The following is a 57,671-nucleotide window of genomic DNA, read 5'->3' on the forward strand; positions in this document are numbered from 1 at the left end:
GTAAGGTTAACTTCTTTGAAGGCAACTATTCGGACTATGAAACCTGGCTTAAAGCCACTTATGGCGCTGAAGCGTTACAGCCGCACCGCATTAAATACAAAAAAATCTAACCGGTAAAAACGCCCGCAAATGCGGGCGTTTTGTTAAGGTTTGGCAGTATAGCCAGATTGCATCAGCTGCTGATAAAACGCCGTTTTTGCAATCACCGCATGGGCCTGCTGCAATCGCCGAACTAATTCTGGCGCGGTTTGCCGGCTGGCGGCAAGCCAGGTGTGTTGTGCCAGCTCAGGTATAGCGTAAACAAAGCGCACCTGCTCGGTAGATATCGCCAGCAGCCTGGCCATTTCCGTTAACGCCACCGGATCATCAATCACTAAATCGACTTTACCATGCAGCAATAGCTGCCAGGATTCGATAATATCAGCCGCGATTATTAGCTCAGTCCCTACTTCAAAGCCCTGCTGCTGCAAAAAAATAGCCGATAAATCATCCCGCTGAATAGCGATGCTATAACGCCTGGCATCGTCCAATGTGTTAACGGCAATATCCTGTCGGTGTGCTAACGCAACAAAACCCAAATTATAGGACGCGACAGTGCCAATCCAGTGAAACTGATTTTCACGCTCTGCAGTGCGTGCCATATTGTAAATCAGCATATTGGCGTGGCTACTGGCAAGACGAAATGCCCTGGCCCACGGAAAAATCTCAATTTGGGCACTGAGGCCCGCTTCGTGCAAAATCTGTTGGACTAAGGTGGTGCTTAAGCCTGCTACTTCGCCATTTACCAGGGTTTGGTGCGGTGGTGATAATTCCGTTACTACCCGCAGCGGCTGCGACGCCCAGAGCGGTTGACTAATCAAGCACAGAACGAACAACCAGCAGCAGTGAGATCTTCGCATAGTGTATCAACATCAGTATGTAATCTGGTTTATCTGTACCTTACTGTAATTCAGCCTACCAGCGCTACTGTTTTGACTAAATGTTGGTCAAAGTGGCTAAACCAATACTATTCAGCCATTAGATAATTTAGCCATGCCGCCGCCAAAAATAAATTTAAAACTATATTATTCAATTAGTTATTAAATATTTTAATTATGGCATGCGAATTGAATTAGCAATAGTGTAAACAACACTAACCCGAAAGGAAAACACCATGAAAACTCTGACTAAACTGACCCTTGCTACACTATTTGCTGTTTCTGTTGCCGCTCCTGCCAGTGCAAATACCCTGACTGAATCGCTGAGTGAAGTAGTCAGCAACCAATTAACTGACATTAGTCAAAGCATCAAACTGCAGGCTAAACAGCAATTGGAAAACACCATCAGTGAATTATTTTTTAACCTTGGTAGCGAGCAAGCCGAGCAGGCAGTACAAAATACCACAGCGCCTGCTATCTCGGCAGCTACGGTAACTGACGACGCCAGTCAGTCACAGCAATAAGGCCGGCCCTATGCAGTGTAACGCGGTGACGCTTATGCAACAGATCTGCAATAAGCGTCTGCCCGCTACTGCTCTGACCAAACCGCCAGCTCATTGCCGTGCGGATCGGCAAAATGAAAACGACGACCACCGGGAAAATTAAACGCCGGTTTTACAATCACTCCACCAGCCGCCTCAATATTAGTTTGTGTTTGTAGCAAATCTTTGCTGTACAACACGACCAGTCCTGCACCGTCAGCGGTAACTGAGCATTTGCTGCTACGATAAAAACCACCATCCAATCCAGAATTAGCAAAAGCCACATAGTCGGGCCCATAGTCTGCAAATACCCAACCAAACACCTGGCTATAAAATTGCTTAATTGCTTTAAGATCACTGGCCGGCAATTCAATGTAATTAATTTTTTCCTGTCCGCTCATCGCTTTACCCCTGGCTATTGCACCGCTAAGGCTACTCTACTGCATGCCACTTAAGGCGACAAGTAACAGAAAAAGAAAAGCCACGCGGGTTGGGGACGCGTGGCTTTTCCGGGTTAAAACCGTTAAGTTTATTTCATTCTGCCCATTTGCGCTGTGTTCAGTGCCTGGCCCATTAGCGCCAGCAACCGGTTTAAGCGACGAATGAGTAAAGCACGGCCAATAGTACTGTTACGTCTGGCAACAGTAGCTTGTTTATTTACAGCAGAATTTAATGTCGTCATACGTCACCTCGTCATTACAGCTTGCTTAGATGCTGAGCATTATGCCGACTTTTTACACAACGCACGAACGAGATTAATTACCACCAAAGCATTAGTATTTCTAATCTTTAATTTTAAAACATTCATCTTACATTCAAACAAATGTTATCTGCCCAAAGTACTACTCACTGGCAAAACCTTATGATATATGCAGATAAAATAGTATTTTATGCAGTTAAACATTAGATAAAATTAGTTAACCATAACAAATATGCCAGCCTGGCAGACTTTAGCCTGTATTTTTTTTGCTTAGTTATTCTAATCAAAAAGCCGATAGAAATGCAGCAGCATCAAGATAATGCGAAAAACGGCTGTTATTTGGCTATAGGCGAGTATCCGCTTCTGTGTTAAATTAGTTGCGAAACGTTCTCATTTGTATTTTTGGAGTCAATATGAAACAACTGTTAACTGCGATAGGTGTTGGTTATGTGCTATTTGCCTCGGCTGTGTTGCACGCAGATGAGCGGCCGGATCACTATAAAGGCAAGCCAGCTGAAACCCTTGAGCAGGCGGTAGCAAATTTCAGTGAATATAACCGCAAGCTACAAACATTACTGGCGGCAGAGTTAACACCGCTGGCAATGGTAGAAATACATGAGCTTACTTACAGCATCGAAGTAGCGCTGGAAAAAATTCACAGCGAAACCGCCAAGCTAAAAGATACACTGGAAGAGGTGCATGTTGCCTCTGAACATATGGACACCGCTACGGCAAAGGCGCGTGGCGATGCTTATATCAAGGCTGCACAAACGCTGGTTAAGTAACACTGTTGTCGGTGTCAGAAAACAAAAAAACCGCAGCGAACTGCGGTTTTTTTACAGTGCAGCTAAGTCAGCTTAAGCTTTCAGTACTGTTGCGACAGATTTGGCAAAATAATCTATATTGCTGTGATTTAAACCGGCAATGCTCACCCGGCTGGAATCCACCATATAAATACTAAAATCGTTACGTAAACGGCCAATTTGTTCTTTGTTGATGCCTAAAAAGCTGAACATACCATGCTGACGGGTAATAAAACTAAAATCCTGCTGCACGCCCTGGGCAGCCAGTTTATCGATAATCAACTGACGGTAGCTGTTAATACGGTTACGCATTTCAGCCAACTCTTCATGCCATAAGGCTGTAAGCTCTTTGCTATCAAGAATATTAGCTACAATAATGGCGCCATGCGCCGGCGGCATTGAATAGATGCTGCGTACTACACTTAACAGGTTTACTCTGGCCACGTCAGCCACTTTGCTGTCAACTGCAACAATAGACACCGCTCCAATACGCTCCCGGTATAAGCCAAAGTTTTTTGAACAGGAGCTGCACAGGATCATCTCATCAACGTGATCTGCCAGGTGGCGTAAACCTTTAGCGTCTTCGTCTAAACCCGAGCCAAAGCCCTGATACGCCATATCAACCAGTGGCGTAAAACCACGCTCTTTCGCCACGGCAGTAAAACGCTGCCACTGAGCAAAGGTTAAATCCATACCACTGGGGTTATGGCAGCAGGCATGCACCAACACCACGTCACCGGCCGGCACGGTGGCCAGATCAGCAAACATGCCGTCTTCATTCAGGCCTTTAGTGTCGTAATCGTAGTAGCGGTATTCTTTTACGTTCAGGCCGGCGGCTTTAAACAATGAAATATGGTTTGCCCAGGTTGGGCTGGTTACCCAAATAGTGGCATTGGGGTTAGCTTTTTTAATAAACTCTGCCGCAACGCGCAATGCGCCGGTGCCACCAGGGGTGTGCGCTGTGGTCACCCGGTTAGCCAGTAAAACCTGGTGGCCAACACCAAACGCCAGCTTTTCAATATGGCCGTTAAAACTTAAATCACCGGCCATGCCGATATAAGTTTTGCTGTCTTCCTGCTTCAGGCGCAGCGCCTCGGCTTGTTTTACGCATTTCAGTACCGCCGTGTGGCCCTGCTCGTCTTTGTATACGCCAACACCAAGGTCGACTTTATTCGGGTTCGGGTCTTCTTTGTACGCTGCCATTAAACCTAAAATCGGATCGGTGGCCACCGGTTGTAACTGAGCAAACATAATGTTCTACCTGAGTTAAAGTTGCATGAAAGGCTGTGCTTAAGGCAAATAGGCCGGTACAGTTAAACATACCGCCACCAGCAATGCCATGGCATCTGCAGTAAACACGTTTTTATTAAAATCTTCGGCATCGACAATGCCGGCTATTTTGCCTGATTGGTCAAACAGAGGCAAACAGGCTTCGGCCTGCACTTTAGGATCGCAAGTGTAATACTCGCCGCCGCTGTCCAAATAAGCAGTTACGTCATTAATTACCCTGGCTTTGCCCGTTAATCCAACAGTGCTGTTATTACTGATTTTGGCAAATTCACTGTTAAGCGGAAATTCGGCCCGCGAAGCTGCGCCATAATAGGCCAGCTTGACTAAAACTGCCTCTGCGTCAGTATTAGTACGCGCCTGATAAACACCAAACCAGTCCAGCCCGGAGTGTTCACGGTAAAATGCCGCTATATTGCCAAGTGCTTGTAGCGCAACCTGATTATGCTCAGTTTGGCCACCCAGAATAGCAGTTAAATCATAAGGTTCGTCAGCCAGCTGGCCAAACAGCGAACAGGCACCGCCCTCGCCCAGTTCCGGCACCTGGTACTGCCACTGCACTTGTACAGAGCTGGCCTGCTGCAAAAATTGCTGCAAGTTAAGTTGGTACTGTTGCACCTTTTCAACAAAAGCGGTCTCAGTAACAGCGCCAAGCTGCTGAGTTAAGCCAGCACGGGTAATATAGTCGGATACAGAAACATCAGCCTGCGACATTATAGCCATCCAGATTTCTATAATTTGACAAGCATTTTACCAGAAGCGATTAAAAAGCCAAGCCAACACCGTACAAGTTAAGGAAATTGTTGCTGCCACTGCCGCGGATGTTTAAGCTGACACTATTGTAAAGCAACAGACCCAATTTATGGCAGGCAATAAAATTTCATTGGCCGACTGGCAAGCGCAACTTAAACCGCAAGGCAGCACTCCCGCTGCCAAACCGGCAATAACAGACGACAACAATCTGGTGTACAGCACCGACGGCGGAAAAGTAAACGCTAAGCCTGCAGCCAAAGCAGTGGCGGAAGCATTTGCTGATGGCGCAGTGCGGATAAGACGCGAAACCAAAGGCCGTGGCGGCAAAGCGGTACTGACCATCAATGGTATTGCTAAACCACATGATGAACTGGTGCTGTTAGCAGCGAAATTAAAAAAGAAATGTGCCTGTGGTGGCGCGGTAAAAGACGGTGTGATTGAAATTCAGGGTGATAAGCGCGAGCTGGTCGAGCAGTTATTGCAAGCTGAGGGCTTTAAAACCAAATGGGCCGGCGGTTAATAACAAGCAGGGCGCCTATGGCGCCCTGCTTGTTATTATTTACTTTTCGGTTTCACGGTTATATGGCTGGCCAAAAACGCGGCTAAAAAAGCTGTCTTTTAGCCAGTATGGCCGCTGCTCAGTGTTAGCCACATCCAGGGCAATATTAAAGTTAATATCGGCAAATACCGCACCTGCGTCGTAACGGATAGCGCCGTAATCTTTAATTAAACTTGGAATATCATCCGACGGCTTATGGTAATGCTTGGCAAAAAAGCTGGCCCAGACTTTACCACCATCCTGATCCGGCAATTGAGATTTAAAACCGGTCATTAAAAACACCGCCGGTACACCTTTTTTCACCAGCGTGTAGTGATCGGAACGGGTAAAAATCGCCTGCTCCGGCATAGGATCAGCACTTAATGCAATCCCTTCTTTGGCGGCAGCTTGTTGCACCACAGCGCCAAGTGAGGAGTGATTGGCGCCAAACGCGATCATGTCGGCAAACGGATACAATAATACCGGCATATCCAGGTTTACATTGGCCACCAACTTTTCAATAGGCCGGGTAGGATTGTTTGCAAAATAGTCGGCACCGAGCAGACCTTTTTCTTCCCCGGTTACCACCACAAATAAGATAGAACGTTTCGGTTTCTCCGGCAGCTGAGCAAATAATCGCGCAGTTTCCAGCAGTATCGCTACGCCTGCGGCGTTATCCATAGCGCCATTGTTAATTTTATCGTCGCTACGGACATCGTTGCTGTATCCAATATGATCAGAGTGCGCAGTGACCACAACATACTCGTCTTTCAGTACTGGATCAGAACCTTGCAAAACCGCGATCACATTAGGGCTGGAAATATCTTCATGGCTGCTATTACGGCTTAAGGTTGCCGATACGCCAAGTTCAAAGCCGGCAGGGTTTTGCTGTTTGTCCTGTTGGGCAAAAATATCAGCCAGCGAACTGGGCGCGTTAGCAAATAAAGCCGCTGCTGCATCGTAATGCACATAAGCACCGGCTTTTAAATTCGGATAGCTGTCGGCCGGAGTGCCGCTAGCATCTAACCATTCCATTGACGGCGTCGTTAAATACAGCAAGCTGCTGGCGTAAGGCCGCACTTTTTCCTGTTTCGGCGTATGCACGGTAATAATGCCTACGGCGCCGCGTTCTGCCGCCAGACGGGTTTTCAGGCTACTTAAATGCGCCGCTTCTTCACTTGGCAGGCTGTCTGGCCGGCCGGTTAACAGCACGACAATTTTGCCTGCCACATCGAGGTTAGCATAATCATCCAGGCCAAATTCTTTTGATACCAGACCATAACCGGCGAATACCAGAGGCGCCGTTACCTCAGTTTGGGCAAACTGCAGGCTGGGGCCGGTAAAAAAGGCCTTGGGATAGGCTAAGTCGGTACTGCTACCATTTACATGCAACGTAAACCTGGCGCTGTCTTGCGCTAAGCGGGCTTTACGCAAAGGTACCCGCTGCAAATAGCTACCGTTATCACCGGCCGGTTGCAGGCCTAATGCCTGCAGCTGTGTGGCAATATACAAGGAGGCTATTTCATGCTCGTTACTGCCGGTGTCACGACCGGCCAATGCGTCAGCAGCTAAAAACTGCATATGAGCCTCTATTGCCTGAGCATTAGCAGCAGAAACAGTGTTAGCTGTTTGCGGTGTGGTACTGGCACAACCGACGATAAGGCTACATGCCAGAGCGCCGGCAAATACGTTTTTTTTCATGAGTTTTCCTTAAAAACAGCAGTGCCAGCACTAAGCTGGCACTGACATTAAGGCAACAGATTACGCTTAGTTTATCCGCTGCTGATATTTATCGTGTAACTGCTTGTGGCGGTTATTTAAATCAACCGCACGGCCGTCAATCCACAAATGAGTGACCTTGTGCCCCAGATAGTCGAAGATATCGCCTTCTGACACCACCAGGCTGGCGGCTTTACCCACTTCTATGCTGCCTATTTTATCGGCAACACCGGCAATTTGCGCGGCATTAATGGTAACAGAACGTAACGCCTGCTCTGGCGTTAAACCAAAACTGATGGCCTGGCCGGCGGCAAATACCAGATTACGAGTATCCCAGTAACCATCCAGCGACAACGCGTACTGTACACCGGCATCCTGCAGGGTTTTCGGCACCACAAAAGCCTGACTGTAGTTTTCATCGGTGCGACTTGGCAAGCCATAAGGTGCGGTGTAAATAACGGCAACCTTAGCCGCGGCCAGCTCACCGGCCAAGCGCCAGCTGTCACGCCCACCAACGATGGTCAGCTGCAAACCGTACTCTTTGGCCAGTAACATCGCCTGACGTATTTGTCGCTCATCATTAGCATGTACAAACAGCGGCCGTTTGCCGTCAAATACCGCCAGCATTTCATGCCAGCGTGAATCTACTCCGTGGTTTAAACCTGCTTTTTCTGCGTCATAGTAAGCTTTAGCGTCTTTAAAATGCTGCTGCAGTTTTTCCAGTTGTTTCAGGTTAGCTTTACGCACCTCGTCTGCAGGTTTCGGGTTCCAGCGCGAGCCCAGGGTACTGGCATTAGGCCAGCGTACATGCAGCCCTGTACCGTCGGCGACCAGCGCATCCTGATAGTTCCAGGCATCCAGCTGCATTAAACTCGACTGCCCCATCAACATGCTACCTGACGGATACACCATGCTGTAGGCAAAACCGTTACTACGGATAGTTGGTATCACTTCAGAGTCGGCGTTGTATGCGAGTCTGGCTTTAATGTCAGGGTTAGTTTGCGTCACCTCGGTTGAATCGTCGGTAGAGCGTACTGCCTCTATTTCAATTAAACCCAACTGATTAGCCAGCGCGATCAACCCCGGATACAGATGTTTGCCATCCAGTGCCAGCACTGTGGCGCCCTCAGGGGCAGTTAAATCCTTACCGACGGCGGCAATTTTACCGTCCACGATCAATACATCACTGTCGGCTTTAACCCCGTCAGTTACCGTGTGCACCGTCAGGCCGGTTAACAACAACGGCGTAGTCTGGGTCTTACCCGGCACCATATCGTGTGCCAGTGCAGTCGTGCTGATGCCAGCGGCTAAGGCAGCCACCAGGCTTAAACAGGTTTTGCTAAATTTCATCCGGCTGCTCCTTAGTGGCTATGGTTATGATTGTGCTTAAGACCATGAATATGGCTACCGATTTGCCACCAGTCGCCCTGATCTTCACAGTGCCACTCGGGTTCATCCTGCTTGTAAGCGTCTTTATCACCAGCCTTGGCTTTATCGCCGGCAGTTAGCACTTTTTGGATCAGTGCCGCTTTTTCGGTTGCCAGTTGCTGCTGCAGTTGCTTGTCAGTATTGATATCAAAGTATTTGCCACCGGCAATCCAGGTTTGTTGTGCCTGGCTGTATACCGATAGCGGATGAGTGTTCCACAGCACGAAATCGGCTTGCTTACCGGCTTTAATTGAACCGGTAACGCCGTCAATTTTCAGCTGCATTGCCGGGTTTATCGTCACCATCTTTAAAGCGTCATGCTCGCTCATACCACAGTACATCACTGACTTGGCCGCTTCCTGATTCAGCCGGCGTTGTAAACCTGCATCATCTGAATTAATACTGACGTTAACGCCCTGCTGTGCCATCAGACAGGCGTTAGTCGGGATAGCGTCCTGCACTTCCATTTTGTATGCCCACCAGTCAGCAAAAGTAGAAGCACTGGCACCATGCGCGGCCATTTCTTTGGCGGTTTTGTAACCTTCCAGAATATGGGTAAAGGTGGTAATGCTAAAGCCCATCTCATCGGCTAATTCTATGAGCATCAAAATTTCAGACGCTACATAAGAGTGCGTATGAATAAAGCGCTGCTTATCGAGAATTTCCACTAAAGCCTCTAAGCGGTAGTCGATGCGTGGCGCGGCAACCTGCTCGCGTTGGCGTTTGGACAATTTATTGTAAGCTGCCAGCTTGGCTTTATATTCTTTTGCTGCGACAAACGCATCACGAATGGTGGTTTCAACACCTATACGGGTTTGCGGATAGCGTTCCGTAAAGGCGTCGCCCCAGTTTGACTGTTTAACATTTTCGCCCAGCGCAAACTTAATACTCGGTGGTGCCGCCTGCATTTTCAGCCCTTGTGCATTTTCGCCCCAGCGAAACTGAATAACCTGTGCCTGGCCACCAATAGGGTTAGCACTGCCGTGCAATAACTGCGCTGTTGTCGTACCGCCCGCTAAACCACGGTACAAGTTGATGTCTTCCGGATTTAACACATCACCGATACGCACTTCTGAGGTTACCGCATCAGTGCCTTCGTTGACACCGGCCTCAATCGCTACGTGCGAATGTTCATCTATCATGCCAGGCGTCAGGTGCATACCGCTGGCATCAATTACAGTAAAACCGGCTGGCGTACTGAGATTTTTGCCAATTTTATCAAACTTACCGTCACGCACTATGACGTCGGTATTTTGCAATACACCAGCGTCTTCCGCCGTCCACACAGTGGCATTTTTAATATGTACATTTTGCTGTTTAACTAAAGCGGGCAAGCCATAAGCACGGTTAGGAAAGGTTAACTGCGATATTAAACTGCTGTCGGCTTTTGCCTCTTCAGCCGGCTTATTGCTTTCTGTCGCGCTGAGCTGACGCTGTGCGCTAACAGTTTCTGTCGCGCCGCCCTGTTGCCACTTGCCGGTTAAGCGGTTATCCAGTAATTGGCCGCTAAACTGGGCAACCTGCTTATCACCGGTTAGCTCAGCCAGATTAAGGTTAAACTGTAGCTGTTGTTGCTGGTGCTGCAGATGCTCAAGCTTAACTGCTTTGGCGTCAGTGGCTGCGGCCAACAATACTGCACTGCCGCTAAGTTTACCGGCTTCATCGGTTAAAGTAACTTTCAGTACTATGCCAGCTACAGCCAGCTGATACTCGCCGGCAAACTCAACCGGTGCCACGGCTTTAATGCTGTGCTGCTGACCACGTATCCAGGTAGCGACAATTTCACCGTCAGTAAATACATCACCGCTGGCCAGCACTAAATCGGCCTGATAACCGGGCGCGATCTTACCCAGTTTGTCGGCCACACCTGCAATAGACGCCGGCACTGTGGTTAGCGCGGCAAGTGCAGTGTCAGCAGGCAAGCCATGCTCTACCGCTTTGCGTAAGTTAGGCCAGAAATCCTTTTTTTCTTTCAGTTTAAACGTTGTCAGCGCAAAGGGTACCCCGGCTTTGGCTAATGCTGCCGCGTTAGCTGGCGCCCGCTCCCAGTGACGTAACTCAGCCAGATTGACATCCAGTTGGTCGGCCAGCTGTTCAACGGCCGGAGCCGCCGGAAAGTTTAGCGGTAAAATCAACTTGCGTTGCATTGCTTTTACTTCATCCAGGCGCACATATTCGTAACCCGAGCCCACCATAACTGCGTTTGCTATACCAAACTCATTGAGCAACTGGTGAGCACGTAGCAAGGAGCGATCATCTGCCGTTTCGAAAATAGCGCCTTGCGCTTTAATATTTACCAGGCTTTGCAATGCTGCATTAAATTCGATTGGCTGATTAAAATACCGAACATCGGTTTTACCATACGCCTGGCTGTACCAATTGGCATCGCTTAGCGTCTGACGAACCAGCGCCATGCTCCCCATTAACGAAGACGGGTAGCTTTGCTTCGATGAGCCTTTGTTAAACGCCATAAATTGCGGGCCGGCAGCATTTAGCACTAAGTCGTTGGGCAAACCTTCGGTTAGCGCACTCACAAAAGCCTGACCGCGGAAGATACCGTCAAATCTGGCCGACTGCGCCGCGGTAAAACCTAAATTGCGCAGCTCTTCAGCCAGTTTGGCATCGGGTTTAAACTGGTTTACCCACACTTGCTGCGCATGGATAGCACCGTTACTGGCGTTGCCACCTTTGCGGTCATTTTTATATTGCGGTGCATCGCGGTAACTGCCGGGTTTTGCCGGCGACGCAGCGTCAATGCCATATTGGGTATAAGGATCTATAAAGCCCGGATACAGGGTATAATGGCTGGCATCAATTTGTTGGTAGCCAGCGGGCACTGTGACTTTAACCCCCACAGCACTGATACGGCCATCGGCAATTAAAACAGTGGCATTTTGCAGTTTTTTACCCGGTTCGGTATAAACGGTGGCGCCGGTTAACGCAATAAAGTTTGGGGTTTTATCAATAATCCCCTGCAGCGGGGAAGTTTGATCGGCGTGGCTGCTCACACTAAGCGTCAGCAAGGCTGTGCTTAGCAACGACAAGCGGGCTTGGGTCATAACATGTTCCTGGATTAACTATTAATATTGTAGCTCAGGCGGCTTAGCTCCTGTTCGGCCAATGGCACGCTGAAGTAATAGCCCTGAACCTGATAGCAAGCATTGTTTTTTAGAAATTCGACCTGTTCAGCAGTCTCTACCCCTTCGGCCACGACACGCAGGTTCATCTTTTGCGCCATGGCAATAATTGCAGCAACTATATCCATGTCGTTGCGATCATCCGGGATATCTTTAACAAATGAACGGTCTATTTTCAGCTCGTCTACCGGAAAACGCTTTAAATAACTAAGCGACGAATAGCCTGTACCAAAGTCGTCAATAGATAAAGCGACACCGAGGCGCTTTAACTGATTTAACTGACTAATAGCCGCATCAGTGTCGCCCATCAGCATGCTCTCGGTAATTTCAAAAATGATATTAGCCGGGTTAGCGCCGGTACGTTGCAAAATACGCTCGACTATTTCCGGCAGATTGTCATCGCGGAACTGACGCACTGACAGGTTAATTGACACGGTCACATTGTGACCGCGCGCTTGCTGGCGTGATAAAAACCGGCACGCTTCCCAAATGATCCATTCCCCTATTTGCACAATAAGGCCGGTACTTTCTGCCACGCCGATAAAACGCAGTGGTGGTATCAAAGTATTATCAGGCCTGAGCCAGCGCAGCAGGGTTTCGTAACCAACAATACTGTTATCGCGCAGGTCTATTTTAGGCTGGTAATACAGCAAAAACTGATGATCGCGGATCGCCTCGCGCAATTGGTTTTCAATCAGCAGGCGCTCGTTTGCCGCTTCATTTAAATCCGGACTGAAAAAATGGAAGGTATTTTTACCGCGCGCCTTGGCTTCGTACATGGCCAAATCGGCATGTTTAAGTAACAGTTCTTCTTCGGCCGCATCTTCCGGCGCCACGGTAATACCGATACTGGCGCTAATCGACACCTCGTGATTGCCCAGTTTTACCGGTGCAGCAAAGGCTTGTTGCAGATTTGCCGCTATGTTTGATGCCTGCGCCCTGTCATTTATGCCACTTAAAATGACCGCAAACTCATCACCACCCAGCCGGGCTATAGTGTCTTCTTCGCGCAGGCGGCTGGTCAGGCGGCGCGACACTTCTTTTAATAATTCATCACCGGCATCATGCCCCAGCGTATCGTTAATACGCTTAAACTCATCTAAATCAAAATATAACAGCGCAAAGCTGTAATAACCACGATGTGACATTGCGATGGCTTTACGTAGCTGATCGCGAAAATAGCTGCGGTTTGCTAAACCGGTTAACACATCGTAATAGGCCAGTTGCTCCATTTTTTTCTGGCTTTGCTTGATAAACGAAATGTCCTGCATGGCACAAACATAGTTGGTGATATCACCTTTATCATCGCGGATCGGCGCTATCGCCAGCGACACCCACAACTGGCGGTCCTGATGTTGCAGCAACATATCGCCACGCCAGTGCTGACGTTCAGTCAGGGTTTGTTCTATCACTTCTGCCACATGAAACATTTCTTGCGCAAACAGATTATGCAGAGGTTGCTGTTGCAGCTGGGCGGCGCTGCTGCCCATCATTTCAATCAGAAAAGGATTGGTATATTCAATATTAAGCTGGGCATCGGTAAGTACGATGCCAGAACTGGAAAACGACACGGCTTTACTCAGCTTACGCGCCGATCGCTCGGCCTGCTCTTTTTCCTCAATACGGGCATTAAGCCCTGCCACCAGCTCGGAAATTTCACCCGACATCCGGCCAAACGCCTGATTTAACCTGCCTATTTCATCGGCGTTGTTGTCAAGCAATGCCGGTTCCAGATCGCCACGCGACAGCCGCGGAATAGCTGCCGACAAACGGTTTAACCGTTTTAGGATCAGATGATAAACCACCAGCTGCAACAGTAGCGCTATCAATACGGCTACGGCGACAAAGCTTAGCACCAGCTTGTAGCGAAAACTGACCAGCGACGCCATGATATTGCTATTGTTCGTATAAACGCCAACCTGCCAGTCCAGCCGCTCTACCGCTGCCGACGCGACTAACAGGCTGTCTAAACGCCGGCTATCCGGTTTCCGATTGTCGGTTGCGGCAGTCACCTGACGGATATACTGCTCCAGCTCAGGCTGATTTAAACTCGCGCCCTGAAAACGGGTATTCATTGCCAACGGCTGGCCAGCTGCTGGCGCTTGCGGTTTAAGTACAGTCCCGGTGGCATCAAACAGAAACATTTTGCTCTGATAGTTGTTGTCGGCTAACTCCGGTAAGGTGTCCAGAATATCGCTTAATACATAATCGCTGCCCGTTACACCAACAAACTGGTCATTGATATACAAAGGGATAATCAGACTGGTCATCCATTTCTGCCAGATACTGTCATAATACACCGGCGTCCAACGCGGTTGTCGGGCGGGATTTTGCTCCGGCGTCGCCAGCTGATAAAAAATGTCTGCACTAAAATCGTGCTGGCTGTCGACCTGCATAGCCCAGTCGCCAGGTGCAATACGAATAAAATGCTCTGTAGAAATAAAGTAGAAGTTAAAAAAATCCTGTAACAACAGCGGAGACAATTGCTGCCATAGCACGCCAGTGCGCTCAAACAAAGCCGCCGTGCGTTTGTTGTAGCGCTGTGCATTAACAAAGGCCGCCGAATAATCATCCTGCATTCTAACGCTGTTATCCGGATTAACCGGCAGGCGCAAGGCTGCCTGCAATTCCTGCCGGGCCAGAGCCCGCATTACAATTTGATTGGCAGCAATAGCTTTTTGTTCTTTATGTAAAAATGTATCACTTAACACTTTGGCATTGTGTGTGGCTTGCTGACGTAAAAATTGCTGCTGCTGGGCAAACACTATGTCTTGCTGCTGCCAGATCACCAGATAACCCACCGCCATACCGGCAAACACAATAGCGAGGAATACTACCAGGGCAAACTTGCGGCCAAGTGAATCTATTTTAGTGGGTCTGTTAAAAATGACGTCTTTCACCTGCTCTGCCTGTTATAAGAAAACGCTTAGTTATTGGCAAGATACCGCATTCTGTTAAGATACCGCCCTGTCATTATTGCATGTAAATTCAGCAAAAGAGAACGCCACAATGAAAAAACCCTTAATTAGCGCCATCCTATTGTCTTTGATGTCGTCGTCAGCCTACGCTGGCAGTGCCTTTACCGATGCTAAAGACAGTGTCGACTATCGCCAGGCGGCATTTCAGTTAATCCGTCACAATATGGCTGATATCGGCGATATGTTAAAAGGTGAAGTTAATTACGACGCCAGCCGTGTTACTCAGCGCGCTACTGCGCTGGCAACACTGACAACCTTGCCATGGCAAGCCTTCGCCGTACCGGGCACTGAACAAGGCGGTGGTGATGCCAAAGCTGAGATCTGGCAAAACCTGCAGGACTTCAACAGCCGTGGCGATAAACTGGCACAAGATGCATTGGCATTAAAAGCCGCTGCCGACAGCGGTGAACAAGCAGAAGTACGCAAAGCCTTTGGCGCTTTTGCCCGCAACTGTAAAGCCTGCCACGACGACTACAAAAACTGATTTTTATTGGCACTGTGTTGTTAATGGTGCTGTGCTATAGCAGCGCCATTAACTTACTGCCCTGCCAGTAGTACAGCAGCACTAACAACGCAATAAATACCAGAAAAAACCAGCCGCTGTGCCGCATTTTTACCGCTTGCTGCGCCGTTTTATCCTTACCGGTAAAAAGCGCCGTCAACACATTATGCACCCGAAAGCTGTGCCACAATGCCGCGACAACATGCACCGCTATAGCTGCCAGCAAAATGTTGATATTTATTTTGTGAATATCTGACGCCAGCTCTACCCAATTGGCCGGCAGCAAGGCAACCAGCGGGCCGTCACTCATATAGCTGTTATCAAACGTCGCCAGCCCGGTGAGTAATTGCAGTAATACCAATGTAATCAACAGTATGATCATATAAAACGAGGCCGGATTATGGCCGGTGACGGCATAAGGCTTACGCAAATAACGCAATGCCGCTGTTGGTGTTGCCGCAAAACGGGAAAACTTTGCGCTGTCACTGCCGGCAAATCCCCAAACAATACGCGCAACAACTAATGCCAGCAACGTATAGGCCAGCAATTGGTGCTGTGCCGTTAACCCTTCCTCGCCGGTGTACCACAGGCCCGCAATCAACAGTAGCTGGCTCCAGTGAAAAAACCGTACGGCCAGGTCCCACACCTTTACTTTTTGTGACATTGAGCTTTGTCTCCGTTATGCTAAGTTTTTGATTTTATAACAGAGAAGCAAAAAGATGAATTGGTGGAAATGGATAATCGGCGTAACAGCCGCCCTGGCAGCTCTGGCTGCTGCAAGCCTTTATACCGTTTTATTTCTGAGTTTGCCGCAATACGACGGCGAACAAATCTCATCGATCGGCAGTACCGCCAGACTGGAACGTGACGCCACCGGTTACCTGAGCATTCATGCTGCCAACCGCAACGATGCCGCCTATGCACTGGGTTTTGCCCATGCACAGGAACGGTTTTTCCAGATGGATTTACTACGCCGTAATGCCGCCGGCGAATTATCCGCCCTGTTTGGCGAGCGTGCCCTGAAGGCAGACCGGGATTTACGCCAACACCGCTTTCGTGCCAGAGCCCAACAGGCACTGAGTTTGTTAAGCAAGCCAGAGCGCCAGCTGCTTATTGATTATCGCCGCGGCGTAAACGAAGGGCTGAGCGCGCTTAGCTTAAAACCCTTTGAATACTTGCTGCTACAGCAGACGCCAGCACCATGGCAGGATGAGGATGCCTTTTTGGTCATCTACTCAATGTATCTGGACCTGCAAGGTAAACTGGGGCGGGATGACTATGCCATGACCATACTGCATAAGGCTGTGCCAGCGCCGTGGTATGCCTTCTTGCAACAGCATTCTGATAGCTGGCAGGCCGCACTGGATGGCAGCATAGAGCCGGTTGTGGCAATTCCAGATCTGCCCTACCCGGCACTGCTGCGCGACAGCAGCCTGGCCTGTACCAATTGCCAGTTGCATGATGCCGCCGACATTGGCAGCAATAACTTTGCGGTTGCCGGCAATTTAACCGCTCATGGCAGTGCCATTCTGGCCGACGATATGCATCTGAGCATCCGAGTGCCAGGTACCTGGTACAAAGCCCAGCTAAACTGGCGTGAAAATGGCAAAATCCGCACTGTCACCGGCCTGACTCTGCCCGGTGCTCCTGCGGTAGTAGCAGGTTCCAATGGCAACATTGCCTGGGGCTTTACCAACAGTACAGCTGACTGGCACGATTTAGTATCACTGCAATTATCGGAAGACGGTAAGCGCTACCTGACGCCAGACGGTTGGCAGGCGCTGCAATACCATTACGAAACGATTAAAGTAGCAGGACAACCAGATCAGACACTGAAATTGACAGAGACCATCTGGGGGCCGCTGGTAAAGTTTGGCGACAGCCCGGCTTATGCACTGCGTTGGGTAGCCTATGATGACGTGGCAGTAAACTTTAAGCTGATGCAATTAGAGCAGGCTAACTCTGTCCAACAGGCCTTAGCAATAGCCCCCAACGCCGGTATACCAGTACAGAATTTGCTTGTTGCAGACAGCCTGGGCCAGATTGGCTGGAGCCTGATGGGACCGGTGCCGCAGCGGCAACTGACAGATTTTGATATTGCCCAGGACTGGAGTAACGGCGAGCAGCGCTGGCTGGGTTATGTCAGCGCCGGCCAACAACCACAATTAACCGGTGCCGAACGTTTATGGACGGCGAATTCACGCATGATAGGCGGTGCAGCTTATCAGCTGATTGGCAATGGTGGTTATGATTTGGGCGCCCGTGGCTGGCAAATCAAACAAGGCTTAGACGCATTGCAACAGGCAGATGAGCAGGCACTGCACAGTATTCAGTTGGACAATCGTGCCCTTATGTTGCAACCCTGGCATCAGTTACTGCTCGATACGCTTAGCGCCGACATTGTGACACAGCATCAGCTACAGGCCTATCGCCAGCACCTGATTAACAGCAACCAGCAAGCTGCAATTGATGATACCGGCTACACGCTTGTACGCGCCTTCCGCCTGAAAGTACTTGAACTACAGTTCGCTCCGCTGTCATCCTTTTTGGAGCAACATGGCGCCCGCAGCCGGGATTTGAAATTTTCACTGGAAACGCCGTTCTGGGCGCTGTTAAAACAAGGTAGTCCCGACACTTTACCAGCCAATTATGCTAACTGGCAGGCATTGCTACTCGAGGCCATACTGCAAAGCAAGAGCGAACTGGAGCAGCAAAATGGTAACCTGAGTGCCAGCAACTGGGGCGCCGTTAATCAGGCCCATATCCAACACCCGCTGGCATCCGCTGTGCCACTGCTGGGCGGCTGGTTAAATATGCCGGCTACACCGTTAAATGGCGACAGCCATATGCCCAGAGTACAACGGCCCGGTTTTGGCCAGTCGCAGCGCATGGTAGTAGCACCAGGGCAGGAACATTTGGGCATTTTAACCATACCAGCGGGCCAATCCGGCCATCCGTTATCGCCATTTTACCGCGCTGATCATCAATACTGGCTCAACGAAGTGGCATTACCGTTTTTGCCGGGTGGGAAAAAATATCAACTGCTGCTGACACCGCAGGGTTGACTTTAGCCATCCGGACGGATTATGTTAGCAGCCATGAACACCGTATTTATCGCGCTCAGCTTTTTTAACTTTACCACCCCCAACGGGAGGCGGTGAGCTGCGCGCGCAGTAAAACCAGAAAACCTCCCTCACCGGGAGGTTTTTTTTTGCTTATTTTACCAATACAAAGAGAACTTACATGGAACTGGACGAAATACGCCACGCGATAAGCGATACCGACCAACAATTGCTGGCCCTGTTGGCAAAACGGCGGCAACTTGCACTGGCGGTAGCCGACGCTAAATTGGCACAGAACAAACCAATCCGCGATCAAAAACGCGAGCAGGAGCTGCTGGTGTCCCTCATCGGCCAGGGCAAACCGCTGGGGCTCGACGCCCAATATGTTACCCGGCTATACCATGTAATCATTGAAGACTCGGTATTACAGCAACAGGCTAAAATTCAGGGCCAGCTTAACGGCACCGACAGCCCGGCAGTGCGGGTAGCCTTTCTTGGCGGCCAGGGCTCGTACAGTTACTGGGCAACACAGAAATACTTCACCCGCCGCGCCGAGCGTATTATCGAGCAAGGCTGCGACAGTTTTAACGAGATAGTACAGGCGGTAGAAACCGGCCATGCTGATTATGCCCTGTTGCCGATTGAAAACACGTCGTCCGGCAGCATCAATGAGGTGTATGACATACTGCAGCATACACGGCTGTCTATTGTGGGCGAGCTAACCCATCCAATCGCCCATTGTCTGCTCGGCCTGCCAGGCACCGATTTAACGAAAATCCGTCAGGTGTGTGCGCATCCGCAGGTTATCGCCCAGTGCAGCCAATATCTGCAAGGCTTGTCGCAGGTAAAAATTGAGTATTGTGACAGCTCATCCGACGCCTTTAACCGCATTAAGCAGCAACAAGACCCGACAGTCGTTGCCATCGGCGGCGAAGAAGGCGGCCAGCTGTACGGCCTTGAAGTGCTAACCCGCGACTTAGCCAACCAGAAAGACAACGTCAGCCGCTTTATCGTCGTCGCCCGCAAGCCGGTAACCGTTGCCAAGGCCATACCGGCAAAAACCACCTTTATTATGTACACCGGCCAGCAACCGGGTGCGCTGGTAGACGCCTTGTTAGTGCTGAAACAGCATGGTATCAGTATGGGTAAGCTGGAATCACGGCCCATTAACGGCAACCCGTGGGAGGAGATGTTTTACGTTGACGTATTTGCTAACCTGAACGACTACGCCATGACACGCGCCTTAGAAGAACTGAACAAAATCACCAAATTTATTAAGGTATTAGGCTGCTATCCCAGTGAAGATATTGAGCCAACGCAGGTAACTGCCGGCTGATAATATAACACTAAGGGGCATGCGCCCCTTAGTGTGTTATCCAATAGCGCTGCATTTCAAAAAATAAAAAAGACGCCGACCAGGTAATTAACACCAGCCCGGTCAGCGATTCTATGCCGGTTAAATAGCGCAAATCGCCGATTGGCACTATGTCGCCAAAGCCTACGGTACTGAACACTGTAAAAGAGAAATACACGCAGTCCATCAGGCTACCGTTAAAATTACCGGTAAGCTCGCCCCAGCCTTCGGCTTTATGCATCAGATAATACGCCAGGGCAAACAGCCAGATTTCAACCGCATGGGCAACCAGCGCCCCAAATACGCCAAATACAATTTTATAACGATGTTTTATCTGTATTTTCGGGATAACTGCAGATAAGCGGAATAAAAACTCGTAGTGCACCAGCACCGCAGTGGCGACCACCAGGCAGTTAATCAAAAACACATAAAACATGTTATACCTCAGTCCGTGACAGCCTTAACCGGTAGCCCGTTTATTCAGATTAAAAAGGTTCAACAGACGTTAAGGCCTCAGCGAAACAGTAACGGTTACGCCCTTCTGCCTTAGCGCGGTAAAGCGCTTTGTCAGCTAGCATGACCAACTCTTCAACGCTTGTGTTTTCGCCTCTGAGTTCAACCACGCCGGCGCTAAACTGCAGCGGATAATCAGGCGCCAGCGTCAAGCGCACCTCTGCAGCAGCGCTACGCAAGCGCTCCAGTACTCTGGCAGCGGAATCTTGATCAATGCCCTGCAACACCAACAAAAACTCTTCGCCGCCCCAACGACCTAACAGATCCCCTGGGCGCAATACTGACTCCGCCACCCGGGCGAACTGTTGTAACGCTTCATCGCCAGCATCATGGCCGTATTGGTCATTACATGACTTGAACCGGTCCAGGTCTATCAAAGCAATACATAAATGTTGCTTTCTTGCCCGCGCATGTTCAAATGCCTCCTGCGCACGCGCCACTGTATAGCGACGGTTAGCCAGACCGGTTAGCGGGTCGGTAAACGCCATACTTCGGTAAAGGCGTCGATGCCTTACAAGTATCACGACGATGACGCACAGCAAAGCCAGCACGATCAAACCGGCTATAAACAGTATTCGGTTGCGCCGCTCTCTTTCTTCAGTCTGTTGGGTCTTGAGCTCAAGGTCCTGTTCTAATTGCTCAACCCGGAAACGGGATTGAAACAATCTATTACTGCGTGCTCTTCTGTTAATCTCATGACTGACCAATTCACGCAACGCAGTTTTGAAATCGTTCATCGCCTCTTTAGTGTTGCCAAGAGTCTCGTTAATTCGTCCCCTGGTGTCGTGAAAACGATAGCCCCAATAACCTACGTCCCAATCCGGCCAGTCTCGCAGCAATGTTGAAAGCTGCTCCATCGCGTCACCAGGGCGATTATCTGCCAACAACGTCGCTGCGTGATTAACAACGGTACTGTATACCGTAATATGACGAACATCTTTAAATTGCTGAAGGCTGGAGACACAATTTGTTAGCGCATCTTGCACCTGCCCCAACTGTTGAAATACGTCACAAAGCCCAGCTTCAGCATAGGCTACAGCAAATGAATTTTTTGCTAAACGTCCTGCTTCTATAGAGCGGAGAAATTGTTGCACAGAGTTTTGCATCGATTTCATATCCCGCTCACCAAGCCAGGAGATAGCCATCATATATAACTCGTTAGCAGCCATATCGTGCATTTCTTGCGATTCGAAGTAATGCAACGCTTCTTCGCTTAACATCCTGCCATAACTACTATCAGTTCTGACCACTATTTGGCCCAGAACAGACGCAGCCTCGGCACGCTGCCATGCAAGCAGTTCAGTATCGGCATTGCGATAAGCACGTGTAGCAAGCTGAAATGCTTCACCATTGAGTTCTACATGATCAGCCATCACAGAGGCAAGGCGGACTGCCAGGCACAACGTAGACGGTTGGTTATCAGGCAATTTGGCAATCTGATGCTTCACTGAATCCATTTCCTGTCGGGTAGACTCTGTCAAGTCTGCCCCATACAAGCGAGCAATCTGTAATTGCAGCAATGCCGGGTGGTCCGCCGGCAACGATTGCGCATCTTTTATTGCTTGCGGCAGCTCAGGCTTTTCCAGGCCAAGCATGCGTTTAGCCTGGGCTCTGGCGGCTTCGAGCCAGGCACGGCGCTCAACCGTCAGACTTAAGTCAGGATCCAATGCCAATTCTATCGCTTGCAAAGCCTGGTGTGGTTGACGACCTATATTCTTGGCTAACGCTTCTATTTCAGTATCGCCGCTGCCCAAACAGCTTGCAGATACCGGCATGCCAACAGACACCAGACAGACTGCGAGCACGAGCATTTTACTACATAAGATCATCCAGCCTCCCGTACTTCAGATTTTCTGCATCGGCCATTCTCACCTGTATCTAAGCGATTAGTTGAAATTACTCAATGCTGTATAGGAAGTGAGTACCAATCCTCTGACCAGTCTAGGCTAGTGTCTTAAAGTAAATCAAGAAGGTTGATTTTAGATACAACACCAAGTTAAGTGTTTGCAACCTGTTTTTATGCTACACATTTGCCTTTTACACCATAATGCGCATAAGCTATGCACATAGCAAAGTGAGAGAACCACGATGAGCCATGCATACAACACACTGGCGCCGAAAAAGCCGACCAATGTCAGCATTAACAGCGACTTACTGGAAAAAGCGCGCAGCTTGAATATCAACCTGTCGGCCACGTTGGAGCAAGCGCTAGCCGAGCAACTACGCAGCGCACAACGGGTAAGATGGCTAAACGAAAATAAAGACGCTATTGCAGCGTATAACCAGTTTGTTGAAACCCATGGCGCTTTCAGTGACAGCGTCAGGAAATTTTAATGGCGCAGTTTACCGCTTACGCTAATAGCAACCCCGTTACACAAAAGCAGTATCCGTACTTGCTGGATATTCAAAGCGACTTATTAAGCGAGTTAAAAACTACAGTAGTGATACCACTCTCCCCCGCCAAGCTCGTTGCCGCTATTAGCCTGAGCCGGCTTAACCCCAGATTGACACTAAACGGTGAACAGCTTATCGCCATGACACAGGATCTAGCCGGGATAGATCGCCGCCAGCTCGGCGCTATAGCAAGCGATTTATCCGCCTATCGCAGTGAGATTATTGCCGCACTGGATTTTGTTATTTCAGGTATTTAGCTGGACGTCATATCAATGCCTTCACAAATCACGGCACCGCAGGGGCGCATGTTTTTGCGTCCCTACAGCTATCAATGCTGATACAACTCTAACGGCAGGCCGTCGGGGTCTTGAAAAAAGGTAAAGGCTTTGCCGGTAAATTCGTCAATGCGAATGGGTTCTACTGCTACGCCCTGCGTCGTTAAGTAATCGGCAAATTCGGCGACGTTGCCTACCACAAATGCCAGATGACGCAGGCCTTGCGCTTCGGGTTGGCTCGGCCTTGGCGGTGGGTTGGGAAAGCTGAATAACTCGATTTGGTTACCGTTTGGCAGGGCTAAATCCAACTTCCAGGAGTCGCGCTCACGGCGGTAGTGTTCAGCGATAACCGTTAATCCCAACAACTCTGTGTAAAAGCGCTTTGAAGCGGCGTAATTACTGCAAATTATCGCCACATGATGAATAGCGTTAAGGATTGGACGAGTCATAAAAAAGGCCTGAAACATTCAGGCCCTTAGTTTATCAGAGCAACTTTTTCAGCTCATCTTTTAATTTATCGTCTGTTGTTGCCGCCAGCAGCGGTTGCATTATGGCATTGGCTTTGGCTTTATCGTCGGCTAAAAGATGTAACTGCGCCAGACGAAACTTAGCCCAATCAATACGGGCTTTATCCGGCGTTTGTGCAAGATATTGCTGCATCGCTGCTATGCCTTCAGCTACTGCAGTTTTGCTTAGCACAGCAATTCTGCCCAGTTGATAACGGCTTTCAGCCTGGCTTGCAACAGCATCATCATCGGCTGCCGGTTGGCTTAGTGCCTGCTGCAGCGCACTGATGGCAGCACTGTAGTTTTCAACATGGGCAAACTGCATAGCACGCTGAAAATACAGCTCCGGCCTGGTACTGAGCAATTCAGTTTCGGCCAGTAGCTGCTTAAAGCTGGCGTCGTCGGCTAAATCAGACACTCTTAACTGCAGCAATTCGCCTTGTAGCTGATCCAGCTGTTTTAACTGCGCCACCAACTCTAACGCCTCGTCTCTATCGCCACCGGCGATGCTTGGTGCCTGGGCAAGAAAACTGCCCAGCGCTATATAGCTGCGAGGGTTTTCCGGCGCCAGTTTAAGCGCAGCTTCGTAGGCTTTTTTACAACGCTTGGCATAACCCAGAGCGCTGAACATACTGGCACTGCCAGCAAGGTTACAACTTGCCGTCGCGTACCAGTGTTGGTAATCAGCGTTGTTGGCATCATACTTAATAGCTTTTTCCAGCAACTCTTCAGCACGCTGCATATTCTGCAAACCGGCCTGGGTACGTCCCAGCAATGCCAGCAGCTGAGCGTCTTTAGTTTTCTTCGTCACTAACGGCGTTAACAACGCCTCGGCTGCCGCATAATCATTAGCCTGCCATAAAGCTTTAACCTCGTCGGCCAACACCTGAGGCTCAGCAGTATTAGCCTGCAATGCGCTGCTTAGCAACAACAGGCCAGAAAATAACAAGGGGCTTCGCATAAGTGCTCCGTAAGCGTTTGGCTGAATTAGTCAGCCAGCACTATAAAGCAGCCACTTGTGCCTGACCATAGGCCAAAAGTAACAAAATATATCCTACCGCTTACAGCGAAATTACATCACCTTGGGCCGGAATTTGCGCCTGTATACCCAGCTGCGCCAATTCCTGTTGCAGTGCTTGCTGCGCCTCTGGCTCGCCATGCACCAGATAGAACTGCGGCTGGCCACCTATCGCCTGCGCCCAGTCCAGCAGTTCACTCTGGCCGGCATGGGCGGAAAACCCCCCAATGGTATGCACTTTGGCTTTTACCACTATTTCCTGGCCAAACAGTTTTACCCGCCGCTCGCCGTCTACCAAACGCCGCCCCAGGGTGCCATAGGCCTGAAAACCAACAAAGATCAGGTGATTAGAGTTTTTCCATAAACTGTGCTTGAAGTGATGCACGATACGGCCACCATTGCACATGCCGCTGCCGGCAATAATAATAGCGCCGCCGCTAACGCGGTTTATCGCCATTGATTCTTCTACTTTTTCAGTCAGGCGCAGCATGGGCAGTAAATCCTGCAGTTGCATGCCTTTTTTAAAACCAATAGCCGCTAAGTCTTTTTGATCCAGGCAGTGCAGATAATCGTTGTAAATATTGGTAATGCTGATAGCCATCGGGCTGTCAAGAAACACCATGCGCTGTTTTAGCCGGCCCTGATGATGCAATAACGCCAGGTAATATAAAATTTCTTGCGAGCGGCCAAGCGCAAATGCCGGTATAAATACATTGCCACCATCTTTGTCAGCCTGTTGCAATGCATCAGCAAACTCATCTAGTGAGCTGTCCATATTTTGATGATTACGATTGCCGTATGTGCTTTCCATCAACACAATATCGGCCTGGCCTATGTCGGTAGGGTCATACATTAATACTGTTGCGGGGTTACCCAAATCTCCGGAGAACACTAGCTTGCGCATTGCCTGGCTGCCTTTTAACCACAATTGCACTATTGCCGAGCCAAGAATATGGCCGGCATCGGCAAATTCCAGCTCTAAGCCCGGTAGCGGTATAATGCGTTTTTTATAAGCTGCGGTAGCGCAAAGTTGCACCACCCGCTCTGCATCAGCAATTGATAACACCGGATCTTGCAGTTTTTTGCCGGCCCGCGCCGCCTTTTTGTTTTGCCACTCCAGATCCTTTAAATACAAATGCACCGAGTCTTTTAACAGTACCGGCAGCAATTCTGCCGTGCCCGGCGTACAGATAATCTTGCCGGTAAAACCGCGTGCAACTAGTAGCGGCAGCAGGCCACTATGATCGATATGCGCATGCGACAGTATTACCAGATCAATATCCTTTGGTTTAAAGGCAAAGCGGAACTTATGCCATTCGCGCACCTGATCAGCACCTTGCACCATGCCACAATCAAGCAGGATCTGTTTATTATTCAGACGGATAAGATAGCAGGAACCGGTAACCTGCTGAGCGGCGCCGATAAATTCCAGCGTAGCAGAAAGAGGCATGAGTAATATCCTTGTCAGTATCGTAGCTGGTGTTATACCGCATAGCGTGACGTTAAAGATTAGCCTATATCAAACAAGATGTTAGTTTTCACACTTTTGCTTTAAGCTTATTACAACAGCTATAACAGTGCGTTTTGGGAGAACAGATAATGGCATCGGATCCACATCAGCTACATCAACGTCATCTGGCGTCGGCACAACAGTCTGTTGAGGCGATAGCCAAATTGCAGCACCACAGCTCATACCGGCTGGCATTTGCCGACAATGAATTTTTAATGCAAGACGAGCTGCGCCATGTGCGTTTACAGTTAGAATACTTAAAACCGCAGTTAGTGCTGGAGCAGCACAACATTAATGCCACTATAGTGGTTTTCGGCAGTGCGCGGTTTTTATCGCCAGAGCAGGCAAAGACCGCACAAGCCCTGGCAGAACATCAGCTGGCTAACGCCGATACCGCAGAAAATAAACTAGCCCTGCAACGCGCCAATAAACAATTAGCAAACAGCAAATACTACACCGCTTCTCAGCAGTTTGCGGCGCTGGCCACCCGTTACAGCTGCTGTAACCCCAGCTGCGCTATGACTATTATCAGCGGCGGCGGGCCCGGCGTAATGGAAGCCGCCAATCGCGGCGCCATGGACGCCGGCGGTGAGAGCATAGGCTTAAATATCGTACTACCGAAGGAGCAGCAGCCAAACCCCTACATTACGCCGCAGTTTTGTTTTCAGTTTCACTACTTTGCTATCCGTAAAATGCACTTTTTGCAGCGTGCCCGCGCCCTGCTGGCCTTTCCCGGTGGCTTTGGCACCTTAGATGAGCTATTTGAAACCCTCACCCTTATTCAAACCAAAAAAGCCGAGCGGGTACCGGTTATCCTGTACGACCAGGCTTTTTGGCAAAAGCTGATTAACTTTGACATGCTGGTAGAGGAAGGGGTGATCAGCGCCTCGGATCTGGAGTTGATCCAGTACGCCGATACCCCAGAGCAAGCCTGGCAGCTGATAATGGATTATTACCAACTGCCCGGTTAACACACATCTGTTCACTGCTAACTGCGGCTATCTGCGGCTTTTTGCAGTAGTTGTTTACTCTCTTGTAAAAATTGGCCGGCCAGCTCACCAAAAAACTGCTGGCCTTTACCAAACTGCGCCATTAAGCCGGCTTTGTCTTTAGCTTGTAGCAGTTGCAGCAGAGCGGTAAAACGTTGCTGATAACGTTGCAGCAACGCTGCAACTTCGCAGGATGACAACATAATATCGGCATATAGCTCAGCATTTTGCGCAAACAAGCGCCCTACCATCGCCAGCTCCAGCCGGTATATTGGCGAGCTTAGCTGCAGAAGCTCATTAAGATCGGCGTTTTCATCGGCCAAATGCACACCATATACCAGAGAAGAAAAGTGGCGCATCGCCTGAATAAGCTGCATAGCGCTATCGTGCTCAGCCGCCTGCTTTACAGCCAATTCTGCGCCCCAGACATTCAGTTGCTTTAGCAGCCAATGGTATTGGCTTTCATCACGGCCGTGGCATACCACCACCACCTGCTTTACCAGGTTGGTAATATCCGGGCCAAACATAGGATGCAAGCCAACCACGGGGCCCTTGTGCTGCTGTAACATGGCGTTAAGCGGCTGTTGTTTAATACTGGTAATGTCTGCCAGTACACAGTTGGCTGCCAGCATTGGTAACTTATTAATCAGCTGAACGGTCAGCGTAATAGGTACCGCCAGCAACACCAGCACGGCATCGGCACAAATTGTTTCAGCCTCTGGCCAGTCTTGCTGCTCCAGCAGTGCCACCTCGTAGCCAGAGCGCTGAAACAGGCTAACAAAGCGGGCACCAAGCGCGCCAGCGCCACCAACAATAACAACCTTGCCACCGCCGTCACGGCAGCAAACAAAGCCACTTTCCTGGGTTTGGTAAGACTCACGCATAATGCGCCGCAGCACATCTTCGGTTAAATCGGCCGACACACCAAGCGCCTGAGCCTGTTCCCGCCGGGCCGCCAGCAGCGCTTGCTCGCGCTCGGGTACATATACCGGCAATGCAAACTGCTGCTTAATTTTACCAACCTGAGCGGTAACTTTAGCGCGCTGCGCCAGCAGCGCCACCAGTTGGCTGTCGATACTATCAATTTGCTGGCGCAGTGGCGACAAAGCCTGCGCCGCTTGCGAATTGGTCATACTAGGCCGCCGCTACTGCCGGTTGCATTTGCTGATGTAAACTGGCTAACAGTGTTGCCGTTGTGTCCCAGTCGATGCACGCGTCGGTAACCGATACGCCGTATTTAGCCGCTTTACCGTCAATTAGATCCTGCCGGCCGGCATGCAAATGACTTTCCAGCATAATGCCGATTATAGCGGCGTTGCCGGCCAGTCGTTGTGCCAGCACGTTTTGCGCTACCTCGCCCTGACGGTTGTGATCTTTGTTCGAATTACCATGGCTACAATCTACTACTATACCGCGTGGTAAATGTAATTTATCCAGCTTGGCCAATGCTTCACCAATACTGTGCTCATCGTAGTTTGGCTTAGCGCCGCCACGCAAAATAATGTGACCATCCGGATTACCGGCAGTTTGCACCAGGCTCACTTCACCACGCTGATTAATACCAATAAAGCTATGGCCACTGGCAGCGGATTGCAGCGCATTTAAAGCGATATTTAAGTTGCCGTCGGTGCCGTTTTTAAAGCCAACCGGCATTGATAAGCCGCTGGCCATTTCGCGGTGCGTCTGCGATTCAACGGTGCGGGCACCAATGGCTGACCAGCTGATTAAATCGGACAAATATTGCGGACTGATCGGGTCCAGTGCCTCAGTCGCGGTAGGCAACTGCATATCCACCATCTTCAGCAACAATTCACGGCCCCAGGTTAAACCGGTTTCCAGATCGAAAGAGTCATCTAAATGCGGATCATTAATAAAACCTTTCCAGCCTACGGTAGTACGTGGTTTTTCAAAATAGACCCGCATGACGATGTACAGACTATCTGCGTAGTCCAGCTGCAATTGTTTAAGCTTTTGAGCGTACTCAATAGCAGCAACGGGATCATGAATGGAACAAGGCCCGGTTACCACCAATAAGCGTTTATCGCGGCCATGCACTATATCGGCTATGGTGTTGCGCGCCTGCTGCACGAACTCTGCGCCCGACTCAGACAAAGGTAATACTTTTTTCAATACCGCCGGCGGACTTAACGGCTTTTCGGCCACTATGCGTAAATCATCTACTATTTTGCTCATGCTACAACTCCACCATAAAATTTATTAAGCATAGGTAAAAACGCCAAAGTTGCTAAGCACGCCCTTACGTAAACTTATCTATACACAACGTAATTTATTAAATACACTTTGCGCATAATAAAGATCAGGTCATCAGGCGTCAACCCATTGCAAGCCAATAAAATCAAGATGCCGATAAAAAAATCAGCAAGGAAAATTTCGTAAATATAAATGTACAAGGTGATAATCAGAAATGTTGTAACAACTGCTGATAGGCCTGGCGTAACAAAATAAATTGTTGCGGCTCCCCGCCGCGATCCGGATGCAATTGCAATGCTTTAGTGCGGTAGGCTTTTTTCAGCTGTTGCGGCGTAAACGCAGCGGGTAAGTTGAGTAAAGCCAGCGCTTCGTTGTGCGCCAATGCATTTGGTTGCACGTTTGGCCGTTGTAGCTGCTGCCAGAAAGCGTCCAGATGTTGGTCAAGTAATTGCTCTGTCATGGCATAGAAGTTCTGCCAATTTAGATAATAGTTTTGCCGGCTAATGTCTGTGTCAGGCGGCAAAGCGTCAGTTGGCGGTAGTAACTGCAGTTTGGCCAGGCCAATGGCTAAATAGCCGTAGCGCTGTGTCAGCCAGTGCTGCTGAATGCGGTATAACAAGTGATACAGCACAAAGTGTTGTTGAAAACGGGCAAGATCAGCACTTTGCAGCGTATCGCTGTGTAGCTTTAAGCCCAGCCGTGATAGCAAATACTGTTCTTCTATCGGGCTGTGCTGCGGCTTAAATGCCAGGATCAGGCTTTCCAGCTGGCCTTGCAACAAATTAAGAATGGCTGTGCTAAGCGGGGCTTGAGTGTCGGTCATAGCGTGCACTATGCCAAAAAGAAAAAAGGCCGACAAGTGTCGGCCTTAAAGGTAGCTTAGTTAAGCTTTTCGCGGATACGCGCTGATTTACCTGAACGATCGCGTAAGTAGTAAAGCTTAGCACGGCGAACGGCACCACGACGTTTAACGGTGATGCTGTCTACCATTGGGCTGTGCGTCTGGAATACACGCTCAACACCTTCGCCATTAGAGATTTTACGTACGGTGAATGCAGAGTGCAGGCCACGGTTACGTTTAGCGATAACTACGCCTTCGTATGCCTGTAAACGGGTTTTATCACCTTCTTTAACTTTAACCTGAACCACTACAGTGTCGCCCGGCGCGAACGCAGGAACGTCTTGCTTTAACTGTTCGTCTTCAAGCATTTTGATGATGTTTTGGCTAACTTTGCTCATAACAATCTCACTTTACCTGGAATTAACTGTCTTCTTGCTGCCCCGTCCGGCACTCTTGCTGATGTTCACGTTGGAATTCAGCCAGTAACCGTCGTTGCTCCTCAGTCAGAGCCAGGAGATTTAACATATCCGGTCGTCTAAGCCAGGTTCTCCCAAGAGACTGCTTTAAACGCCAGCGTCGTATATTTTCATGGTTACCACTCAGTAAAACTGACGGCACCTGTTTGTCTGATAACACTTCAGGCCTGGTGTAGTGTGGACAATCCAGCAAACCGGATGCAAAAGAATCCTGCTCTGCTGACTGGTCATGCCCCAGTACACCTGGTACTAAGCGCGACACTGCATCTATCAATGTCATCGCTGGCAATTCACCGCCACTTAACACGTAATCACCTATTGACCATTCTGCGTCAATTTCGCTTTCTATTACGCGCTCATCAATGCCTTCATACCGGCCAGCTACCAAAAGTAGCTTAGAATACGTCGCCAGTTCAGTAACACCTTGTTGGTCTAGCTTGCGGCCTTGCGGCGACAAATACACCGTGTGTACACCTTCACCTGCAGCTTGCTTAGCGGCGCGTATTGCGTCACGCAGCGGCTGCACCATCATCAGCATACCGGGGCCACCACCATAAGGCCGGTCATCTACAGTGCGATGCTTGTCCGTTGTGAAATCACGCGGGTTCCAACATTGCAACTGCATAATGCCCTGCTTAACAGCACGGCCGGTTACCCCATATTGCGTTATTGCCTGAAACATTTCCGGGAATAAGGAGATAACCCCTACCCACAGCTTAGTGTCATCCGGCATTAAAACGCGGGATCCCAGTCTACGATAATGCGACGCTCGGTTAAATCAACGCTTTTAATCACTGTATGCATTAAAAACGGCAACAACCTTTCTTTCTGACCAAATGCATCGGTACGGTTGGCTTTAACAACTAACACGTCGTTAGAACCCGTTTCCATCATGTCGGTGACTTCACCTAAGTGGTAGCCTGCCTCGTTTATTACTGCTAAGCCCATCAGGTCTTTCCAGTAATATTCGCCCTCTTCTAATGAAGGTAGCGCCTGGCTTGCTATGGCAATGTCAGCATTTACATAACGCTGCGCCAAGTCCCGATCATTGACACCGTCCAGTTTCGCTATCAGGCCATTACTATGGCGCTTCCAGCTGGAAACCTGCACTGGTTGCCAGTTACCCTGAAATTTAACTTGCCAGGGTGTGTAATCAAAAATCCCTTCCGGGAAGTCGGTGTAAGCGTTAACTTTAAGCCAGCCATTGATGCCGTAAACCGCACCAAATTTGCCAAGAACGACTAAATCTTTCTCACTCAAGCTGACTACTCCACACGACCGTTAGCTGATTAAGCAGATGCTTTTTCAGCAGTTTTTACCAGGTTTGCCACGCGATCACTCAGTGAAGCACCTTGTGCTACCCAGTGATTAACGCGGTCCAGGTCCAGACGCAGTTTCTCTTCAGTACCGCCAGCGATTGGGTTAAAGAAACCCACGCGCTCAATAAAGCGGCCATCACGAGCAAAACGGCTGTCCGCTACCACAACTTGGTAAAATGGACGCTTTTTCGCGCCACCACGTTGTAAACGAATAGTTACCATAAGGCCCTCTAATTTTATCGTTCAGGTTTTATCAAAAATAACAAAGCCCCCGGTTGGACCGAAGGGCTGCAGCATTTTACTGATTTAGGGCGCAATTGCAAGGTATTTCGCGGTTTACGCCCTTAGTGACGCAATATAATCACAGCTTAACTACTTGGTCCAGATTGCGGCAAAGCGGTGCACATTCAACCCATCTATACCGGAAACTACGTCAATGGCAAAACCCTGTCCGCCCAGCATATTAAAGTTATTTTGATAGGTTGCAGAGCTCTGGCCATGCCGTGCCTCCCAAGTTTTCAGCGGAAGCTGTGCAAATACCGCGCTGTAATTAACGTCCCCCTGATGCATATAGGATGTGACGTAAATGGGTCGCCGGCCTGCGGCTTCCTCAGTTAGCACTTTATTCTGATAGGCGGCAGAAGATAATTGCGAGCTTAAGGTCCAGCTACCTACCGGGTGTTTGTGATACAAGGTGGTATAACGACGTTCACCGCCACTGGACACTACCGACACACTTACCGGCCGCATACCTAAATCTTTGGCTTGCTCCATAACCTGCACATGCTGAGCATAGCTTAAGTTATGCCGGGCCAGCGTCGCTAAGGCTTTTTTCTCAAATATTACGCTGTAACGTGGCCCGCTCCCGGTAATGTGGCTGTCAACATGCACCGGCACAAAACCATCGGCAATTGCGTCATTAAATACTGCCTGATACGACGCAGAGCTACGGCCATGGTATGAACGCCAGCCAATGTTAGAGGGTTGCCACACCATATTGTAAAACACGTTACCGCTGACGTTATATCCGTCCAGCCAGCTGGGTTTAAAGCCAGAATCAGACAAATGGGTAAAGAGGCTCTGATACGCCTCAGCCTTTACTGCGTGGCGTGCATAGCGGCTGCTCACCGTGCGCGGAGCCCAAATCAGTTGCGGCCCGGCAGGGATAGCACTGCCAGCAAACCGCACCCAGGGGCCGCCGTAAGGTTTAGTGTTATCTGGCACGGTAGCAATACCGCGGCTAAAACTTATGGGTTGGCCTACGCCGCTACTGTTTTGCAAATGCACATGTAAATGTGGCCCGGTAGAACTGCCGCTATTGCCAACCCGGCCCAGATATTGCCCTTTACTGATAACTGCCTGCTGCGCCGGCTCCACACCGACATAAATAAACTCACTGTTACGCCCCTTCGGGGCCGGAAACAGACTGGCATTGTGCGGGCACAAGTCCTGGCCAATTGAGCCTGGGATCATATGAGCGTATAGCATCCGGCTGCCGTCATCATGCTCTACCCACAACATATTGCCTCCGCCGGGGATCAGTCCGGCTTTAAAGTCAGCATGTAACCATGGCCGGGTCACATCAGAATCAGCGGATAATTTCGGCCGGGGATTTTCCGGTGCATTGCGCCAGCAACCAACAACTCTGCCGGCGCGCATAGCGTAAACGGACTTACTATAAATGGTATGCTTGTTGTTCGTCGGCGCGGCGTCATAAACAGCCAGTGTAGTATTTACCGACGTCCAGCGTGAATTATCAAAATCATAACGGCGGCCACTAAAATCGTAGCCATATTGCTGTGACGTGGTGACAGCATGGTCCCGGGTGTAGATTTTTTCATTGTCAGTAAAATTTTGTCCTTTAAACGGCAAATCATACTGTACCGCTAAAGCCGGCATTGCCAGTCCAATGGCAGTTAAGGTTGTTGCAATTGCGAGCAGTTTCATCTGAGCCTCCTGTTTGCTACTTGTCCACTCGCCTTAAGTTTAACCAGCGACGCAAACACAAACTGCTAACAAAGTGCTCATTTAAATTAACGTAGCAACAATTCGGCTTGCCACAGTTGCTGCAACAGATGCTGCTGCGCCAGTTGCTGATGACGCCGCAAGGTGCTAAATGCCATGTAGTGTTGCTCGGCCAGAGACAACTGGTCACATTTTTCCAGATAACGGGCTGACAAAATGCTTCCCCACAACCGGGTAGCCGTTTGTTGCTGCATAGCGGTGATCGCATTAACAAGCTTTTGCTGCAGTGCCGCTTGTTGCAGTGCGGGTTCATTGCCCTCGTCACGTAACAACGCCATCTGTGCCATAGGTAAGGTTTGCCAGCGTTTTTCGCTGTAAAAATGCTTTAGCGCCTGCAGCACAGTACTGTTGAACTGCTGCAGCGACAGCCAATATTCAGAACAGACACTGGCTGTCGCAGCCTGGGCCACGCTGCGCCTGAAATAACGCCGGCGTTTGGCCATCCTCCGGCGTGCAGCCAGGTTTGCCAGCCGTGGCGCCAACATTGCCGCCAGCGCTTCGGTAAATTGCTGTTGTGCCGGGCCGAAAAAACCAACTTCGGCATGCTCTGCATCCAGTACGCCCAGTATTTCCCCCTGATAGACAATAGGCACGCTAAGCTCTGCCGAACGACAGGCGTCATCACAAATATAGCTGGGCATAGTGCGGGTATCAGCAATGCAAAGGCTTTGTGCCTGAAGCGCTGCCAGGCCAACCACACCTTCACCGTAACACAGCCGCAATGGCGACAATACGCCCGTACCGGGGGCAAACTTAGCGCCCGCCGCCGCCACCTGCTGAAGTTGCTTACCGGCGTTACTAAGATAAAGCACCTGATCCGGCAGTTGCAGCGCTTGCGCCAATAGCTCGCAGCTGCGCTGTGTAAGCGCAATGACATCGTCAATAGGGTCGATAATCTGAGAAATGTGCAATAACTGACTAAGAGATACCTGCATACAAAACCCTCCATGGTTTTACATACCGGAAACATACTCTTAAAGTCAGCAACAGAACAGAGCAATAATCGTCAGTTACTGTGAGATATTGCTGACATACTTCGTGGATCCTAACTCTCTACTTTTATGGATTCTCGTGTTTCCATCATCACAGTTTTATAATTGTGATAACCAATAAACGTCATAAAGCCAGCTACCCCGAAGCCCCAAGTTCTTGCAGCATAAAATAAAGCCAGTTCATTACTGCCATAGGGCAAGCCTATTGTGTGAAGAAAACCATCCAGAAAGCTGTTTTTTGCACCAACATATAGCATTAGAAACACGTTCGATGCCGCCAATGCAATGTAAAAGAGCAAAGTAACTTTGAACATCTGAGGGAAACACACTGCGATAACAAGCGGTAAAATTCCAAGCCAACCTGCTACAACACTACCCGTTATCACATAGACCAATGACACTAAGAAAATTAAAAATACTTTTGTTGATAGCTTACTCACACTATTCGTCCTTGCAAAAAGCCCTGTAATAAACAGGGCTTTTCATCTGAATCTAGCGCGGAGGTAACATGCCTGGCGGCATCTTGCCACCCATGGCGCGCATCATCTTCATCATGCCGCCTTTACCTGACATCTGTTTCATCATCTTTTGCATCTGGGTAAATTGTTTCAGCAGCTGGTTAATGTCCTGCACCTGAGTGCCGGAACCTGCAGCGATGCGTTTTTTACGCGAACCTTTTAATAAATCCGGAAACTCGCGCTCTTTGGGCGTCATAGAATTGATAATGGCTTCCATTTTTACAAACTGTTTATCGCCCATCTGGTTCATCGCGCCGGCCGGCAGGTTTTTCATACCGGGCAGTTTATCCAGCATCGACATCATGCCGCCCATACCGCGCATTTGCACCAGCTGCTCACGAAAATCTTCCAGTGAGAAGCCTTTACCCTTCATTACTTTTTGCGCCATCTTGGCAGCTTTGTCTTTGTCGACCTTAAGTTCCAGCTCTTCTATCAGGCCCAGTACATCACCCATGCCCAGAATGCGCGATGCCACCCGATCCGGATGAAACGGCTCTAAGGCATCGGTCTTTTCGCCGGTTCCCAAAAATTTAATGGGTTTGCCGGTAATATGCCGAATTGATAATGCCGCACCACCACGGGCATCACCGTCAGTTTTTGTTAGCACCACACCTGTCAATGGCAGGGCGTCATTAAAGGCTTTGGCGGTATTAGCGGCGTCCTGGCCGGTCATCGCATCTACCACGAACAGGGTTTCTATCGGTTTTACTGCGGCATGCAGGGCTTTAATTTCGTCCATCATGTCAGCATCGACATGTAAGCGGCCGGCGGTATCAACTAACAGCACATCAAAAATACGGGTACGGGCATGATTAATAGCCGCATTAACTATATCAATTGGCTTTTGCGAGATATCGCTGGGGAAAAACTCTACGCCAATATCTTTGGCTAAGGTTTCCAGTTGCTTAATCGCCGCCGGTCGGTACACGTCAGCCGATACCACTAATACTTTTTTCTTTTTACGCTCAGTTAAAAACTTTGCCAGCTTGCCAACAGAGGTGGTTTTACCCGCCCCCTGTAAACCGGCCATCAACACGACTGCCGGTGGCTGAGTGTTTAGTTTTAGCTCTTCATTGGCCTCGCCCATGGCTTCTTCTAAAGCTTTACGGACGATTTTCAGAAACTCCTGGCCTGGCGTTAAACTTTTGCTAACTTCAAGCCCCATGGCGCGTTCTTTTACGTTGGCGACAAAGTCACGCACTACCGGTAAGGCTACATCGGCTTCAAGCAGTGCCATGCGCACTTCGCGCAGGGTGTCTTTAATATTGTCTTCGGTTAAGCGGCCACGGCCAGTGATGTTTTTCAGGCTCCGGCTTAAACGATCAGAAAGATTTTCAAACATAGCGTTGCACTCAATAGTGGTAATGTTGCCGAGTATACCAAACCACAGCGCGCGCTGCAGCCGTTACGAAACTGTTGCCTTCGATGCTGGGCATCTGCTAAAAGTTGCAATACAATACCAAGCTCGCCTAACCAAAGGAATTGCTATTAATGTCTACCGGCTTGTTAACCACTCTGGCCTTATTTGCTTATCTGGTTGCCACCGGCTCGGTATTGCTGCGTATTTTCCATCCGCAGGGCCCGCACTTTAAAACCACCTTTACCGCCGCGGTAGCCGGTACAGTGCTGCATATGCTGGTGCTGGTGTCCATGTTGTTTGCCGGGCCCGGGCAAAATTTTAGTTTATTGAATGTCAGTTCTTTAGTGTGCTGGCTTATTACTGTTGCGGTAACTTTAACTGCACTGCGCACCCCAACTATTTTATTATTACCCGTGGTATATGGCTTTGCGGCGTTAATGCAACTGGCGGTTTTACTGTTGCCGCACAGCGTAACAGTGCAGCATTTTGAACACCACCCAAGCCTGATGTTGCATATATTGCTGGCGTTTATTGCTTACGCGGTGTTAATTATGGCTATGCTGTACTCTTTTCAGGTAAGCTATATCAGCACTAAGCTCAAGCAAAAAGACTTTAGTGCGGTAACCCGGCATATGCCACCGTTGGTACAGGCTGAAACATTGCAGTTTCGGTTACTGCTGGCCGGTACATTAATATTGGGGCTGGCGCTGTTAATTGGTGCGGTGTTTTTAGATAACTGGCTGGCAAAAGAAAACCTGCATAAAAATGTGTTTAGTCTGCTTGGTTTTGTGGTGTTTGCAGTTTTATGCTGGGGCCACGCCCGGCTTGGCTGGCGTGGCAGAGTCGCTAACCTTTTAACCATTAGCGGTGCTTTTTTGTTAACACTGGCCTATTTTGGCAGTCGTTTTGTGCGCGAAGTGCTGCTTAATACACTTTAATTCTTGACTCACCTGCCACTTCGTAATATCAAGTACAGGTGTTTGGCAATACAGGTATTTAACTCTTGGACGACATATCGACGGGTACGCTTTTTATTATTCTTGGCGTACTGTTATTCATATCTGCCTATTTCTCAGGATCAGAAACAGGCATGATGTCAGTTAACCCCTATCGTTTAAAGCATTTAACAAACGAAAATCATAAAGGGGCTCTGCGGGTCAGCGAACTGCTAAAACGGCCTGATCGGTTAATCGGCTTAATTCTGATTGGCAACAACCTGGTCAATATTGCGGCCTCGGCTATTGCAACCATTATTGGTATGCGTTTGTATGGTGATGTCGGCATTGCCATTGCAACTGTAGCGTTAACGATGGTGGTGCTGGTGTTTGCCGAAGTCACACCTAAAACCATTGCCGCTTTGCACCCGGAACGCATAGCCTTTCCCAGTTCAGCTTTGCTGACACTGTTGCTTAAAGTATTTTACCCGCTGGTTTGGTTGGTTAATTTTATTACCAACGGCATTTTATCTATGATGGGCATTAGCCCGGAGAAACACAGGGGCAACAGCTTAAGCGCTGAAGAGTTGCGCACTGTGGTGCATGAAGCCGGTGCTCTTATTCCTGAGCAACACCAAAGTATGCTGGTAGGTGTACTGGATCTGGAAAATGCTACCGTGGAAGATATTATGGTGCCGCGCAATGAAATTGTTGGCATTGATATCAACGACGAGTGGAAAGATATTGAGCGCCAGTTAGCCAATATGCAGTACAGCCGTATTCTGCTGTACCGCGACACCATAGATGATGCAGTAGGCTTTGTGCATCCGCGCGAGTTAATGCGGCTTTTAATTAAAGAGCAGCTGACTAAAGCGTCGTTGATGCGTGCCGTTAGCGAGATTTATTTTATTCCCGAAGGCACACCGTTAAATACCCAGCTGCTGAAGTTTCAGCGTACCAAAGAGCGCATCGGCCTGGTTGTTGACGAATATGGCGATATACAGGGCCTGGTAACACTGGCAGACATCCTTGAAGAAGTAGTGGGAGAATTTACCACCGATGTCAGTGACGACAGCAGCGAAGATATAGTGGCGCAGCCTGATGGTTCTTATCTGGTTGATGGCAGTATTAACCTGCGCGATTTAAACCGTGAAATGCAATTAGAGCTGCCAACCGATGGCCCGAAAACATTAAATGGTTTAATTCTGGAATATCTGGAAGAAATTCCGCAGGGCAAGTTAAGTATTCGTCTGGCCGGTTACCCGATGGAGGTGGTAGACGTGCAGGACAATATGATTAAAACCGTGCGCCTACTGCCTCACCTGAAAAAAAATTAATTAAAAAAACCGGCAGAGCCGGTTTTTTTTGTCTTACTTAACCAAAAAACAGTCGCCACAACCAACCGCGTTTTAAATCTTCCTCGCAGCCTTTAAGCTGTGAAGCATAAGCTTTGGCCCTGCTGTCTACCCGCTTTGCAGTGCTAACCAGCCAGGCTTTTTTGTGGTAGCTGCCACGCTTATAGCCTCCCCAGCCTTCATGGTAGTTAAGGTACTGCGCATAGGCATCCCATTTCGATACCCCATTTAGCCGCTGGCTTTTATCGACAAACCAGCCAATAAAGTCGATGGCATCGTCAAAATTGTCCCGACTGGCCCAGAAGCGATCTGCTTCTTTAACATATTCATCCCAGGTGACGGTTTTCGCCTGTGAGTAACCGTAAGCACTACTGGCACGGCCATAGGGTATAAAGCCAAGAAACCAGCGCATCGGCGGCTTAGCATTGTGCTTAAAGCTGCTTTCCTGATACATGATGCTCATTGGTACATGGATGGGCACGCCCCATTTATCCCGTACTCGGGCTGCAGCATGGTACCAATCACGGTGTTCAGCGAATATTTGACAGATATCAGAGCTGTTTTTTGGTGGCGGGGTTGCACACCCCGCTAACATGCCGGCGCTTAATACGGCGATAGCAAGTGGCTTGTATAAATTTTGAACTTTTCTCATCATGCTTATTCTAACCACTCGCATGGATGCAACCAAGTTTTTTGTTTTCCCTGGATATACCGTTACGGCTACCTGTTGGTAGCCGTTTTTTTATCCGGTGCTTTTGTCGCATGCCGGCACTTCAGCATAATATTGTGCTATGTATTGCTCAAAGCTAACCGTATCCTGCAACTCTATTTGCTGCTGGGCCTGTATCGATAAAGCAGCAGCTTCGGTAAATTGCTGTTCATTATAATATTGATAAGGTTGCTGCATAAGCTGCTGGCGATATTGCGCCGATAACTGCAGTAATACACTGCCGTTATTTTGCTGTGAGGCCATTAAGCTATTGAGTAACTTACCCGAGTAAGTTTGCGCCGGGTCCAGCAAGGACAAATAAAACTGTTTTAACGCGCCGCTGTATTTACTGTGTTGATGCGCCTGATCCAGATAGTGCGCCACCGGCATCATGTCGGCAAACAGTTGCTCTGCCCAGTCCTGCATTAAACGCGGCTGCCCATCACATAACAAATCCAGATTACTGCGCCGGCCATCGGTCACCACCTTTTTCAGGTTTTGCTCGGTCACCGTTTGCTCAGCGGCTGATAAAGCCGGGCTGTCCTGCAGCAAACAGTACAGCAAAAATACATCGAGAAAGTACATTTGCTCGGCAGTGATCCCTATTGGGCTGAACGGATTAACGTCCAGACAACGCACTTCGATATATTCCACACCGCGTTTGGCCAGGGCACATGTTGGCCGCTCACCGGACTGGGTTGTGCGTTTGGGCCGGATGGTAGAGTAAAATTCATTTTCTATTTGCAATACGTTGGCATTAAGTTGTTGGTACTCGCCGTCAACTTTAACGCCAATATTGCGATACTCTTCAGAGGGCATACTAATAGCGGCATGCAGACCACTAATATACTCAGGCAAACTGTTGTAGGTCACGTTAAGGCTGGACTGTGCACTGTTGGTATAGCCCAGATCACTCATCCGCAGTGACGTCGCATAAGGCAAATATAAGGTGCCCTTACCCAACAACTGAAACGGATAGCGGCTGGCGCGGCCTTCTAAAAAAGATTTACACATCGCCGGTGAAGCACCAAACAGATACACCAACAACCAGACATTGCGTTTGTAGTTACGGATCAGCGCCAGATACTGCTCTGAGATAAAGTCCTGCAAGCTGTTGTTGTCAGCAAGCTGTTGCTGATACAACTGCCAAAAACTGTCCGGCAGGGAGAAGTTAAAATGCACGCCACTAATGGCCTGCATCATGCTGCCATAGCGGTTATGCAAACCTTTGCGGTACAGGGTTTTCATCCGGCCAACATTAGAGCTGCCGTACCGAGCGAAAGGGATCTGCTGCTGATCACTGATAAAACACGGCATACTGGCCGGCCATAACTGCTCGTCAGACAGATTACTGACGGTAAAGTGATGGATATCCGCCAGCTGCGCCAACGTCGTTTCAATGCTGTCACTGACCGGCGTAATAAATTCAAGTAACGACTCAGAAAAATCGGTGGTGATCCACGGATGCGTCAATGCCGAGCCAAGCGCCTGATGATGCGGAGTTTGCGCCAGGGTGCCATCGGCATTTACCCTTAAGGTCTCGCGCTCTATACCGTGCAAAATACCTACAATAGCCTGAGGATGTGTAGCTGACAGCTGAGCCAGCCGTTGTTGAAGAAGTGAACCCAAGTTATTTCCTTAATCGGTAAGGGCATCCGGCAGAAATTGGGGCGCCGGCGCAAACTTCAAGAGCGAAGCTTAATTTAGCCTGCAAATAAGCGTTCAACAATATCAAATCCGTTGTCCGGCTGCCATGTTGGGACGAAGCAGTATAGTGCTGGCTGAAAAATTCCCTGTTATAGGTTACACTTAGCGCTGTTCGCTAACTGGCAATACCTCTGAATAAGTAGACAACATGAACCGTCGCAATCAAGATCTCATTAATGAAGAAGTCCGTTTTACCGCCGAGCAGGAACTGGTATCCACCACCGACTTACGTGGCGTTATCACTTACGCCAATCCGGCATTTTGTCAGGTAGCTGGCTTTAGTGCCGAAGAACTGCTGGGTAAAAACCACAATCTGGTACGTCACCCCGACATGCCACCGGCTGCCTTTGCTGATTTGTGGCAAAAACTTAAACAAGGCCAGTCATGGCGCGGCCTGGTTAAAAACCGCTGTAAGGACGGCCGCTACTATTGGGTTGATGCCTTTGTTACTCCTATTTATGACAATAACAAGCTGGTCGGTTATCAGTCAGTGCGGGTAAAGCCTGATGCGCAGATGGTACAACGGGCACAAGCCAGTTATCCGGCAATGTTGCAAGGCAAAACGCCATCTGACTGGCGCAGTCGCTTTGGTTTAAAACGCGCGGTAGCCGCGTTGCTGACACTGGCACTGCTAAGCATTGGCAGCATGTGGTTTGGCTGGCACTTTTTGCTGGCCGCTCTGTTGCCGCTGGTATGGTTTATCTGTTGCTACGATGAATTATGGTTAATACCGGCGAAATTGCAGCAGGCGCGCAGTAATTTTGACAGTGTATCACGCTGGATATATTCAGGTTTTGGCCCTTACGGTATTGCTGACTTTCAGCTGAAAATGGCCCAGGCCAGACTACGCACTGTACTTGGCCGCACCGCAGACAGCACCCATGCGCTGAATATTATCGCTGAAACCCAGGGCGAAGCCGTGCGCATGACGGAGCAAGGCATACATCAGCAACACGATCAGCTGCGCAGTATTGTCACCGCGACTACTCAGCTGTACAGCACAGTGCAGGACATTGCCGGGCGCACGCAGCAAACACACCAGCAGGTTAATGACACCCACAAAATTTGTGAAACCGCACAACAGGTTATGCAGCACACCGCCGGCACCGTACAAAAGCTGGCCTCGGAAGTTCAGGGGGCAGCCGCCACTGCGGATAGCCTGGCGGTTGAAGCCGAGCGCATTGGCGTAGTGATGACAGAAATTCAAGGCATTGCTGACCAAACCAACCTGCTGGCGCTAAATGCCGCTATTGAAGCCGCCCGCGCAGGCGAACATGGCCGCGGCTTTGCTGTAGTAGCAGATGAAGTGCGGGCGTTATCATCACGCACCCATAAAGCTACCGAGCAAATTAAACAGTCTATTGGCGAAATCCAGCAAACGCTGCTCAGTTGGGGCCAGGTTATGCAGCAAAGCCGGCAGCAGGCTGACAGCTGTGTAGTTGAAACCCAACAAAGCCAGACACAACTGACGCAAATCTCCACCATGATCGATCAGATAGCACATCTGTCATCGCAAATCGCTACCGCCGCCACTCAGCAAGGCGCTGTGGCTCACGATGTACAACAAAATGTCAGCCATATTCAGCAGATTGCAGAATCAAATCTGGCTAATATTGCTGTGGTTGCAGAAAACAGCAAGGCTCTGCAACAAAAAACCGGCCAGATAGCCGGTTTAAATAAAAGCTTCGGTAGCTAAGCCACAAAACTACGTCACAAAAACTACGCCATAAAAACAACCCCGCAAGTGCGGGGTTGTTTTTTCAGGGGGTTTTATCGACAGAGCTGTCATCGCGTTGCGGTTGTGCCTCAGTAGATGACTTGCTATCAGTACCGTCTACATCAGTAAAGTCAGCATCGTCCGAGTCGCCCACTACATGTTCCAGCTTTAATTTACGCACACTACGGATTGTCGTAACCGGCCCCGAGCAGGCATAAATAAAGAAGATACCAAACAGCATTTCTGCCGGGCGCGAAGCAATAACAACAAACACCAGCAACACCATGAGTATGGTCAGAAACGAGACCCGATCACGCCAATTTAAATCTTTAAACGAGTTGTAGCGGAAATTACTTACCATCAGTAAACCAGATGCGATGGTTATCAGGCCAACCAGATAACCAATATTGTCACCATTTACCTCATAGATACTGCCGGTCCATACCATACCGGCAATAATACCGGCTCCGGCCGGACTGGCCAGCCCCTGAAAAAACCGACTGTCGGTTACGCCCAGATTGGCATTAAAGCGCGCCAGACGCAGTGCGGCGCAAGCTACATAAACAAATGCAGCCAGCCAGCCAAATTTGCCATAATCGGCCAGCCCCCAGTTATAGGCCACCAGCGCCGGCGCCATACCAAAGGCCACCAAATCCGACATACTGTCGTACTGGGCGCCAAATTCACTCTGGGTATTGGTTAAACGCGCCACCCGGCCATCCAGGCCATCAAAAATCATGGCGATAAAAATTGCCACTGCTGCTGCTTCAAAGCGGCCATTCATCGAGGCAACTATGGCAAAGAAACCTGAAAATAATCCGCCAGTTGTCAGTAAGTTAGGTAGTAAATAAATGCCCTTGCGCGGACCGCTATCGTTGGTTTTAGGTTCTGTCATATCATACTTCAGTAGAGGAAATTGCTTAAGATTATAAGTGACATACCTTAGCATGCATAGCCTGTAAGCCAAAGTGACCGCCGAAGCGGTCACTTTTATTTAGCCATTATGCTGATACTCAGTGGCTGCTTACGACAAACTCTCTGCCGTCATGGTCCAGTTGTATCGTGCTGCCGGGTACGACGTCACCTTGCAATAACGCCTGAGCCAACGGGTTTTCCAGATGTTGCTGGATAGCCCTTTTCAGCGGCCGGGCACCATACAGCGGGTCAAAGCCCACTTCGGCCAGTTTATCCAGCACCGCATCAGTAATATCAAACTTATACTGCCGCTCTGCCAGTCTCTGCTCCAGCCGTGCCAGCTGAATTTTGGCAATGCTGCGAATTTGCCGGTTATCCAGCGGATGAAACACCACAGTTTCGTCCAAGCGGTTTAAAAACTCCGGCCGGAACTGTTTACTCAGCACGCCCATCAGCATGTCTTTCATTTCACTATAACTGTATTCGCGATAGTGCTCCTGAATAAGATCTGAGCCCATGTTCGATGTCATAATGATTACGCAGTTTTTAAAATCAACGGTACGGCCCTGACCATCGGTTAAACGACCATCATCCAGCACCTGCAACAGGATATTAAATACATCCGGATGCGCCTTTTCGACTTCATCAAGCAGTATTACCGAATAAGGCTTGCGTCGTACCGCTTCAGTTAAATAGCCACCTTCTTCATAACCGACGTAGCCTGGTGGTGCTCCCACTAAACGCGATACCGCATGTTTTTCCATAAACTCTGACATATCAATACGCACCATCGCATCGGGGCTGTCAAACAGAAAACTGGCCAGAGATTTAGTCAGCTCAGTTTTACCAACACCGGTTGGGCCTAAAAATAAGAATGAACCGATCGGTTTGTTTGGATCGGCCAGGCCGGCACGGGAGCGGCGAATCGCATGTGATACAGCGGTAACAGCTTCATCCTGGCCGATAACTTTTTCGTGTAATGCCTGTTCCATCCGCAGCAGTTTGTCACGTTCGCCTTCAAGCATTTTACTGACCGGTATACCGGTTGCTTTAGACAGAACATCAGCAATTTCCTGCTCAGTAACTTTGTTACGCAGCAGGGTATTTTCATGCATTTCGGCCTGGGAGGCTAAATCGAGCTTTTTCTCCAGTTCAGGAATGCGGCCATATTGCAGCTCTGACATGCGCTGCAAGTCACTGACACGGCGGGCCACTTCCAGATCTAACCGGGCTTGCTCCAGTTCAGCTTTAATATTTTGCGTACCTTGCAAGGCAGCCTTTTCCGACGCCCAGACTTCATCGAGCTCATTGTACTTAGCGTCCAGCTCGCTGATTTGCTCCTGAATAATATCGCGGCGTTTTTTCGTCGCCTCGTCGGTTTCTTTGGCTAAAGCGTTATCTTCGAGCTTCAACTGAATAATGCGCCGCTCCAGCCGGTCCAGCTCTTCCGGTTTAGAGTCCATCTGCATGCGAATGCTGGACGCCGCTTCGTCAATTAAGTCGATAGCTTTATCGGGCAACTGCCGGTCTGACACATAACGATGCGACAAGGTCGCCGCTGCAACAATGGCAGGATCAGTGATCTCTACGCCATGGTGTAAGGCATAGCGCTCTTTTAAACCGCGCAATATGGCGATGGTATCTTCTACGGTCGGCTCACCGACCAGCACTTTTTGAAAACGCCGCTCTAATGCTGCATCTTTTTCAATGTACTTGCGGTATTCGTCCAGCGTCGTGGCGCCTAAACAGTGCAGCTCACCGCGCGCCAATGCCGGTTTTAGCATGTTACCGGCATCCATAGCGCCATCGGCTTTACCGGCGCCAACCATGGTATGAATTTCATCAATAAATAAAATAACCTGGCCTTCTTCTTTGGCCAGCTCATTGAGCACCGCTTTTAAGCGCTCTTCAAATTCGCCACGGTACTTGGCCCCTGCCAGCAATGAGCCCATATCCAGCGACAGCACCCGCTTGTCTTTTAACCCTTCGGGTACTTCTTTATTAACAATGCGTTGTGCCAGCCCTTCGACAATAGCGGTTTTGCCTACGCCCGGCTCACCAATTAATACCGGGTTATTTTTAGTGCGCCGCTGTAATACCTGAATACAACGGCGGATTTCCTCATCGCGGCCAATAACCGGATCCAGCTTGCCGGCTTCAGCCCGGGCGGTTAAATCAACCGTGTACTTGGTTAGCGCCTGCCGGGTATCCTCAGCGTTAACATCATCAACTTTCTGCCCTGCCCGCATTTGCTCTATTGCCGCTTCAACACCGTCTTTGGTTACACCCAACAAGCGCAATATTTTGCCCAGATCAGATTTATCCTCAGTGGCAGCCAGCACAAAGAGTTCGCTGGAAATAAACTGATCTTTACGTTTTTGCGCGAATTTGTCGCACTGCTGCAATAACTGGGCAGTGGCCGGTGACAACTGCAGATTGGCGCCTTCACCTTCTACCCGCGGCAAACGGTCAATGGCCTGGCTGACTTTAGAACGCAGCTCGTTAAAGTTAATCGCCAGTTTGTTTAGCAGCTCACGTACTGTGCCGCCTTCCTGATTCAGTAAGGCAAACATTAAATGCACCGGTTCGATATATTGCTGATCGCGCCCCAGTGCCTGCGACTGCGCATCGGCAATGGCTTCCTGAAACTTACTGGTAAATTTATCCAGACGCATAGTTTGCTCCTATAGATACAACGCTGTTGTGTCCTAAGATTGGGCGCTATTGCCGGAAATTCAAGCAACAAACGTCAAAAAATTGACTTAGATCAGTCTAACCAGATAGAACTGGCCATACGGCCGGTTTGACCATCCCGCCGGTAAGAGAAAAACAACTCGGTTTGTTGGTGGGTACAAAAGCTACCACCATAGATTTGCCTGACACCACAGTGTTGCAGACGCTGACGTGCCAGAAAATACAGATCGGCAAAAAATTTGCCATTAGATGCGGCAACAAAAGCGGCTTCTGCAGCTGCATTGTGCGCCATAAAGGCAGCCCGGACTTCGGGCCCGACTTCAAAAGCCCGCTGACTGATTGCCGGGCCAAGATAAACCATCAGCTGCGCAGGCGCAGCGAATTGCGCTACAGTGGCTTCGACAACGCCATTGCACAGGCCACGCCAGCCAGCATGGATAGCGGCGACCTGAGTACCTTGAGTGTCGCAAAGTAACAGCGGTAAGCAGTCGGCCGTCATGACGGTTGCCACAACACCGGGTTCGGTTGTGACACTGGCGTCTGCTGTTTCGCCTGATACAGTATGCCGATCCAGCGGCAGCACCCGCACACCGTGTACCTGCTCTAACCATACCGGTGACGCGGGCATCTTTGCCAATTGCTGATAGCGACGCCGGTTTTCATGCACCAGCAACGGGTTATCATTAACATGCAAGCCTACATTCAGGCTGGCATACACGCCGGCTGAGCAGCCGCCCTGGCGGGTACTGCAGACAGCCCGCACATTAGCCGGTGCAGGCCAGTCGGGTACTATAATGGAGCTATTATCAGACAAAATCCAAACCGTGTTCAGCGGTGTCGGCGCGCAGCTCTGCTGTTAATTGCACCATGTCATCCGGAATAGGCGCATGCCATTCGAGGATTTCCAGCGTAATAGGATGTGCCAGCCGTAACATGGCGGCGTGCAGCGCCTGACGGCGGAAGTTACGTAAAATAGTCAGCAGTTGCTCACTGGCCTTACGTGGTGGCCGTGGCCGGCCGGCATACACCGGGTCGCCCACCAGCGGATGGTTAACAAACGTCATATGTACGCGGATTTGATGCGTACGGCCGGTTTCCAGCCGTAAGCGTAAGCGCGTATGAGCGCGGTATTTTTCCATTACACGAAAGTGTGTAGTGGCTGGCTTGCCCGATTGCGTCACGGCCATGTGGGTACGTTTGGTAGGATGGCGGCCTATAGGTTCATCGATAGTGCCGCCGCCGGTCATGGCTCCGTGGCACACCGCCTCATATTCGCGGGTAATTTCCCGCGCCTGCATAGCCTCGACCAGATGAGTTTGTGCCGGTATGGTTTTTGCCACCACCATCAAACCGGTCGTGTCTTTATCCAGGCGGTGAATAATACCAGCACGCGGCACTTCGCCTATACCCGGGCAATGATGCAATAAGGCGTTAAGCAAGGTGCCATCGGCATTGCCGGCGCCTGGGTGCACCACCAGCCCGGCCGGTTTATTGATCACCAGAATATGCTCATCTTCGTAAACGATATTCAGCTCGATGGCTTCAGCTTCAAAGCGTTGATCTTCGGGCAATTCAGCAAGAATATCCACTTGCTCACCGCCTAGCAGTTTTTCCCGCGGCTTGTTGCGCAATTCGCCATTTATTTTCACCGCGTCGGCCAAAATCCACTCTTTTATGCGCGAACGCGAATAATCCGGGAACATTTCGGCCAGCACCTGATCTAAGCGCTTGCCAAATAAATGCTCAGGTACAATTTCTGAAAGTTTTAGCTGTTTTGTCATGACGGAAGCAGTTATCCTGTGTGCAACCCCGGCGGGTCTGGGGTAAAATCGCAATAAAGTGTATTTTAGCGACTTTACCCCCGACTAGACAGCCATTTAGCTCAAGTAGTAATGGATTTTTAAATGAAAGCGAATTTTTTACTGATTTCTGTACTGGCCCTGACGCTAAGTGCCTGTACAGGTAAACCGGAAACACCCGATGCCAGTAACACCCGCACCGCCCAATCACTGTATCAGGATGCCAAAGCAGTATTGGACACCGGCCTGTATAACAGAGCGATTGAATTACTTACTGCGGTTGAAAGCCGTTATCCGTTTGGCCCTCTTGCCCGGCAAATTCAGCTTGATCTGATTTACGCTTATTATCAGTCGGGTGATGTCGACAAAGCTCTGGCCGGCATTGACCGTTTTATCCGCTTAAACCCTAATCATCCCGAGCTGGATTACGCCTACTATATGCGTGGTTTAAGCAATCTCAAGGCTGATAGTAATACGCTGCACGACATGTTAAATATCGATCGCGCCGATCGCGATCTGGCCAGCACCCGGCAGGCATTTGATGATTTTAAGAAGCTGGTAAGTGCATTTCCTGACAGTAAATATGCTGCCGAAGCGAAAAACCGCATGTTAAGCATTAAAGATACGCTGGCGCGGCATGAACTGATTATTGCCGATTACTATATGCGCCGTGGTGCTTATTTAGCTGCAGCTAACCGGGGCAAATATATTGTTGAATACTATCGCGATTCGCCGCTGGTAGAACAAGCGCTGGAACTGATGGTAGAAAGTTACGACAAGCTGGGTTTAACCAAACTTAAAGAAGATACCTATCAGGTATTAAAACTGAATTTCCCACAGAACAGTAAATTCTAATCCCCTAAGCCCCGTCACAACGGGGCTTTTTTTCAGCGTTAAATAGCCTCAAGCGCTTCAGAAAGTTTACTGACGCCAATAACCTCCATGCCACTGATAGCCTCTTTTGGTGCATTGGCCAGCGGCACTATGGCGCGTTTAAAGCCGTGTTTGGCTGCTTCACGCAGCCGCTCCTGGCCACTGGGTACCGGACGTATTTCACCCGCCAGGCCTACTTCACCAAATACCACTAAATCGTTCGGCAGCGGTTTGTCGCGAAAGCTCGACACCAGTGCCAGCAAGGTGGCTAAATCGGCACTGGTTTCATTAACTTTTACACCGCCGACAACGTTAACAAACACGTCCTGATCTGCCATCTGTATACCGGCGTGGCGATGCATTACCGCTAATAACATAGAAATGCGGTTTTGTTCCATGCCCAAAGTTACCCGGCGCGGGTTGTTCAGCGGCGAATAGTCGACCAGGCCCTGAATTTCAACCAGCAGCGGCCGGGTGCCTTCCCACAGCACCATGACAATACTGCCGGATTGATCTTCTTTTCCGCGGGTTAAGAAAATGGCCGAGGGATTTTTTACTTCTTTCATGCCCTGACCGGTCATGGCGAAAACACCCAGCTCATTAACCGGGCCGAAGCGGTTTTTATTACCGCGCATAGTGCGGTAGCGGTTGTCGCTGTCACCATCGAGCATTACCGAGCAATCTATACAGTGCTCCAACACCTTGGGGCCGGCCAATGAGCCGTCTTTAGTCACATGGCCCACCATAATGATGGCAATATGGTGCTGCTTGGCAAAACGGGTTAAATAGGCCGCACTTTCCCGCACCTGCGACACACTGCCCGGCGCGGACTGAATATCCGCTAGATGCATCACCTGTATCGAGTCGATAACCATAATGCGTGGCTTTTCCTGCTGTGCCAGCAGGCAAATTGTCTCTACATTGGTTTCAGCCAGCATCTTTAGCGCATTGGTTGGCAACCCCAGGCGCTGCGCCCGCATAGCGACCTGCTGCAGCGATTCTTCACCCGTAACATAGAGCGCGCCGCCTTGTTGCGCCAGGCCACACATAATTTGTAATAAAAGGGTACTTTTACCGGCGCCAGGGTGGCCGCCAATTAAAATGGCCGAACCCGGTACTATACCGCCCCCAAGCACCCGGTCAAACTCAGCAAAACCGCTGCTAAAGCGCGGTACATCCTGTAAATCTACTTCGTCCAGCCGCATCACTTTAGCCACTGCAGCACCGGCATAGCCTTCAAAGCGGGCATTTTTGCTGCTGGCGGTGCCCAGCCGTACTTCACTCACCGTATTCCAGGCACCACACTCTGTACACTGGCCTTGCCAGCGCACAAAATCTGCACCGCAGTCACTGCAGACGTAGGCGGTTTTAACCTTTGCCATAATTAATTATCCTGAACTAAATGAAAGGCATGGATATTGCTTTTCAAAATGTAACAACGTAGCGTACTACAGATTATAACCCTAAGGTGCCGTAATTTTGGCATTCAACCTGACAGAACTATGACAACAGCAGATTTACAGGAATATATTGGCGTCATTGAGCGGATGAAAAGCTCGCTCAACTCTGCCGACTTTGATCAGGTATTCAGTTTACTAACCTCAGATCTACCAAAATCCAAGCAGTTTCTGCTGAAAATGGAATTAAAACGCATGGCGCAGCCATGTAACTTTTATATCGACTTACGCGGCCATGTCGATGGCGATGTCAGAGCCTATGAGCACCAGGGCAAAACGCACTACATGGATGCCAATGCCGTTAATGTGTTTGAACGTGGCCTGAAACAATACGGTGCCTATACCGTCGGCTTGTATGAAGAGGTAATGAATACCGAAAATAACTTTCGGGTAATGCACCGCAAGCAAACCGAACAACGAGTAAAAACTGCGCTGCAACAGTCGGGCAGCAGTGAAGCCGAGGCTGAAGAACCCTCAGCAGTGCACAACCAGTATGCCCGAATTATCCCGATTGGCAACTACACCGTCAGACGCGATGAGCGGATGCACTTTAGCATTGACGTTGAACTGGAGTTAGCCGGCAAAAGATACCGCGCCAGTACCTCAGATTTATCGGTATCGGGCTGCAAATTAAAACTACAACAACCGCTGCAGCTGGAGCCAGGTCAGCAGGTACGTCTGCATTTTACCGGGCTGGAACAAGAATATATGCTGGGATTTGCTGCCGGTATTTTATACCAGCTGATAGACACCGAGCAGCAAGGTGCCAACTTATATTGGCGCATGCAACGTTTACCGGGCAATGATGAGCAGCAATTTGCCACCTTTTTGCAGAAATTTATCAGTGGCAATAAACGCCGTTATAAAGTGAATTTAGACAGTGTCAGCCAAAGCTTATTAAGTAAGGGCTACGAGCAGTTTTACTTACCCAAGCTTAGCAGTTTGCCGGTGTACATTGCCGTACGCGATGGTGCTCCGCTGCCACTTTGCGCCTTAACCACAGACTTCAACAAAGCTAGCTGGCAACATTTTCTCGATGAACAGCATCAGGCGGTTTTTAATACTGTGCTGTCGGTGCGCCGCCTCAAAGCTATTTTGCAGCTGCCGCAGCAAGACAAAAGTACTATTTTGTACAGCTTTACGCATGCAGTTAAAGGTAAATTGTTTTTTTATACCGCCACCAGCGAAGAACTACTTGAAGACGACGCCCTGCGGCAACTGTTTTTTGGCTTTGGTGCAACCAAGGCCGGATGGCGGGTATTTCAGTTAAATATACAACGTGTTAGCCCGGCAATGGCCGAAATGCCGTCTACCGTGCCAGAGGCTGACAACGGCCAGAAAAACGCCGGGCTATCCAGTTTGATCAAGCAATATATTCAGGATATCCGCTACATTGCGACGCTAAGCGATATCAGCTCTGATCGCAGTACCGACTGGTATCAGAATTATCCGGTTGATCAACAACTACTAAAAAATCTGGCCCGGTTTGGCCATAAAAAAACGCCACAACAGCCGCCGTGCGAAGCTGTAGCTATGCAATATGTTAATTTGCGCTCCGAATCACGCTATCTGTATAAAACCAGTATCGCCATCAGCGATAAAGAGCAGCCGGCACTGTTAACCGGACATAGCCGTGATTTTTCATCCAAAGGATTACAGCTGGAAACCACCCTACCGGTGCGGTTTCAAAAAGGCGATGTGCTGCTGTTAGATCTACCCGATATGCAAAAAATCAGCAACAAGTACCCTTTGACGGCCTTACCCTATGAGGTGATGGCCGTCAGTAAAAGCCGTACTATTATGAATTTACGCGCACATGAGGGCGCCGAGCCGCACACCGGCCGGTTATTCTTTCAGCAGCTGATCCAGAATAACCGGGCTAAACTGACCCCGGCAGAAGAAAGCCCACGCTATCCAGGCCTGTCAACAGCTCTACGCAATATGTATCTGAACGTGCAAAACCATTTTACGCTGTACCTGCACCGTAAAGGTATTCGCTACGAGGTTAATACTGTTACCCAGGGCAATAACCCGGCTAGTTTGCACCTGTTACTTAGCTTGTTTAGCGCAGATATAAACAAACAAGATTTGGCGCTAATTCTGCAAAATAACGCCGCCAGCCTGCATTTTGCTCAGCATTTAAAGCAAATGAAGCGGCTGGAGGCACCGAAAAGTTATGAAATGTTTCTGGTTGTCAGCCAGACTGATGACACGACAGAACTTAGCTGTATGTTCGATTATGAGTTTCGTGACGAACAGCATAAGCGTCAGTTTGTGCTTAATGCATTACAACACAAAATTATCTTTAGTTACCGTTTACAGTTATGCCGTACCGGCCGGCCGGATGTCGACTTTATTGCCGCAGAATTAAACTATATCAGCGCTTATGCCATCCATAAAGCTAAGGTGTTAGAAGAAGAGTTGTGGAGTGTAGCCGGCATGATAGATGCCGTAGACATTAGTGCTGAAGTAGGTTGGCGCTACGGTGCTGCCAGCGACGTCTATCAGCGCCAGCAGCAACGTCAGCAGAGCTTGCTAAATAAACTGCAGCAAGCCGTCCCGTAATTCGATAAAGTGGTCGGATAGCGCCGCCGGATGTGTCAGCATTGAAATATGATCATAATCATGCTGGTAGCCGCTGGCTTTGCCCAATAGCGTAAAGCGGGCCTGCGGTGATGTTTCAGCGATAAAGGCTTTAACATCCTGTGGATGGCCTAATAAGCGATCGTTCTGGGCGGCAAAATGCCATACCGGTGGCCAGCTAAGTTGCTTACTGGCAGCGGCATAATCAAATTGATCGCATAGATCAGTGTAACCGGCACCTTTTATCCATTGCACAGTATCCTGTAAAAACTGTGCCGGCTCATCATCAGCACCCAAGCGCCATTTACGGGCCGGAAAATAACCATAGCGACGGCTCAGCCAGGGCGCCACAGTGTTCCATACCAGATCTATTTTCAGCTTGCGCTCAGTATTGTTAACGCTAATGACTCTTTTAGTGCCAAAACACACTTGTGCCGCAACCCTATCAGCCAGCGCCGGAAAACGGGCCAGGCAAGCTGAAGCCAGCACGCCGCCCCAGGAATGGGCAATCAGTATTACCTTTTGCTGGTGCAGCTGATACAGATGGTCAATTAAGGCGGGGATATCGCGGGTGATCATCTGCTGCTGGCTTTGTGCAAACCCTTCTGACACATGCGGCTTAGACAACCCCCGGCCGGCAAAATCAGCGCAATACACCATAAAGCCTTGATCGGCCAAAAAGCAGCCTAAGCCTTTACCTGACTTACTGTAAAAAATACGGCCATTCTCTATGGCGCCGTGCAACATTAACACCGGCGCCAGCCCCTGTTGCAGAGGTAATAGCCTGCGTACATGCAGCTGATATTGCTGTAAATCCAAATAATAGGAACTTTGCTGATGCTTCATGCTTAATCCAGCAAATACAGCAGCTGTAACAAAGAACCTTGACGGATGGCCGCTTTAGCCTGGGCCTGTACTTTGGGTTTAGCATGGAAGGCAACACCAAGCGCTGCAGCATTAAGCATAGGAATGTCATTAGCACCATCGCCTATGGCAACGGTTTGTGATGGCGCAATGGCAAAGTCGCTGGCCAGTTTATGCACCACTTGCGCTTTAGTATTGGCATCAACGATATCGCCCACTACCCGGCCGCTAAGCTTGCCATCAATAATTTCCAGCACATTGGCAAATGTAGCGGTTAAGCCCAGCCGCTGTTTTAGTGCTTCAGTAAAATAGGTAAAGCCACCAGAAGCAATAGCGACCTGCCACTGCTGCTGTTGTAAATGCTGCACCAGCTCAGTCAAACCCGGCATTAAAGGCACCGCATCCAATACCTGACGCAATATGCTCTCTGGCGCGCCCTGCAATGTAGCAACCCGTGCCAGCAAACTTTGGCCAAAATCCAGCTCGCCGTTCATTGCCCGCGCAGTTACCGCCGCAACCTGTTCGCCGGTACCGGCCAGTTTGGCAATTTCATCAATACACTCTATCTGAATTGCAGTAGAGTCCATATCCATCACCAGCAAGCCCGGCTGACTCAGTGTGGGCCGCCCGGTTAAACACAGCAGTTCAACCCCCTGCTCTGCCGCCAATGCGTCAAGCTCTGCCAGCAGTGCCGGTGTCGGCTGCTCGCTAAGTTGTAATTCCAGTGCTTTAGCTAATAACGGATGAGGCTGAAACCAGCGGCCCGACAACACCCTGTCAGGCGCGGCTAATTGCATCACCTGCTGCAATACTGCCCAGCTAAGTTCAGCACCAAAAATACGCAACACCGCCACTGGCGATGCGGCAGGATCAGTAAAGGGCGTTGCCGCGGGCAAAGGTAATGCCTTGTTGCTGTTCAGGCTAATACTGCCGTCAGCGCCCAGGCGCAGCTGAAACTGAACGGGTAAAATGGCTGAAGGCGTTGACTGACTAAAATCAGTTGCAGAGATCTGATAAAAAAACGACACTTGGCACCTGTACTTGCTACCCCGGCGACATCCTGTGGTTGGATTGATTTAACTTGGCCAGCCGAATGGAGTTAAAAACTATGCAGAACGATAGCCCAATACCGGATACGACTTCAAGCACTATTAAGTTATTGCAGATTAGTATTGCCATTGCCGGGATCTGGCTGTTATTACATAGCTGGGTCTGGACGCAACAACAGGGCAAGTTGTTGTTTCAGCAGCAAAGTACCCAGCTTACCCGGGAAACGCTGGTGACCTTATCCCATACTGCTGCCTATTTAATAGAAAACGATCAGCTCGATGGCCTGGAGCAACTTACTCAGCACATTGCACAAAGTCCGTATTTACATGATGTCGTGGTGTATGACGCCAATGGTATGCGCATGAGCTGGTCACAAAACAGTGCGCCAGCACGCATTTTGTATTCGCCGGCGCAGGCAGAGCCGCTTATGGCCATGGTTCAGCCGATAATGCAGGGTGCGCAGTTGCTGGGTTATATTAAGTTGAGCTTACGCCTGGATGCGTCTTTGTCACCGGTAGTGATGTCATGGCAACAACTGATGCAACGGCTACTGGCGATGCTGGTACTGGCAGGCATCGTTGGCTTTTTGCTGCGCCGCGGTTTTTCACGTTTTTCCCGTCAGTCGCTGCGCTTACGCCGTACCAAGCCTTAAAATTTCTACACTGTTGTGCCATAAACTGGCGGCAATGTGCTCTGGCGGCTCTGATCGTAATTGGCAAAAAGCGGCAAACACTAACGCCAGCTGTGCCGGAGTATTTAACTCGCCCTGAAAGCCCGCCAGTGGCATTGACGGCGCATCAGTTTCCAGCACAAAGCTGCTTAGCGGTAACTTACTCACGGTATGTCGTGTCTTCTGTGCACGGTCATAGGTAATGGTGCCGCCGATGCCAAGCTTAAAGCCCAAATCGACAAAGGCCATGGCCTGCTGCTGACTGCCGGAAAAGGCATGTAAAATCCCGCCTTCAGTAAACTGCTGGCGTTTCAGCTCTGCTAAAAGCTGTGGCTGACTTTTACGATGATGCAAAATTACCGGCTTATGATATTTGCCGGCAAGTTCAAGCTGACGGCTAAACAACGTTTGCTGCACATCAAAGCTGCTGGTGTCTAACGCGAAATCGAGGCCAATTTCACCCACGGCAGCAATCTGTGATAAATGCTGTATCAGCAACGCCTCAAGCTCTGTTATCGCCTCTAGCTTAGCCTTCGCCGCCCACCAGGGGTGAATACCCAGCGCAATATGCCAGTGGCGTTGTTGTTTTCGTAAATTCAGCAGGTTTTGCCAGGCCGATTGCTGCACGGCAGGTATCAGTAAAGCAGACACGCCGACCTGCTGCGCGTTGTGCCAGTGAAGCGGTTGCGCAGCGGCAAGCTCCGGTAGATCGAGATGGCAGTGGGTGTCGAAAAGTTTAAGCGCTTGACTACCACCAACTGTATTGCTGGCAGCAGCCGGTAAAACGGACGGGGCCGTTACGGGCATAACCTGTCAATGCTCCAGCTACCATCGGCTGACCTGCTGTACATAAAGCGGTCATGCAAGCGGTGCTCGCCGCCTTGCCAGAACTCAATTTTATGTGGTCGTACTAAAAAGCCGCCCCAGAAGGATGGCAGCGGCACTTCGCCGTGCTCAAATTTGTGTTTTATTTCAGCAAATTTTTGCAGCAGTGCCTGACGGGTAGACACCGGCCGGCTTTGCTCCGATGCCCAGGCGGCCAGCTGGCTTTCTTTTGGCCGCGATAAAAAATACTTGGCCACCTGCGTTGCACTTACCCGCTCGGCAGTGCCATAAACGATGACCTGGCGCTCCAGCGGATGCCAGGGAAAATGCAGGCACACTTTCGGGTTAGCGCCAAGCTCGGTCGCCTTGCGGCTGCCAAGGTTGGTGTAAAAGGTGAAACCTTGCTGATCCACGTCTTTTAACAGCACCAGCCGCTGTGACGGCTGGCCATGCTCGTCGACAGTCGCCACACACATTGCCGTCGGATCCGGCAGCTCTGCCGCTATCGCATCTTTTAGCCACAGCTCAAACTGTGCTATAGGATCGGCATTTAGCTTATCCAAATCTAACTTGTCTTTAGTGTAACTGCGGCGAATATCGTCGATTTTCATGATTACATGCGCTCCATAACCTCAATACCAAGCAAGTCCAGGCCTTGCTGTAACAGCTTGGCGGTGAAAATACTCAGCATTAAACGGCTGTCGCGCTGTGCCGGTTCAACGCCGTCTTTTAATATCGGGCAGGCTTCATAAAACGCCATATATAAACTGGCCAGCTCATACAGGTAGTTACACAGCAGGTTTGGCTGGGCATCTTTCATTACCTGTTGCAACGCTTCTTCAAAGCGCAAC

At 49.7% G+C, this 57,671-nt stretch carries 54 protein-coding genes (2 of these 54 running past the window's edge); 16 read left to right on the forward strand and 38 right to left on the reverse strand.

The features are described 5' to 3' along the window. Positions 1-110, forward strand: the final stretch of a protein-coding gene (gene ettA, locus MN202_RS01845) for an energy-dependent translational throttle protein EttA (RefSeq protein ID WP_335734379.1). 1,552 nt of this gene lie to the left of the window's left edge; the window shows 110 of its 1,662 coding nt (coding positions 1,553-1,662); its start codon lies off the left edge, out of view; the stop codon is at positions 108-110. Positions 111-143: 33 nt separating this feature from the next. Here the strand turns inward: ettA and MN202_RS01850 are convergent, their stop codons facing one another. Continuing rightward, on the reverse strand, positions 144-860 hold the full coding sequence (locus MN202_RS01850; protein ID WP_335734380.1) for a substrate-binding periplasmic protein: 717 nt from the start codon (positions 858-860) through the stop codon (positions 144-146). 293 nt (positions 861-1,153) lie between these two features. On the opposite strand from MN202_RS01850, the gene MN202_RS01855 reads away from it, so the two are divergent. Further along, positions 1,154-1,441, forward strand: a complete 288-nt coding sequence (locus MN202_RS01855; protein WP_335734381.1) for a hypothetical protein — start codon at positions 1,154-1,156, stop codon at positions 1,439-1,441. A 65-nt stretch (positions 1,442-1,506) separates the two neighbouring features. Here MN202_RS01855 and MN202_RS01860 read toward each other — a convergent pair whose 3' ends face one another. Next, positions 1,507-1,860, reverse strand: a complete 354-nt coding sequence (locus MN202_RS01860; RefSeq protein WP_335734382.1) for a VOC family protein — start codon at positions 1,858-1,860, stop codon at positions 1,507-1,509. Between the two features lie 128 nt (positions 1,861-1,988). After that, positions 1,989-2,141 (reverse strand): hypothetical protein, encoded by a 153-nt coding sequence (locus MN202_RS01865; RefSeq protein ID WP_335734383.1) that lies wholly within the window; start codon positions 2,139-2,141, stop codon positions 1,989-1,991. 431 nt (positions 2,142-2,572) lie between these two features. Here MN202_RS01865 and MN202_RS01870 point away from each other — a divergent pair, with 431 nt between their 5' ends. Then, positions 2,573-2,944, forward strand: a complete 372-nt coding sequence (locus tag MN202_RS01870) for a DUF6746 family protein (RefSeq protein ID WP_335734384.1) — start codon at positions 2,573-2,575, stop codon at positions 2,942-2,944. Between the two features lie 72 nt (positions 2,945-3,016). Here the strand turns inward: MN202_RS01870 and MN202_RS01875 are convergent, their stop codons facing one another. Further along, positions 3,017-4,213 carry an amino acid aminotransferase gene (locus MN202_RS01875; RefSeq protein ID WP_335734385.1) on the reverse strand — a complete coding sequence of 399 codons (1,197 nt, stop codon included), beginning with the start codon at positions 4,211-4,213 and terminating at the stop codon, positions 3,017-3,019. 39 nt (positions 4,214-4,252) lie between these two features. Further along, a complete protein-coding gene (locus MN202_RS01880) occupies positions 4,253-4,963 on the reverse strand; it encodes a GAF domain-containing protein (RefSeq protein WP_335734386.1) in 711 nt (236 codons plus the stop codon). Positions 4,964-5,111: 148 nt separating this feature from the next. Between MN202_RS01880 and MN202_RS01885 the strand changes: the two genes are divergently transcribed. Beyond that, entirely contained in the window at positions 5,112-5,522 is a 411-nt protein-coding gene (locus MN202_RS01885; protein WP_418333792.1) for a translation initiation factor, read from the forward strand. Positions 5,523-5,561: 39 nt separating this feature from the next. Here the strand turns inward: MN202_RS01885 and MN202_RS01890 are convergent, their stop codons facing one another. The 4 genes from MN202_RS01890 to MN202_RS01905 all read right to left on the reverse strand — a co-directional run bounded on the left by MN202_RS01890 (position 5,562) and on the right by MN202_RS01905 (position 14,724). Further along, positions 5,562-7,241 (reverse strand): M28 family metallopeptidase, encoded by a 1,680-nt coding sequence (locus MN202_RS01890; protein ID WP_335734387.1) that lies wholly within the window; start codon positions 7,239-7,241, stop codon positions 5,562-5,564. 66 nt (positions 7,242-7,307) lie between these two features. Then, complete coding sequence (locus MN202_RS01895) at positions 7,308-8,609, reverse strand: amidohydrolase family protein (RefSeq protein ID WP_335734388.1); 1,302 nt, start codon at positions 8,607-8,609, stop codon at positions 7,308-7,310. Positions 8,610-8,620: 11 nt separating this feature from the next. Beyond that, complete coding sequence (locus MN202_RS01900) at positions 8,621-11,746, reverse strand: amidohydrolase family protein (protein ID WP_335734389.1); 3,126 nt, start codon at positions 11,744-11,746, stop codon at positions 8,621-8,623. 14 nt (positions 11,747-11,760) lie between these two features. Next, positions 11,761-14,724: a bifunctional diguanylate cyclase/phosphodiesterase gene (locus MN202_RS01905; RefSeq protein ID WP_335734390.1), complete on the reverse strand. Its 2,964-nt coding sequence runs from the start codon at positions 14,722-14,724 to the stop codon at positions 11,761-11,763. 109 nt (positions 14,725-14,833) lie between these two features. Here MN202_RS01905 and MN202_RS01910 point away from each other — a divergent pair, with 109 nt between their 5' ends. Further along, complete coding sequence (locus MN202_RS01910) at positions 14,834-15,286, forward strand: c-type cytochrome (protein WP_335734391.1); 453 nt, start codon at positions 14,834-14,836, stop codon at positions 15,284-15,286. 34 nt (positions 15,287-15,320) lie between these two features. Here the strand turns inward: MN202_RS01910 and MN202_RS01915 are convergent, their stop codons facing one another. Continuing rightward, positions 15,321-15,968, reverse strand: a complete 648-nt coding sequence (locus MN202_RS01915) for a cytochrome b/b6 domain-containing protein (protein WP_335734392.1) — start codon at positions 15,966-15,968, stop codon at positions 15,321-15,323. Positions 15,969-16,023: 55 nt separating this feature from the next. Between MN202_RS01915 and MN202_RS01920 the strand changes: the two genes are divergently transcribed. Both MN202_RS01920 and MN202_RS01925 read left to right on the forward strand, forming a co-directional pair. Next, positions 16,024-18,369 (forward strand): penicillin acylase family protein, encoded by a 2,346-nt coding sequence (locus MN202_RS01920; protein WP_335734393.1) that lies wholly within the window; start codon positions 16,024-16,026, stop codon positions 18,367-18,369. 178 nt (positions 18,370-18,547) lie between these two features. Beyond that, on the forward strand, positions 18,548-19,702 hold the full coding sequence (locus MN202_RS01925; RefSeq protein ID WP_335734394.1) for a chorismate mutase: 1,155 nt from the start codon (positions 18,548-18,550) through the stop codon (positions 19,700-19,702). Positions 19,703-19,730: 28 nt separating this feature from the next. Here MN202_RS01925 and MN202_RS01930 read toward each other — a convergent pair whose 3' ends face one another. Next, complete coding sequence (locus MN202_RS01930) at positions 19,731-20,156, reverse strand: potassium channel family protein (protein WP_335734395.1); 426 nt, start codon at positions 20,154-20,156, stop codon at positions 19,731-19,733. A 49-nt stretch (positions 20,157-20,205) separates the two neighbouring features. Continuing rightward, positions 20,206-22,062, reverse strand: a complete 1,857-nt coding sequence (locus MN202_RS01935) for a GGDEF domain-containing protein (protein WP_335734396.1) — start codon at positions 22,060-22,062, stop codon at positions 20,206-20,208. 259 nt (positions 22,063-22,321) lie between these two features. Here MN202_RS01935 and MN202_RS01940 point away from each other — a divergent pair, with 259 nt between their 5' ends. Together MN202_RS01940 and MN202_RS01945 are read left to right on the forward strand one after the other, a co-directional pair. Further along, the gene (locus MN202_RS01940) at positions 22,322-22,567 is read left to right on the forward strand and encodes a type II toxin-antitoxin system CcdA family antitoxin (RefSeq protein WP_335734397.1); all 246 of its coding nucleotides are present in this window, start codon (positions 22,322-22,324) and stop codon (positions 22,565-22,567) included. After that, complete coding sequence (locus MN202_RS01945) at positions 22,567-22,884, forward strand: CcdB family protein (protein ID WP_335734398.1); 318 nt, start codon at positions 22,567-22,569, stop codon at positions 22,882-22,884. Before MN202_RS01940 ends, MN202_RS01945 begins: the two co-directional genes overlap by 1 nt. 71 nt (positions 22,885-22,955) lie before the next feature. On the opposite strand, the gene gloA2 is transcribed toward MN202_RS01945, so the two are convergent. The 3 genes from gloA2 to MN202_RS01960 form a co-directional block, all read right to left on the reverse strand. After that, the gene (gloA2, locus tag MN202_RS01950; protein ID WP_335734399.1) at positions 22,956-23,351 is read right to left on the reverse strand and encodes an SMU1112c/YaeR family gloxylase I-like metalloprotein; all 396 of its coding nucleotides are present in this window, start codon (positions 23,349-23,351) and stop codon (positions 22,956-22,958) included. Positions 23,352-23,385: 34 nt separating this feature from the next. Further along, positions 23,386-24,369 (reverse strand): tetratricopeptide repeat protein, encoded by a 984-nt coding sequence (locus tag MN202_RS01955; protein ID WP_335734400.1) that lies wholly within the window; start codon positions 24,367-24,369, stop codon positions 23,386-23,388. Between the two features lie 100 nt (positions 24,370-24,469). Continuing rightward, positions 24,470-25,876 (reverse strand): MBL fold metallo-hydrolase, encoded by a 1,407-nt coding sequence (locus MN202_RS01960; RefSeq protein ID WP_335734401.1) that lies wholly within the window; start codon positions 25,874-25,876, stop codon positions 24,470-24,472. A gap of 149 nt (positions 25,877-26,025) precedes the next feature. Here MN202_RS01960 and MN202_RS01965 point away from each other — a divergent pair, with 149 nt between their 5' ends. Continuing rightward, entirely contained in the window at positions 26,026-26,907 is an 882-nt protein-coding gene (locus MN202_RS01965; RefSeq protein WP_335734402.1) for an LOG family protein, read from the forward strand. Between the two features lie 17 nt (positions 26,908-26,924). Here the strand turns inward: MN202_RS01965 and tyrA are convergent, their stop codons facing one another. The 11 genes from tyrA to ffh form a co-directional block, all read right to left on the reverse strand. Further along, a complete protein-coding gene (gene tyrA / locus MN202_RS01970; RefSeq protein ID WP_335734403.1) occupies positions 26,925-28,058 on the reverse strand; it encodes a bifunctional chorismate mutase/prephenate dehydrogenase in 1,134 nt (377 codons plus the stop codon). Between the two features lies 1 nt (position 28,059). After that, on the reverse strand, positions 28,060-29,118 hold the full coding sequence (locus MN202_RS01975) for a 3-deoxy-7-phosphoheptulonate synthase (protein ID WP_335734404.1): 1,059 nt from the start codon (positions 29,116-29,118) through the stop codon (positions 28,060-28,062). Positions 29,119-29,344: 226 nt separating this feature from the next. Then, positions 29,345-29,959: a DNA-J related domain-containing protein gene (locus MN202_RS01980; protein WP_335734405.1), complete on the reverse strand. Its 615-nt coding sequence runs from the start codon at positions 29,957-29,959 to the stop codon at positions 29,345-29,347. A 56-nt stretch (positions 29,960-30,015) separates the two neighbouring features. Beyond that, complete coding sequence (gene rplS / locus MN202_RS01985; protein WP_335734406.1) at positions 30,016-30,375, reverse strand: 50S ribosomal protein L19; 360 nt, start codon at positions 30,373-30,375, stop codon at positions 30,016-30,018. Positions 30,376-30,397: 22 nt separating this feature from the next. Then, positions 30,398-31,186, reverse strand: coding sequence for a tRNA (guanosine(37)-N1)-methyltransferase TrmD (trmD, locus tag MN202_RS01990; RefSeq protein WP_418333799.1), 789 nt, complete (start codon positions 31,184-31,186; stop codon positions 30,398-30,400). Then, positions 31,186-31,713: a ribosome maturation factor RimM gene (rimM, locus tag MN202_RS01995; RefSeq protein WP_335734407.1), complete on the reverse strand. Its 528-nt coding sequence runs from the start codon at positions 31,711-31,713 to the stop codon at positions 31,186-31,188. The genes trmD and rimM overlap by 1 nt, the downstream gene beginning before the upstream one ends. A gap of 29 nt (positions 31,714-31,742) precedes the next feature. Beyond that, on the reverse strand, positions 31,743-31,994 hold the full coding sequence (rpsP, locus tag MN202_RS02000; RefSeq protein ID WP_027671544.1) for a 30S ribosomal protein S16: 252 nt from the start codon (positions 31,992-31,994) through the stop codon (positions 31,743-31,745). A gap of 150 nt (positions 31,995-32,144) precedes the next feature. Further along, the gene (locus MN202_RS02005; RefSeq protein ID WP_335734408.1) at positions 32,145-33,719 is read right to left on the reverse strand and encodes a hypothetical protein; all 1,575 of its coding nucleotides are present in this window, start codon (positions 33,717-33,719) and stop codon (positions 32,145-32,147) included. A gap of 86 nt (positions 33,720-33,805) precedes the next feature. After that, a complete protein-coding gene (locus MN202_RS02010; RefSeq protein WP_335734409.1) occupies positions 33,806-34,732 on the reverse strand; it encodes a GAF domain-containing protein in 927 nt (308 codons plus the stop codon). Between the two features lie 110 nt (positions 34,733-34,842). Then, positions 34,843-35,229: a hypothetical protein gene (locus tag MN202_RS02015; RefSeq protein WP_335734410.1), complete on the reverse strand. Its 387-nt coding sequence runs from the start codon at positions 35,227-35,229 to the stop codon at positions 34,843-34,845. A 52-nt stretch (positions 35,230-35,281) separates the two neighbouring features. After that, positions 35,282-36,649 (reverse strand): signal recognition particle protein, encoded by a 1,368-nt coding sequence (gene ffh, locus MN202_RS02020; protein WP_335734411.1) that lies wholly within the window; start codon positions 36,647-36,649, stop codon positions 35,282-35,284. 149 nt (positions 36,650-36,798) lie between these two features. Between ffh and MN202_RS02025 the strand changes: the two genes are divergently transcribed. Together MN202_RS02025 and MN202_RS02030 are read left to right on the forward strand one after the other, a co-directional pair. Then, positions 36,799-37,605, forward strand: a complete 807-nt coding sequence (locus tag MN202_RS02025) for a cytochrome C assembly family protein (RefSeq protein WP_335734412.1) — start codon at positions 36,799-36,801, stop codon at positions 37,603-37,605. Between the two features lie 65 nt (positions 37,606-37,670). Next, complete coding sequence (locus tag MN202_RS02030) at positions 37,671-38,939, forward strand: HlyC/CorC family transporter (RefSeq protein ID WP_335734413.1); 1,269 nt, start codon at positions 37,671-37,673, stop codon at positions 38,937-38,939. A gap of 37 nt (positions 38,940-38,976) precedes the next feature. Here MN202_RS02030 and MN202_RS02035 read toward each other — a convergent pair whose 3' ends face one another. Together MN202_RS02035 and gshA are read right to left on the reverse strand one after the other, a co-directional pair. After that, entirely contained in the window at positions 38,977-39,612 is a 636-nt protein-coding gene (locus MN202_RS02035; RefSeq protein ID WP_335734414.1) for a transglycosylase SLT domain-containing protein, read from the reverse strand. Between the two features lie 87 nt (positions 39,613-39,699). After that, positions 39,700-41,295, reverse strand: a complete 1,596-nt coding sequence (gene gshA, locus MN202_RS02040; RefSeq protein ID WP_335734415.1) for a glutamate--cysteine ligase — start codon at positions 41,293-41,295, stop codon at positions 39,700-39,702. Between the two features lie 226 nt (positions 41,296-41,521). Here gshA and MN202_RS02045 point away from each other — a divergent pair, with 226 nt between their 5' ends. Then, on the forward strand, positions 41,522-43,069 hold the full coding sequence (locus MN202_RS02045) for a methyl-accepting chemotaxis protein (RefSeq protein ID WP_335734416.1): 1,548 nt from the start codon (positions 41,522-41,524) through the stop codon (positions 43,067-43,069). Positions 43,070-43,133: 64 nt separating this feature from the next. Here the strand turns inward: MN202_RS02045 and pssA are convergent, their stop codons facing one another. The 4 genes from pssA to rluD all read right to left on the reverse strand — a co-directional run bounded on the left by pssA (position 43,134) and on the right by rluD (position 48,480). Next, positions 43,134-43,985, reverse strand: coding sequence for a CDP-diacylglycerol--serine O-phosphatidyltransferase (pssA, locus tag MN202_RS02050; RefSeq protein WP_335734417.1), 852 nt, complete (start codon positions 43,983-43,985; stop codon positions 43,134-43,136). Between the two features lie 118 nt (positions 43,986-44,103). Then, a complete protein-coding gene (gene clpB / locus MN202_RS02055; protein WP_335734418.1) occupies positions 44,104-46,680 on the reverse strand; it encodes an ATP-dependent chaperone ClpB in 2,577 nt (858 codons plus the stop codon). A gap of 92 nt (positions 46,681-46,772) precedes the next feature. Continuing rightward, positions 46,773-47,513: a peptidoglycan editing factor PgeF gene (gene pgeF, locus MN202_RS02060; RefSeq protein WP_335734419.1), complete on the reverse strand. Its 741-nt coding sequence runs from the start codon at positions 47,511-47,513 to the stop codon at positions 46,773-46,775. Next, on the reverse strand, positions 47,506-48,480 hold the full coding sequence (rluD, locus tag MN202_RS02065) for a 23S rRNA pseudouridine(1911/1915/1917) synthase RluD (protein WP_335734420.1): 975 nt from the start codon (positions 48,478-48,480) through the stop codon (positions 47,506-47,508). The genes pgeF and rluD overlap by 8 nt, the downstream gene beginning before the upstream one ends. A 123-nt stretch (positions 48,481-48,603) precedes the next feature. Here rluD and MN202_RS02070 point away from each other — a divergent pair, with 123 nt between their 5' ends. Next, entirely contained in the window at positions 48,604-49,353 is a 750-nt protein-coding gene (locus MN202_RS02070; protein ID WP_335734421.1) for an outer membrane protein assembly factor BamD, read from the forward strand. A gap of 38 nt (positions 49,354-49,391) precedes the next feature. Here the strand turns inward: MN202_RS02070 and radA are convergent, their stop codons facing one another. Continuing rightward, the gene (radA, locus tag MN202_RS02075) at positions 49,392-50,753 is read right to left on the reverse strand and encodes a DNA repair protein RadA (protein ID WP_335734422.1); all 1,362 of its coding nucleotides are present in this window, start codon (positions 50,751-50,753) and stop codon (positions 49,392-49,394) included. A gap of 120 nt (positions 50,754-50,873) precedes the next feature. Between radA and MN202_RS02080 the strand changes: the two genes are divergently transcribed. Continuing rightward, complete coding sequence (locus tag MN202_RS02080; protein WP_335734423.1) at positions 50,874-53,393, forward strand: PilZ domain-containing protein; 2,520 nt, start codon at positions 50,874-50,876, stop codon at positions 53,391-53,393. Here the strand turns inward: MN202_RS02080 and MN202_RS02085 are convergent. After that, positions 53,364-54,257: an alpha/beta fold hydrolase gene (locus MN202_RS02085; RefSeq protein WP_335734424.1), complete on the reverse strand. Its 894-nt coding sequence runs from the start codon at positions 54,255-54,257 to the stop codon at positions 53,364-53,366. The genes MN202_RS02080 and MN202_RS02085 overlap by 30 nt on opposite strands. 2 nt (positions 54,258-54,259) lie before the next feature. Continuing rightward, complete coding sequence (gene serB, locus MN202_RS02090) at positions 54,260-55,303, reverse strand: phosphoserine phosphatase SerB (RefSeq protein ID WP_335734425.1); 1,044 nt, start codon at positions 55,301-55,303, stop codon at positions 54,260-54,262. An 80-nt stretch (positions 55,304-55,383) separates the two neighbouring features. On the opposite strand from serB, the gene MN202_RS02095 reads away from it, so the two are divergent. Beyond that, positions 55,384-55,977, forward strand: coding sequence for an AhpA/YtjB family protein (locus MN202_RS02095; protein WP_335734426.1), 594 nt, complete (start codon positions 55,384-55,386; stop codon positions 55,975-55,977). On the opposite strand, the gene MN202_RS02100 is transcribed toward MN202_RS02095, so the two are convergent. The 3 genes in view from MN202_RS02100 to argS are tightly spaced (at most 2 nt apart) and all read right to left on the reverse strand, a layout consistent with a single transcriptional unit that may run on beyond the window. Continuing rightward, complete coding sequence (locus MN202_RS02100) at positions 55,957-56,802, reverse strand: TatD family hydrolase (RefSeq protein WP_335734427.1); 846 nt, start codon at positions 56,800-56,802, stop codon at positions 55,957-55,959. The genes MN202_RS02095 and MN202_RS02100 overlap by 21 nt on opposite strands. Continuing rightward, positions 56,793-57,431, reverse strand: a complete 639-nt coding sequence (gene pdxH / locus MN202_RS02105; protein ID WP_335734428.1) for a pyridoxamine 5'-phosphate oxidase — start codon at positions 57,429-57,431, stop codon at positions 56,793-56,795. Before pdxH ends, MN202_RS02100 begins: the two co-directional genes overlap by 10 nt. A 2-nt stretch (positions 57,432-57,433) precedes the next feature. Further along, a protein-coding gene (gene argS, locus MN202_RS02110) for an arginine--tRNA ligase (protein WP_335734429.1) crosses the window boundary here: on the reverse strand, positions 57,434-57,671 show its final stretch. It continues 1,502 nt past the right edge of the window; 238 of the gene's 1,740 nt are visible here — the last part of the coding sequence; the start codon falls outside the window, past its right edge; it ends in the stop codon at positions 57,434-57,436.

The organism is Rheinheimera muenzenbergensis, assembly GCF_036984005.1.
Taxonomy (GTDB): domain Bacteria; phylum Pseudomonadota; class Gammaproteobacteria; order Enterobacterales; family Alteromonadaceae; genus Alishewanella; species Alishewanella muenzenbergensis.

Bases quoted from the DNA above. Each gene is read 5' to 3' on its own strand.
- MN202_RS01855 (WP_335734381.1), top strand. From the start codon at position 1,154: ATGAAAACTCTGACTAAACTGACCCTTGCTACACTATTTGCTGTTTCT.
- MN202_RS01860 (WP_335734382.1), bottom strand. From the start codon at position 1,860: ATGAGCGGACAGGAAAAAATTAATTACATTGAATTGCCGGCCAGTGAT.
- MN202_RS01865 (WP_335734383.1), bottom strand. From the start codon at position 2,141: ATGACGACATTAAATTCTGCTGTAAATAAACAAGCTACTGTTGCCAGA.
- MN202_RS01870 (WP_335734384.1), top strand. From the start codon at position 2,573: ATGAAACAACTGTTAACTGCGATAGGTGTTGGTTATGTGCTATTTGCC.
- MN202_RS01875 (WP_335734385.1), bottom strand. From the start codon at position 4,213: ATGTTTGCTCAGTTACAACCGGTGGCCACCGATCCGATTTTAGGTTTA.
- MN202_RS01880 (WP_335734386.1), bottom strand. From the start codon at position 4,963: ATGTCGCAGGCTGATGTTTCTGTATCCGACTATATTACCCGTGCTGGC.
- MN202_RS01885 (WP_418333792.1), top strand. From the start codon at position 5,112: ATGGCAGGCAATAAAATTTCATTGGCCGACTGGCAAGCGCAACTTAAA.
- MN202_RS01890 (WP_335734387.1), bottom strand. From the start codon at position 7,241: ATGAAAAAAAACGTATTTGCCGGCGCTCTGGCATGTAGCCTTATCGTC.
- MN202_RS01895 (WP_335734388.1), bottom strand. From the start codon at position 8,609: ATGAAATTTAGCAAAACCTGTTTAAGCCTGGTGGCTGCCTTAGCCGCT.
- MN202_RS01900 (WP_335734389.1), bottom strand. From the start codon at position 11,746: ATGACCCAAGCCCGCTTGTCGTTGCTAAGCACAGCCTTGCTGACGCTT.
- MN202_RS01910 (WP_335734391.1), top strand. From the start codon at position 14,834: ATGAAAAAACCCTTAATTAGCGCCATCCTATTGTCTTTGATGTCGTCG.
- MN202_RS01915 (WP_335734392.1), bottom strand. From the start codon at position 15,968: ATGTCACAAAAAGTAAAGGTGTGGGACCTGGCCGTACGGTTTTTTCAC.
- MN202_RS01920 (WP_335734393.1), top strand. From the start codon at position 16,024: ATGAATTGGTGGAAATGGATAATCGGCGTAACAGCCGCCCTGGCAGCT.
- MN202_RS01925 (WP_335734394.1), top strand. From the start codon at position 18,548: ATGGAACTGGACGAAATACGCCACGCGATAAGCGATACCGACCAACAA.
- MN202_RS01930 (WP_335734395.1), bottom strand. From the start codon at position 20,156: ATGTTTTATGTGTTTTTGATTAACTGCCTGGTGGTCGCCACTGCGGTG.
- MN202_RS01935 (WP_335734396.1), bottom strand. From the start codon at position 22,062: ATGATCTTATGTAGTAAAATGCTCGTGCTCGCAGTCTGTCTGGTGTCT.
- MN202_RS01940 (WP_335734397.1), top strand. From the start codon at position 22,322: ATGAGCCATGCATACAACACACTGGCGCCGAAAAAGCCGACCAATGTC.
- MN202_RS01945 (WP_335734398.1), top strand. From the start codon at position 22,567: ATGGCGCAGTTTACCGCTTACGCTAATAGCAACCCCGTTACACAAAAG.
- gloA2 (WP_335734399.1), bottom strand. From the start codon at position 23,351: ATGACTCGTCCAATCCTTAACGCTATTCATCATGTGGCGATAATTTGC.
- MN202_RS01955 (WP_335734400.1), bottom strand. From the start codon at position 24,369: ATGCGAAGCCCCTTGTTATTTTCTGGCCTGTTGTTGCTAAGCAGCGCA.
- MN202_RS01960 (WP_335734401.1), bottom strand. From the start codon at position 25,876: ATGCCTCTTTCTGCTACGCTGGAATTTATCGGCGCCGCTCAGCAGGTT.
- MN202_RS01965 (WP_335734402.1), top strand. From the start codon at position 26,026: ATGGCATCGGATCCACATCAGCTACATCAACGTCATCTGGCGTCGGCA.
- tyrA (WP_335734403.1), bottom strand. From the start codon at position 28,058: ATGACCAATTCGCAAGCGGCGCAGGCTTTGTCGCCACTGCGCCAGCAA.
- MN202_RS01975 (WP_335734404.1), bottom strand. From the start codon at position 29,118: ATGAGCAAAATAGTAGATGATTTACGCATAGTGGCCGAAAAGCCGTTA.
- MN202_RS01980 (WP_335734405.1), bottom strand. From the start codon at position 29,959: ATGACCGACACTCAAGCCCCGCTTAGCACAGCCATTCTTAATTTGTTG.
- rplS (WP_335734406.1), bottom strand. From the start codon at position 30,375: ATGAGCAAAGTTAGCCAAAACATCATCAAAATGCTTGAAGACGAACAG.
- trmD (WP_418333799.1), bottom strand. From the start codon at position 31,186: ATGCCGGATGACACTAAGCTGTGGGTAGGGGTTATCTCCTTATTCCCG.
- rpsP (WP_027671544.1), bottom strand. From the start codon at position 31,994: ATGGTAACTATTCGTTTACAACGTGGTGGCGCGAAAAAGCGTCCATTT.
- MN202_RS02005 (WP_335734408.1), bottom strand. From the start codon at position 33,719: ATGAAACTGCTCGCAATTGCAACAACCTTAACTGCCATTGGACTGGCA.
- MN202_RS02010 (WP_335734409.1), bottom strand. From the start codon at position 34,732: ATGCAGGTATCTCTTAGTCAGTTATTGCACATTTCTCAGATTATCGAC.
- ffh (WP_335734411.1), bottom strand. From the start codon at position 36,649: ATGTTTGAAAATCTTTCTGATCGTTTAAGCCGGAGCCTGAAAAACATC.
- MN202_RS02025 (WP_335734412.1), top strand. From the start codon at position 36,799: ATGTCTACCGGCTTGTTAACCACTCTGGCCTTATTTGCTTATCTGGTT.
- MN202_RS02035 (WP_335734414.1), bottom strand. From the start codon at position 39,612: ATGATGAGAAAAGTTCAAAATTTATACAAGCCACTTGCTATCGCCGTA.
- MN202_RS02045 (WP_335734416.1), top strand. From the start codon at position 41,522: ATGAACCGTCGCAATCAAGATCTCATTAATGAAGAAGTCCGTTTTACC.
- pssA (WP_335734417.1), bottom strand. From the start codon at position 43,985: ATGACAGAACCTAAAACCAACGATAGCGGTCCGCGCAAGGGCATTTAT.
- clpB (WP_335734418.1), bottom strand. From the start codon at position 46,680: ATGCGTCTGGATAAATTTACCAGTAAGTTTCAGGAAGCCATTGCCGAT.
- rluD (WP_335734420.1), bottom strand. From the start codon at position 48,480: ATGACAAAACAGCTAAAACTTTCAGAAATTGTACCTGAGCATTTATTT.
- MN202_RS02070 (WP_335734421.1), top strand. From the start codon at position 48,604: ATGAAAGCGAATTTTTTACTGATTTCTGTACTGGCCCTGACGCTAAGT.
- radA (WP_335734422.1), bottom strand. From the start codon at position 50,753: ATGGCAAAGGTTAAAACCGCCTACGTCTGCAGTGACTGCGGTGCAGAT.
- MN202_RS02080 (WP_335734423.1), top strand. From the start codon at position 50,874: ATGACAACAGCAGATTTACAGGAATATATTGGCGTCATTGAGCGGATG.
- MN202_RS02085 (WP_335734424.1), bottom strand. From the start codon at position 54,257: ATGAAGCATCAGCAAAGTTCCTATTATTTGGATTTACAGCAATATCAG.
- MN202_RS02095 (WP_335734426.1), top strand. From the start codon at position 55,384: ATGCAGAACGATAGCCCAATACCGGATACGACTTCAAGCACTATTAAG.
- MN202_RS02100 (WP_335734427.1), bottom strand. From the start codon at position 56,802: ATGCCCGTAACGGCCCCGTCCGTTTTACCGGCTGCTGCCAGCAATACA.
- pdxH (WP_335734428.1), bottom strand. From the start codon at position 57,431: ATGAAAATCGACGATATTCGCCGCAGTTACACTAAAGACAAGTTAGAT.